The organism is Paraglaciecola sp. T6c (assembly GCF_000014225.1).
GTDB classification, from domain to species: domain Bacteria; phylum Pseudomonadota; class Gammaproteobacteria; order Enterobacterales; family Alteromonadaceae; genus Paraglaciecola; species Paraglaciecola atlantica_A.
This window is the reverse complement of sequence record NC_008228.1, coordinates 2,306,858-2,364,528: the sequence shown is the minus strand read 5'-3', so window position 1 is coordinate 2,364,528 and position 57,671 is coordinate 2,306,858. Positions and strand designations below refer to the sequence as shown.

Sequence of the window (57,671 nt, the reverse complement as noted above, 5' to 3'; positions counted from 1 at the left end):
GCAACTAATCAATTTCGAATATTACATACCCTGCAAACCCTGTAGCCGACTACTTTGCCTAAAAATTGACCTTGCGCGCCGCTTACTTACTCAACACTCAATATTCCAGGAAAATTCTCAATCACTAAACCCAAAAGTACTTTAATGCTTGTTGAGGGGTATTCCCCCCTCCTAAAAAGGGGATTTTAAAGATGGATGTCTTTGTAAGTGTTAAACTAAAGGGGACAGCAATTGTAAACAAGCACAACCCCGTGTACCAAAGACCAAGAAATACCGCAAAAAACCACTCCAAAGACGAACCAACAACTTGACCAGATTTTAGAATCATATTTTTTGAATTGGTTTTCGTGGGTGGCGTCCGAAACCACAACCAAACAATAAAGAAACTGCAAGCCCCAAAAAAAGTGAATCCTGCAATCATAGCAATTAGTATCAGTATTTTTGACTGGATATTTAAGTAATCAGAGATCAAACCAACGCTTAAACCAACGAGTAAAGAAATTATCGCAACTTTAAAAATGAATCCTCTATTCGAAGCAATCCATTCACTTTTTTTATACCAAAATGCTGGGGTCATGATTTATTCAGCTAACGCCCCAAGCAGGGGATTTTATGAGTGTTTTTCAGCGAGTAAAATTCCCGCTGACTTGGCTTGTTATAGGTCTTATACATTGACTATCAGCACACCTAAAATTGCTATTAATATACAACTTAAACCAATGCAGGTTATTGAGTATATTGGTTTAACCCAATTTACTGCCACATGATTATGTAAGTCCCGAAAAGCGAAACTGCCTTTAGCCAAAAGGTTAAGCGCACTGGTATTCGGCAGCTTAAAAACGAACACCAAGACCGTCGAAATCATGACGCAAGTAAAGCCAACAAATAACAACACCTGAGCAAATATTGGCATATCCAACCTTAAGACTTATAACGCCTCAATCTAACGAATCCCCTCATAATTATGAGCAGAAACAATAATATAGACACGCATAGCGCCATTTGATGTCTTTTATCAAGAAAGAGGATTTCGCCAAAAACCAACTAGATAACAACACCATGCGTGATATTCATATCTTACACGATTTGCTTAAAAAACAATGCCCTAATCTACATGCCAAACGTCTTTCCGCTTTGATGGTTGCCACCCAATCTTTGCTAGATGGCCAGCAACTATCGTTGACCGAATTAGGACGCAATATCTCAGGCTCCGTGGCCCCGAAACACAACATTAAACGCATCGACAGGCTGCTTGGTAATAACAACCTACATAATGAACGGCTCGACATCTACCGTTGGCACGCTCGCTTGCTTTGCGGTGCTAACCCCATGCCCGTTGTCCTTGTGGATTGGTCTGATGTGCGTGAGCAGCTCAGGCATTTAACCTTGCGTGCATCGGTCAGTGTTCAGGGGCGCTCTGTCACACTTTATGAGCGCGTATTTTCCTTTGGAGAATACAACTCTCCTGTCAGTCATAACCCCTTTTTACGGGAGTTAGCGAGTATCCTGCCGTTGGGTTGTTGCCCGTTGATTGTGACCGATGCAGGCTATCGTAACCCTTGGTTTCGTGAAGTCGAAAAGCATGGATGGTTCTGGCTAGGCCGAGTGCGCGGTGATGTGGGATTTAAGCGGGATGGGCAAGCATCATGGCAAAGTAATAAGTCGTTTTATCCCAGTGCAAATTCTCGCGCCAAATACCTTGGGTGTGGGCAATTAGGGCGTAAAAGCCCGCTTCATGCACACCTGCATTTGTACAAAGCAAAGGCCAAACATCGAAAGGACAACCGCTCTTCAAAGGCAGGTCGAAACCACACCGCCCAGCAAAGCTATCGTGCCGGTAGCAAAGAGCCTTGGCTACTCGCCACTAACCTTCCCGAGAACGATAAACTTAACTCAAAACAACTGGTTTCTCTTTACGCAAGACGGATGCAAATAGAAGAAACCTTCCGCGATATTAAAAGCCCTCAATACGGAATGGGACTGCGCCACAGCAACAGTCGCTGTACCAAACGATTCGACATATTACTGCTGATAGCGATGCTCGCAGAATGGCTATTACGGCTACTCGGTATCATCGCCGTGAAGCAAAACTGGGAAAGAGCATTTCAAGCTAACACCATCCGTCATCGGCGCGTGTTATCTATCATTAGGCTAGGTAGAGAAGTCAGGAAAAGGGCAAAAGATTACAGGATGAACTCAGCCCAAATGACATGGGCTATCGCCCAATATATTACCTGGGTTCACAAAGAAGGAAGACCAATTCTATGAGGGGATCCCCCAGCGCCGTTTTAAGCGGCTGATAATAGTTTGCTAAAATGTGTAGCGAAGCGGAACCGTGCAAACTGTTATCAGTCCGTCTTGAAAACCCTTGTTATGAGTAAAATTAACTCCAAGTCCCTCCACTTGCTTTTATCATTTTTTCAACTTCCATTTTCGGTAACTTGATATTTAAATCATTAATTTCAAAACTCAATAAATTATCTAATGAGCCAGTTGAAGTAGCACTGATTATATCTTTATACGGAATTTTTAGCGGCGTATGACCAATGCTAAATGGAAAGAAAAGTGAAAAGTATACATACTCATTATCTAAACCTAGCGTAACGCAATTACTATAAAAATATGTTCCCATTTTTACTGTTCGCATTCTAGTGGCAATGCCTCTATTTTTACCGGTGTAACCATAAGTATTTGCTAAGTAACGCCAACCACTAAAAATTGACATTAAATACATAGATGCACAAGCTATACATATAAAGAATATGGTTGATAAGAATGGGTACTGTGAGATTAACTCTTCCATGCATTTACTCATAACGCTTCAATCTAACGAATCCCCTCATAATTATGAGCAGAAACAATAATATAGACACGCATAGCGCCATTTGATGTCTTTTATCAAGAAAGAGGATTTCGCCAAAAACCAACTAGATAACAACACCATGCGTGATATTCATATCTTACACGATTTGCTTAAAAAACAATGCCCTAATCTACATGCCAAACGTCTTTCCTCTTTGATGGTTGCCACCCAATCTTTGCTAGATGGCCAGCACCTATCGTTGACCGAATTAGGACGCAATATCTCAGGCTCCGTGGCCCCGAAACACAACATTAAACGCATCGACAGGCTGCTTGGTAATAACAACCTACATAATGAACGGCTCGACATCTATCGTTGGCACGCTCGCTTGCTTTGCGGTGCTAACCCCATGCCCGTTGTCCTTGTGGATTGGTCTGATGTGCGTGAGCAGCTCAGGCATTTAACCTTACGTGCATCGGTCAGTGTTCAGGGGCGCTCTGTCACGCTTTATGAGCGCGTATTTTCGTTCGGTGAATACAATTCACCTGTTAGTCATAATCCGTTTTTACGGGAGTTGGCGAGTATCCTGCCGTCGGGTTGTTGCCCGTTGATTGTGACCGATGCAGGCTATCGTAACCCTTGGTTTCGTGAAGTCGAAAAGCATGGATGGTTCTGGCTAGGCCGAGTGCGCGGTGATGTGGGATTTAAGCGTGATGGGCAAGCATCATGGCAAAGTAATAAGTCGTTTTATCCCAGTGCAAATTCTCGCGCCAAATACCTTGGGTGTGGGCAATTAGGGCGTAAAAGCCCGCTTCATGCACACCTGCATTTGTACAAAGCAAAGGCCAAACATCGAAAGGACAACCGTTCTTCAAAGGCAGGTCGAAACCACACCGCCCAGCAAAGCTATCGTGCGGGTAGTAAAGAGCCTTGGCTACTCGCCACTAACCTTCCCGAGAACGATAAGCTTAACTCAAAACAGCTGGTTTCCCTTTACGCAAGACGGATGCAAATAGAAGAAACCTTCCGTGATATTAAAAGCCCTCAATACGGAATGGGACTGCGCCACAGCAACAGTCGCAGTACCAAACGATTCGACATATTACTGCTGATAGCGATGCTCGCAGAATGGCTATTGCGGTTACTCGGTATCATTGCTCAAAAACAAAATTGGGAAAGAGCATTTCAAGCTAACACCATCCGTCATCGGCGCGTGTTATCTATCATTAGGCTAGGCAGAGAAGTCAGGAAAAGGGCAAAAGATTACAGGATGAACTCAGCCCAAATGACATGGGCTATCGCCCAATATATTACCTGGGTTCACAAAGAAGGAAGACCAATTCTATGAGGGGATCCCCCAGCGCCCTGTTAATAGGCAAAAAATTGTTGGCTAAAATGTTGAGGAACGAAAACAGCCAACTGTTTTTTGTCCTTATTTATTAGCTTGTTAGGCATTCAAAACGCTAAAACCTTTGAAAAACTATACACCAATTTACCACCAACACTACAATGATTTTTGGATACAAATTGTGCCGTCCAACCTTTGCTACCACTTGAACCTAAACCAGAGGATAATAGCTTAGAATAAAGCTGCTCTAAATTAAGTGATTTAAACTCAGATAGATCTTCTTCAAGTTCAGATTGATTTCTCGAAGTTGGTATATTTACATTTGCATTGTAAATAGCGTCAATTGATTTTGGTTTATAAGTATCAAATTTGGACAACAAATCTTGGTTTTGTTTGATATATGAATCAAGCTTTTCCTTTTCTTCTGGCTCCAAATGAGAAACGAAAGCTGAGTCGCAACTTTCAGTTGAAAATGAACGCTTAAAAGAGTCGTTAATAAAACGAGAAGAAAATATTGCTGTTCTTGGTTTGTAACTTTGTGATGGAATATCAAATTCGTTTAGTTCTAGAATTCTATTTATTCTCCAAATTCCAGAACCGTAACTTCGAACCCAATCACCAATCTTTAATTCAGACTCCATACTATCCTTGATGCCTAACTTTTAAATAAGGGGCGCAGGCATGAGGGCTAAAATCCGAACGAAGTGAGCAGCCCACATGTTTGCGTCCCAGCCCGCGCAGCGGGCGAACTTAATTTTTTTGTTAGATACGTTTTTACTATGCAAAAGGAATTGAGGCAACAATACATGCGAAGCCAATTGCAAACATGACTCTTATATTTTGCTTGCATTGAATTAGTAGAGTTAGGGCTTCAGAATTTGTTTCGTTTACTAGAGTATTGGAATTTGAAAAAGCTCTATTCTGTATTGTGTAATAAAGGCTTAGTGTACTTCCGTTGTACTCGATTAGTTGTTTTAGTTTCGAAGCAATTAGTAAACCTCTACCACCAAGAAAGAAAAAATTAAGCATGCAAGCCAAAAATAGAAATAATGCCATGGATACCTGCGAGTATCTAACAATTTAATATAGCGCGATTTGCGCGTTTTTCTGCCGACGCATCGCTCACTTTTATACTTCCGCTATTAATACCAAACTAACTATCATATTGCTACATAAAGGAAAACTGGCGATCTAGATAAAATGATAAGAACAAAAACGAGCGACTGGGTCGTTTTCCTAAATATATGGGAAAGCTCTTTAACTTGTATATCCAAACAGGGGTTTTCGCCTAAATAATCAAAAATATTTTAGTCAGCTATTTTACTGAATGCAGAAGGTTAGAATCAGTCGAGGGACTCCTGATCGCTCATTGACGTCAGTCAACTTTTTTAGTGCCAACTTCCGCTTTACGTACTTTGCTGCCGTTGCTCTAATAAATACTGTTAATACCAACGCCATAGAACAATTATCACTCTGCCTAAAAACAAAAAACGCGATAATAAATATCGCGTTTTGAGTTTGCTAGTGCTTTATTGCATGGCTTGCATGCAGCAGTCAGCCTACAACTGCGTCACCGTGACTGTTGGCGCAGAAGGGTCAGGCCCGACAACGCTAAAACGATAAGTTGCCGTTGTTGGTATATCAATCATTAAATTAGCACCGGCGTAAGTCAATTGCTTAGCCTGGCCAACAATGACTTGGGTGTCATCCCCTACACCACCCAAATCTATCGTTGACCAATCGCCCGTGGCAATTTTGAATTCGTAACTGCCGGCGTCAATGGCAATATCAACGGTGTAGCTACCGTCAGCGTTAAATACCAGTGCATCAACTTCACCCCAGCCGTTCATTCCCCCGCGAATAAAGACCGTGTTTTCACCAAACATCTCGGCGTCAAATATGCTGAGCGTCGGTGCGGCTTTATCACTGGCATCAAATACAAAGGTGTATTGACCATCATAGTCGAAGGTCACCGTCATGTTTGAGCCGCCTGGCGCGAGCGCCTTGCCTTGGCCTACCGTCACATTCACATCAGCATCTGCTGAGCCGAAGTCCACCGTTGACCAGTCTGCAGAAGCCACTTTAAACTCGTACGAACCTGCTGTTACTTCGATGGTTCTGCTGTATTGACCGCCAATCGCATAGTCCATCGGGTCATCTTCACCCCAGCCATTGAGTGAGCCGCGCACAAACACGGTCGTGCCAAAAAACGGCTCTTCGTTATCCACCGTTAATACCGGTGCTGATTTATCACTGGCATCTAAGGTAAATTTAAGCACGCGAGCTTGGCTTAGGGATAACTGTAAATTTGTGCCGCCAGCGGTTAAGGTTTTATCAGCACCAAGCACCACAGATTCATCGCCGTTATCGGAACCAAAATCCACGGTAGACCAATCAGCTGAAGCCACTTTGAACTCATAATCACCAGGCTCAATGGATATTACTGCGGCGTAAACACCATCGCCTTGATAAACCATTTCATCTACTTCACCCCAGCCATTCATCGCACCGCGCACAAACACAGATGTGCTGCCATACGGGACAACATCTGGTGCACCTGATGTCGCATAAGCCGATAAGCCCACACCTTGTGCGCCCATTTGTGGTTTAACGAATACGGCTGTGGTCAATGCAGGTACCGTGAACATGCCTTTGCCTTCGTTATCCCCTTCACCTTGGGCAAAGCTTGCACCTCGTACTTGGCTATCAACTGAGTTCATTAACACTGAATGTAACTCGAAACCCTGTGCGGTTGGCACGCCATGGGTTTGCTGTTCGCTGCTACTGTTGACGATCACCACTAACGCATCAGCCATTGGGTCAATGTCAGCTCGTTGTGTTTGGTTTTCACCTGCCTCGGCATTGTCAGCCGCTATGCCATCATCAATGCTCATCACAATCAAACCTTGGGTTTGACGGGCGCCGATGTTATGAAAGCCAATACGGTCGATAATATCGTCAGCGGTGGTTAAGCGGAATAACGCTGATGAACTACGTATTTTAAGCAACTCATTAAACACATTAGATGCAAACTCAATTTCGGTCATGCTGGCGGCGCGCTCAGGGCTGTAGATGAAATTAGCCATTTCTGCCCAGCGACCTTCGTTATCTTGAGCTAACGGTAGCCCCACCAGCCAGTTATTACTGTTCATAGTGAAATCTACATAGTTAAACCAATCGCCGGCATCATAGGTGTTGCGATCCATCGATTTAGAGCGCAAGAAATCACCGCCTAATTGAAAGAACGGAATACCTTGAGACATCAAAGGAAGGGTCGCCGCAATATTCTGCGCCCGTACCCGCTCGGCCAAGGTCATATCGTTGGGTAAGGTGTACTGCAATTGATCCCACAAGGTTTCATTATCATGCTTTGACACATAGTTGATGATGTCAGCTGGGTCAGTTGCGTAGCCACCTATATTACTGGTGGCTGACGCTGCGCCTTTGTAATCTTCCAAAATATAGTCAGTTAACGTACCTGCTAGGCTCATTTTAACGTTATCTTGGGCGGCTAATGCGCTATCGCTTGGCTCGGTACTGAATATTTGGCCTTGGCGCACAGCTTCGCGAATGCGGTCGTTGTAGGTGCCAATTTGTGTGCCTGCCATATTAATCTGCGTAGCTTGCTCGTAGCCTCGGTCTTCTTTTATCCAACCTTCACCATAGAAATAGTTGTCTTCATCCACCGCTTTAACAGCGGATTCTAAGCGCAGCATGGTGTCTTTGGTGGCTTGACTCATAATGTCAAAACGGAATGAGTCGAACTTGTACTGCGTGGCCCACATCACCAACGAGTCTTGCATGAACTTTTCCATCATGCGATTGCGTGGCTCGGTGTCGTCACAGCACGTTTCGCGCACGATACCACCGGTAATGGTGTCATATCTGTGATAATAGCCCGGCACGACTTTATCCAATACCGACTTGCCATTTAAGCCAGACGCATTGGTATGGTTGTACACCACATCTAGCGCTACTCGCATGCCCATTTCATGTAATGATTGATTCATCGCACGCATCTCTTTTATGCGTGTTACACCATCCGCGTCAGTGGCATAGCTCCCTTCTGGCACGTTGAAGTGATAAGGATCGTAGCCCCAGTTAAACCTATCATCGCCGCGCATTTGCTCGGTGAGAGCTTGGGCTTTTTGTGGCTCAGCGATAGCGTCATAACTATCAAACACAGATTGCAGAGTCGCGTCTGCGTTTTCTTCATCGCACACGGCCGCTTGGCGATTTAGGCGGCATAAATCCGCTACAGTACTGGTCAAGTCAACACTTTGGCTTTCATCTTCTTCAACCGTCGCCATATCGTTTGCTGGCAACACATGAAAATGAGTCAAACCGTTTTCAACTAATTTCGCTAAATGCTGATTGGGCACACTGCCCTGTTCGGTGAACGCCAAATATTTACCGCGATGTTGTGCACTGGTGCTTTCATCACGCACACTGAAATCCCGAATATGACCTTCGTAGATCACGGCATCTTCAGGGTTGGAGATGGTAGGGATCTCGTGGGTTTCCCACCCCTCAGGCTTGAGGTCTTCGTCATTTAAATTTACAAACTGCGAGAAGCGGCTATTGGTGGATAAGCTCAACGAATAAGGGTCCGTTGTGAGCATGGTTTCAAGCAACATAGTCACTGGATGATAGGCTGTTACTTCGAAACGATACAATTGACGGTCAAGCTCTGCACCGCCCTCATAGCGCCATATGCCACTATTGCTATCAAGCGCCATGGGGTAGCTGGCCGTTTCTGCTTTTGCATCATTAAACAGTTTCAAACTCACTGACTGAGCAGTCGGAGCCCATAGGTTAACTTGAATCCCCCCGTCGCTGTAAACCGCCCCCAAGCGGGCTTCATCAGCATCATTTTCGCCCTGGGTGTACAGCGCATCTATGGCGTTAGCTAACTGAATTTGGGTCGCGCCATTAAGCACGCCTTCGGCATCATACGAGGCCAATAACGCTTGGGTTTTAACCACCTCTTTTGCCTCATCCGTGCTCCAGTCGCCTGCAAATGCCTGCATATTGGCCAAATGAGGTACGCGGGCTTTTTGCGCGTCGGTGAGCTCGATTTCTTCAAGCTCGATTGCCGTGCCGCTTAGACCTGTGTCCACGTCAACGCTTAAGTCTGCATTGGCTGAATAATGTAATTTCACTTGGCTAACAGCGGTAGGGTCTATATCCCACAGTAACGTGTTGCCATCTATCCAATGGGCAGCCGCACCATCAATTTTCACCGGTTGAGGCCCTAACGACACAATCGGGAATTCGAAAATAGAAGCCACGTCAGTGAAGGTAAAGTTCATTCTGGCAAACTCGGGATCGTCTTGTGATAAAGGCATTGTAAAGTCACCGCCACCAAGCTCTTTGCCAGCGTCATCAGTGCCTACGTGAATAATGAAATTACCGCACGCACCCAGTGTGCCAGCGTAATCCGGTTTTAATTCAAGGACCCAGTACGCACCATAATTGGGGTCGATGCCTGTGTGTTCGCGGCCATTCGCCCAATCGGTGTCAGCATCGGCGTAGGCGTCACACGTATCGTTATTCCAAGTATGTAAACGATAGCCAGTGTAGGTTTCATCATTTTGGCTGTTGTCAGCGCCTTTAGCGGCTAAGTTAAAATACAATACGGCTTGGTCCATCGCGGGGCTTGCCATAGGTGCAGGTGCTGCAGGGTCAGCCCCTACCACGCAATACTCGTTTAAGGCGTCAGGCACGGTTGGTGGCGCACAGCTAATCGGCTCTGGGGCCACGCAACTGGTGCCAGCGGCATCGGGCACATTAGGGATGCTACAGGTTAATAATGTGGTGCCGGGCTCGGAGCCTGAACCACCGCAGCCATTGAGGCTAAGTAAACTAATTGAAATTGCCAACAAAGGCAGACTATTGGTGCGAGTAAACATACGTTTATACTCCATAAAATTTTTATCAAATAACAATCATCACGCAACGCTGGCGCAATGAATTTAGTCATGCATAAATGAAAATGCGTTAGCAATTAAAGCGAGTACGTCACGCCTAGAAATATCTGGCGACCAAAGTACTGAATGGTCCCCGTTTGCGCTTCACTGCCGAAATAACTTTTGGTTGGCTCGTCGGTCAGGTTATTCACTTGAAACAACATGCCGAGATTCTCGTTGATGTTGTATGACGCCTGATAATCAATCACGGTTTCTGAATCGAAATTAACCACTTGTTCATTCACCGCCACCTGCTTTGACACAAACGCATCACGCCAACGCACACTTAATCGAGTTTCGAAATCTTCGTATTCCCAGAACACCGTGGCCGCGACGACGTTTTCAGATAAACCTGGCAAGGTTTGCTCTACCGATGCACCGCCTAATGTGGTTTGGGTTTGAATTTCACTTTCTGTGTAGGAATAGCTGGCACTCATGCCCAAGCCCGACCACATGTCAGGAAGAAACGAATAGATTTGCGTATATGACAACTCAGCGCCGCGAATATAGCCGCCTTTGTCGTTATTCACGGCGGTTTCATAGCCACCATTTTCAGTGGGTACTTGCACCGATAAGCGTGAACCATCGTCATTAAATAACGGCTCGCCCTCTTCATCTGTCACCAGTACGGTAATGTCTGCCGGGATGGTGAATCCGTTACCGGTGAAATCAAACGGGTCTTCTTTAAAGGTATTGATGAACGACTTAATGTCTTTGTAAAATAACGCCGCGATGAAGGCACCATCAGTATCTTCAAAGTACTTCTCGTAAGAGATATCGTATTGATCGGCATAGAACGGGCGAAGGTACGGGCTGTTCGTGGCACTGCCAGAGATAACTGCCGTCGGTTTTGATAAAACAATCTCGCCTGTGTCTTGGTCACGAAAGGCTTGTACGTCTTCCACCCGCAAAGTGGCGTTGGCAAACAAACGATTAATCGGCGCTCGGCCAAGCACTTTCGCCGCAGCAAAGCGCAGCTGTTCACTGTCAGTCAGCTTAACGTTCAGGTTGATTGAAGGTAGGTAATCTCGGTATTTATCAGTCAGCAGTGCTGGGCGATAAAAGTCATTCACCAAGCCCGCATCATCCGTAATAAATTGAGCACCGTTGGCTGGGTTACCTCGGGTATCAATGACTTCACCTGTATCTGGGTCAATGATGTCTTCAGACACGTCTTGCAGTACTGTAGATGATTGCTCGGTTTCCACCATACGCACACCCACGTTTCCGGTAACGGGCAAGCCAAACAGCTCAGTATCTATGTTTGCCATGATGTATGCAGCGGTGACCTTTTCAAACACTTTACCGCTTTCAAGCATGGTCCAGCTGGTGTTAGGCCCCTCGCCCGGTCCGTTTATCACGCCGGGGCTACCTGCCCCCCACGTTTTAACTGGCTGCGGTATGCCGGAGGGGAACCACGCATTGAGCGCTGAATTTAAGTCGATAGAAAGATAGCTAGGCAAATAACCAAAGTCACCTTCCCAATCGACCACATCCACCATATCGTCCGTTAAGCGCAGCGGCGGTTGACTGGCTGAAAAGCTAGAGTCGCTGCCATATTCGAATACTGAACGGTCGTTGCTGTATTCACGATCAGAGTAACGCGCACCAAATTCAACTGAAGAGAAAAAAGCGTTGTCGTCTATTTCGTAGGTCAAATCAAAGCGATAAGCGTTCAGCTCATCTTCGTTTTCGTAAGGGTAAATACCGTATTTTGTGACCATTACCCTATCTAAATCAGTGAAGGCCTCGGCTTGGCTAAAGCCGACATCGGGTAAATCTAAACCGTGCAACAGGTAACTAATGGAGATGTCGTTATCGAAAACGGGTAGCTCAGCATTGGCATCTTCCCCCACTAGGGCCCATAACAAACCATTTCTAAAGTCACTCTTAGCAACTGACTGTGACACATCAAATGCCAAGGTTAAGTTGTCTGTCGCTTGCCAATCGGCGTTAATGCCATAGCTGGACACTTGGTCATAGTCTTGGTTGTCATCGTTAACCAACTCCACACGGGTAAAGCTTTGTGATGTGCGATTAAACGTACCCCCTATTACAGCGTTACCATTGAGCACAGGGTTGGCTACAGCAGCAGATGCACCGCCTAGCTTGACCCGAAACCCACGGGCGAATTCTTCAGAGTCAAATTTTGAGAAAAACGCATCCGCCTTTAGGGTAAAGGTATCAACAGGCGTCCACTCAATCGCGCCCATATAACCGTCGCGGGTTTCTTCGCCACCTTTGTGTTGTAACTCAAAGCCCTCGCCTAGAAACTCTTCGTCACCATCATTATCCACGTCTTTAGTGGCGTTATAGGCAAGGCCAACGAATTGGGTTGACACACTTGGCTGAAATAAGCGTGCGTAGCCAAGGGCTACCCCTAAGGTATCGTCTAAATACTTACCTTGATAAGACAAACTTAAACGATGGCCAAACTCTTCCGCATCAGACACCTCGCCTGCTCTGTCGTTAAACATACCTCGAGCGTTAACATTAAACGTGTGTTGTTGATCGTTACTTAACGGGCTAGCTGTTTGCAGCTCCACGCTACCGGCCACACCGCCTTCAATCAGCGAAGCCTTAGGGGATTTATACACTGCAGCCGATGAAATCAGCTCTGAAGGATATTGGTCAAACTCAATAGAGCGCGAGCCACTGGTAGACACTTGCTCGCGGCCATTGAGGGTCGAGAATACAAAGTCTCCCGACATACCACGAATGTTGATCTCTGCTGCTTGGCCGCCAGTTCTTACAGCTGAAATACCGGGTAATCGAGTCAATGCATCTGCCATGGACACATCGGGCAAGCCGCCCAAGTCATCTGCTGAAATTTGCTCGGATACCGTATCACTAAAACGTTTTTGGTTAAGTGACTGGATCAAACTGGTGGCAAAGCCTCTGACCTCTATGCGCTCGAGTTCCTGGCCTTGTTTTTGTTCGTCATTTTCACTGACGGTCCCTGCTGTGATTGGTTCATCTACCGATTGCTGTGCTACTGCTGAACATGCGATAAACGCAGTGCCACTTGCCAGCAACGCCGCGGTAATCAAATTCGGTGTAAATCTTTTCATGCGTGTGTCCCATTACATATGGCGAACGTCCGTTTCACACCTTCTTGGTCATTTATCAACGCAAGATAAGTGTTAACTTTTGAAACGAAGTACACCTTGTTGTTCCCAGCCAAAGATGTTAACGCTGAGTTAATAAGCAACACAACGCACTGCATACGTATTCAACAATTTATTAACATTAAAGATTTAGATGTAGAAAGAGGATAAAACGTCAGCGGTACATTTTCTGTAATATAGGTACGATATCCCGAACGTTAGATGCTATTTATTTACAAAAGTCGACAGAGGGGTATTTAACAAAGAGAGCAATGATAAGACCGAAAAACGGCTACAAGCACAATATTTTGTAAACAAAAATATGGTGCCGATGTGCCAAAGGGCAATTTAAACAGCCTTTAAAATCAAATGGGTGTTATTGGCAGTCCTTGTCGGCCGTGCATGAACAAAGACTGTATTTGATTGAAAGACCGAAGCGGTGAGAGCAAAACCTAAAACAACTGACCAGCGTGACTGGTGAAGTTTAATGCGCACCCTTGTAGGAACGTTTCGATGTTTTGTTCTTTGTACAAATCGCCTGTGCCAGGCTGTTTTGCGGCCAGTGCCGGAAATGCGCCATAACCTGCTAACAAGCAATTCCATGATACGGCGTTAAAGTGCGTAGAAAGGTCTTGGCGCGTGATCTCTGCTTCTAAATCCCCACGTTTATACCAAACGTCCAATATCTGCAACAGTGATTCAGACAGGTGCATATTATTGCGGTTCGCTCGCCAATACTCACTGTCGTTGCGGGTATTGAGCTTGTAGTGCGCCACAATATAATCCCGCGTGCGCTCCGTTCTAAATTGCATTTTGGCGTTGAACTGCCCTTGCAAACGATTAGAAAAGTCGCCCTCTTCGAATTCTAATATGAATTGCTCGATGGATATCTGCGTAAGGTGTAAAGCGGTTGCTTCAAGGGGCTCGATAAAGCCTGCTGACAGCCCAATACCTAAACAGTTGTTGTGCCATTGTTTCTCCAAGGCCCCCACCTTCATGGATAAATGACGACATTCAGTATTTTCATTTAGTTGCAGATGGTTCTTCAACTCTCGTTCAGCGTCGTGTTTACTGACAAAATCGGAACTATAGACATAACCGTTACCGAATCGATTCGTTAGGGGGATCTTCCAGCACCAGCCTGCTGATAAGGCCGTGGATGTCGTCTCAACCGGAATATGTTCGCTTATAGGCGTTGGCACCACAACCGCAGAGTCGTTAAATAGATTGTCTTTGTAACTGTTAAATTTGACGCCTAAGGTCTTTTGCATCAGTACGCTGGAAAAGCCGCTGCAATCTACAAATAAATCACCGCTTATCTCAATGCCTTCTTTACAGTGCAGCGCCGCGATATCACCATTAGGATGTTGCTTGATGCTTTCTACATTTGCTTGAACGTGATCCACGCCTAGACCGATAGCATGTTGCTGTAGAAAGGCACCTAACAAGTGGGAATCAAAGTGATAACCGTATTCTATACTAAACGGAAAATTAGCCGGTGTGTGTGGGCCTTTGTTCTGCTTAGCGAGTACGCCATTTAATAAAAAATCGCCAGGGTTTGTGTGCGTATCAAGCCCGAGGCGACGAGTGCGGGCGTTCACCATAAATGCCCGTTGGGTGAAGGTGTCTATTTGCGATATAAAGGGATGGCTGTATCGCGTGTTACCCGATGCAGGGCTGAAATTCTCAAAGGCGATATTCATTTTGTACGTGGCGTTGCACTGAGGCATCCAGTCGCTATCCCCAATACCAAGCATGCTAAAAAAACGTTTCAGTGTGGGGGTTGAACCCTCTCCAACCCCGACAATACCGATATCTGGTGATTCAACCAAGGTTATTGTTAAGGACTTATCTACCAACTTGTCAGCCCACTTGTGAGCAAATAAATTAGCCGCCATCCAACCTGCTGAGCCGCCGCCAAGGATAACAATATTAAATGGTTGAGACATACTACGCCTTACTAAATTAAAACAGGGAATTTGTAACCTAAGACCTGACTCACACATAAGTCACTGATCATGAATTACATCATACCTACATTCTTTACCTTGTTGAACGTCGCAAAAAGTTGAACGTCGCAAAAACCAAAAAGGCCCTTTAGCGGTGTCGCTAAGGGGCCTTGCACTTATAAACTCAATAGAGGTTAGTAAAACGAATAATTAAAGTTCATCATATATGAAGGGCCAAATTGACGACGAGTTGTGACGATACCATCGCTGTCCAGCGTCTCCTCATCGACGTCGGTCAAATTCGTTCCTTGTAACGAAACGCGTAAACCTTGCAAATAATCAATGTCTGAATCTTCAAAGTCGTAACTAATTTGTGCATCTAACAAGGTAACGCCGTTACGTGTTGCCGTTTCAACCTTGTTCGAGCCACCACGTTGATATGTGCTGAATTCAGAACGGTCGGTGCCAGCAAGGCGAATCTCAAAGCCACCCATTGCGTAATAAGCGGTCAATGAATAAGTGCGATCCGATTGCCCTGGAATGGCAGTACCGTCCTCTAGCTCCGCATCAATTAACGTAGCTGAAGCAGCAATACCAAAGCCTTCAAGTGCGTCAGCAAGCATATTTAATGGCACGTTCGCTGTTAGCTCTAGCCCTTTAACATCACCCGTTAAGCCATCTTCAAAGTAGGAAAAGGTGCCAAAGTCAGGGGGTGTAATGACATCTCCTGCTGAATAAGGCGTGTTTGCTGGCCCGTAGAGACCATCTTCAACAGCGACGCGGTCGTGGAACCCTGGGATGAAGTAATCGGCACCGTCATTGGTTACATCATTTCTGAAATTGATGTCTAGGTCGCCGTCTCTTGTCCAATTGACTAAATCTTTATAGAAGACCGCGGCTGAAACATAGCCTTCATCTTCAAAATAGTTTTCAAATGACAAGTCAAAATTATTCGCTTCCAACGGTTTCAGCAATGGATTACCGGCAAATTTAGACCAAGGTGAGCCATATTCGTCCACTGCAGCTTGCGTGTTCGGTATAGACAACAAATCGATGTTTTGGTCGAACTTCACAAAACCAGAGGCCTTCATTTGGTCAATTCGTGCACGGCTGATCGTCTTATTCGCAGCGAAACGCACAAACTTGTTGTCTGCCACTTCTACACTGACGTTCAGACTTGGCAAAACATGGCTATAGTCTGAGCTAACAGATGTTCGGCAGTCGTCATCTATTTGCTGATCGTTATTTGCATCACACACGGCAAAATTTGACCCAACCACACCTGTAAAACCAGAAGAGGATTGATCTGTTTGTACATACTGAACACCGATGTTACCCATAACAGGAAAATCACCCAGTTCAGTATTGAAATCGACTTTTGCATACAAAGTGGTGACTTCTTCTTCTACTACATAGGTATCGCCTAAACGATCCGGCTCTAATAAGCCCGCATCATTTAAGGTATATTCGCCATCGTTGTATGGTGCAAAACCATCATATGCAACAACATATCCCATGCCCGCCCAGGTTAAATCGGCTAAACCATTGTATAAATACGCTTGAGGAATAGCAGTAGAGGCTGGGTATGATGACGATGTAGCAAAGAAACCTTTATTTTCTTTGTCTTTATATCTGTCACTGTAATTAACACCCGCTGTTACTTGAGTAAAGATATCACCATCCAACAATCCCACCACTTCAAACTTATAGGTGGTCAACTCTTCGCTGAAATCAGCATAATTCAAAAACCCGTCCTGGGCATTCAAGTAACTATAAGGAGCTCCATTGGCGGTTAATTCAGTGCTAGTAAACTGATCCGCTAAATTAGCTAAACCACCACCCCACTCTTGTGGGCCTGTCAGTTGCAAAGCACTTGGATCAGAGAATGCATCTAAACCAGAAGAGTCAGTAAAGGTGATCCCATCTTGACTCATCACAAAATCACGCGTGCCTAACCCTGAAGAATCTAGTGCGCCAGAGCGCGCTAAGCCTGCGTATGACTCTCCGCGCAAATCACGCTTCGTAGACTCACTATTCGCTACGTCAACTTCTACTGACCAACTGTCATTCAAATGGTATTGAACATTTAAACCAAATACCTGTAAATCACCGTCCTTCTGAGATGGATCAGTTCGTAGGACCGGGTTAACACCAACTTGAGTACCTGTAGTCTCGGTACCTGTGCCTGAAATACTGCCAGCAGAGAAAGGTTCAATAAAGCCGCGAATAACACCAGAATCTGAGTAGCTTATATCAAGTGCATCAATCACTATGTCTAGGTTTTCTGTCGGCTGGAATTGCAACACAGCAGAGATAGTGTCTCGCTCAAGAACGGTGCTGATAGCTTGGCTATCTAGGCCAGATGGCGTTACTTGACCTTCATCATTGGTGTTATATCCCCACACACCATATTTACGCTGGTTGTTTGGCGATTCTGTGCTGGCGAGTGCAACGGCCAAGCCAATGGTGTCGTCGGCAAACTTTTCAACAAATGACAAAGATAAGCGATGGCCAGTGTTGTCAAACTCGGGGTTGTCAGAGTCTCGACCCGATAATTCATAGTTACCATTAATGGTTAAGGTTTCTTGAGCCTGTAATGGGCGAACAGTTTGTAAATCAACCGTACCCCCAATGCCTTGCACCATAAGGCCGGCCTCTGCGGTCTTATAAATTGTGGCTCCGGTCATGATTTCTGAAGGGTATAAATCGTATTCTACACCTCGGTTATCACCAATGCCGATTAACTCGCGACCATTAAGTGAGGTACCAGTAAAGTCTTCTTTAAATCCACGAACAGAGATACCTGAAGTACGACCGCCTACCCTTTCACCTGACATACCAGGCAAACGCGCTAACGACTCAGCGATAGACGAGTCTGGTAATTTACCAATATCCTCAGCTGAAATGGCTTCAACAATCGAGGTGTTTTCCATTTTTACTGCTTGGGCACGGATAAGAGACCCGCGAATACCCGTAACTTGAATAACTTCTGTGTCATTCCCTGGGGCATCTGCAGCTGCTTCTTGAGCAAATGCTGTGGGTGTTATACCAAACGCAAAACCGCTAGTGATTAGCGCGGCCTTGATTAAATTAGGTTTAAAATTTTTCATGTGTGTGTATCCCGGTTCGAGACTCAAATGGAAACCTAGGTATCGGTTAACAACTTGTAGTCAAATGTTACAGCTTTGTTCTAGTTGCCGCGATATTACAGTTACACATGGTGAATGCTCAATGTCTTGCATACGTATTCAGTAAAAATATACAACATAATTTTAACAGTACACTTTTGAAACGATACGGCAAAAATTACGTAACCCAATGTTTTAATTGACGTTAAAATCAAGAAGCTATTAGGGCATGAAAAGTTTATGTTAACTATCCACACTGACTAGATTTGTTCTGCTACCTAATCTTGTACAATTTTCAATGTTAGCCTTATGCGTTCATAGGCCAACAAGAATTAGCTCTCGCCTTCAACGTTACGTAAAACAACCAATACCATTTTAAGAGCCTTACCCAATCTCGTGTAAAGGAGTGCGGTGCCAGCGAAAGCAGTGCCAACGAAAATTTATTGCAAATGTTTAAGGCACACAGCAACAGGGCGTTGAGCACAAAAAGTATTGCGAGAATGCGAACAAAGAGGCTGCTATTGATAGAGAGAGTATGCGCAAAATTCAAGCATGGATGATGCGCTCGTTTAGCTGGCGTTGCTACTATCGCCCCTTTCTTGCCAAACACATACTAAGAACTGTCTGTATCGGAGGTAGCTTTGCTGAGTTGAGACCCAAGCGGAATGCAAAGTGTACGACCAAGGGCGTGTATTAAACGTTAAGCACTAGAAAAGCGTACAAGAGCATTATAAGCCAATGAAAAAGCGCAGCCTTTAGCATGCGCCGGTAAAAACGAGTTGCTGTTGAGCGTTACTGCTGAGAATGCAGGCCAAACATATTGCCTTCGGTGTCGGTTACTAAGGCGCAGAACCCATGTTCCCCTAACGACATTTTTGCCCGTTCAACCTTGCCACCTGCAGCCTCGACTCGGCTCTCTTGGATGGCGCAGTCTTCACACGCAAAATACACAAGCGTGCCGTTACCGCCAGCGCTAAAGCCGTCCATTTTCACCAACGCCCCAGAGGCACCGTAATTCTCCATGTCTGACGGAAACACTAACATCTGCGCATTGCCGTCTGTAGGATCGCTTAACGATTCCAGTTCAACCGCTAATACCGTTTGATAAAATGCTTGTGCTCGTGGCATGTCATCTACATATATCTCAAACCATCCTACTGGATTGCTCATTGTGTATCCTCTTTTTGCTGATGTGGGTGAGTCATGAGTTTTGTCGCTGTGTCCTTATTTAGCAAGGCGGTAAAGAGATTGAGTGCCAAGTTGCTAAGCCAAAAATGCTGACTGCAAGTGTCATGCAATACTGTCACTGCTTCAAACTGAACAACATTTAAAACCATTTCACGAATTGAGAGTGACTAAGTAACTCGCCTAAACCGCCCTTTAAGCTATACACCCGCCCATACCCCTTCGCTCGAAGACGTAAGGCCGCTTTGTAGCTACGTTTGCCTGACTGGCAATAGAGTAAAATAGGCTGGGTTTTATGTGAGAGTTTTGTGCCAACCCGATCAGCAAAGTCATCACTCAAGGGCAGGCATTGGCCACCAATATTAAAGCCTCGATGCTCGTCTGCGCTTCGCACATCAATTAAACCGATGTCTATCACTTTACTTTTACGGGCACTGTTAAGGCAACTTTCAGGAGCGCCCTCTAAACGCCCGAGCTGTTTAACAAATTGCTCGGGGCTCAGTTCAATTTGCGACCGAATTTGCGACTGAATGTCATCAGTGATGTGTAGCCCAGGTTCTTGCCCAAGCTCTTTAGATTCAATCGGGTCAGCAGTTTTAAGAGGTTGGCAACGTAGTACCTGTGACGGACTCGCGCAAGTACACAGCTTATTCTGCTGCAATGCAATACTGCGAACCTGATTACTGATACCTGAAAAGAAATGTAACTTGCCCTGGCTTTCATCTTGTAAATCTAAAAGATAGCCCAAGCAGGTATTGGCTTGCAGCAGACCCACTGCACCGACCACGCTACCCAATACACCCGCTGAATTGCAATCCGCGACGTCAGCCGGGATATCGGGAAAGATACACCTGAAGCAAGCGCAGCTAGGTGTGAACAAGGCTACTTGCCCTTCTAGCCCAAGTACACTGGCATAAACCCAAGGTTTATCATGCGCTCGGCAGGTATCGTTGATCTGTAAGCGTGTCGCAAAGTTGTCGGTACAATCAAGCACAATATCTGCTTGCGCTACCAAGATATCAATATTCGACTCGCTAAGCAGCTCATCCAGCGCTGCCACAGTGATAAAAGGGTTATTCTCACGAATACGGATTGCAGCAACATGCGCTTTAGGTTTACCCACGTCTGTGTAGGCAAACAAAACTTGGCGATGCAAATTCGTTTGAGAAATGCTGTCACCGTCAATGATGGTGATATTCCCGACCCCTGCAGCACCTAAGTACATCGCCACGGGGCACCCTAGTCCGCCAGCACCAACAACCAGCACTTTGGCATTTTTAAGGCGAAATTGCCCATCAACCCCCACCGCATCTAATTGTATATGGCGTTGGTATTGCTGCCACTCACCCGCGCTAAACAAGCTCATAATGCCAGCGCTCTCAATAACGATTTTGTCACTTTAATAGGGTTCTCGGCTTGAGTAATATAGCTAATCATAGCAATACCCGATACACCAAGCCCGTGGATCGCGTTTGCTCGCTCATGATCAATCCCCCCAATGGCAACCACAGGGTAATCTAATAATTTTTGCCAGTACGCTAACCCTGCTAACCCTTGCGGGACCCACGGCATGTCTTTGCTTTGTGTGGCGAAAACCGGACCATATGCAATATAAGAAGGTTTCAGCGCATGGGCGCGTGCAACTTCATAATGACAATGGGTACTAATGCCTAAACGCATTCCCGCTTCTAACAATTGCTTAATTGGGTTCGACTCATTTTGAGCGGCAGCGACTAAATCTTCTTGGCCTAAGTGCACGCCGTAGGCCCCGTGCTTAATAGCCAGTTGCCAATAATCATTGATAAACAAACGACACTGGAAGCGCGTTGCTATTTCAACCGCGCGTTTGATTTCCTCTTCAAGTGACTGCCCAGTTAAATCTTTTATTCTAAGTTGAATGGTAGTCACCCCAAGTGGCAACAAGGTATCCAGCCAGTGTGCGCGATCAACAACGGGATATAAGCCCAGTGATTCGTCGCCAATACCTGGAAATGGGTTCTCTTGTTTCTGTAATACGAGAGAGCTAAGTTCGCTCGTCGCCATCAGGGACTCAATATACAGACCGGGTAAACTGCGCTGAGTGGCAGGAAAACAAAGGATTTCGACGCCACCTTTGTTATGGGTGTCTTGATAATTCAGCTGGCTCTGTTGCTGTCGGAGACTCTGCTCACTTGTTAACTCAGGCGTGTCGAAAGAAGCGAGTTCCTTAATCTGCTTATCATGGGTGTCTTGATAATTCAGCTGGCTCTGTTGCTGTCGAAGACTCTGCTCACTTGTTAACTCAGGCGTGTCGAAAGAAGCGAGTTCCTTAATCTGCTTATCATGGGTGTCTTGATAACGTTGTTTATCATGGGTGTCTTGATAACGCACGTCTTGATAACGCACGCTTTTGGCGAGTAGGCCTTTCGCATTGTGTAGGCCCTGGGTAATGGCCATTTTCCCTATGACAATAGCGTCTTTTAAGCAGTAACCTAGGGCGATAGCGCTGGCTATTGCTGAGGCGAGTGCGCAGCCGGTGCCGCGTGTATGAGGTGTGTCTACCGGTTCATTTTGCAGCCAAAACTGCTCTTCTGGGCTGTAAAAAAAATCTAGACCCATATGATCAGCATACTGCCAGTGCCCGCCTTTGATTAGCACCGCCTGAGCCCCAATTTCAACCAAAGCTCTAGCAGCCCTTCTTAAATCCTTGGCAGTTTCGATATCAAACCCAACAAGCGATTGTGCCTCAGGAATGTTAGGGGTGAGCAAACTACAGTGAGCAAGTAGCAGCCTATTTATATTTCTATGGCTGTCGGTGTTTCGCTTACCGTGTAATTCAGCGCCACTTGTTGCGGCGCCAACGGGGTCACAAATTAACGGGATTTTTAGCCTCTGACGAACCGCAATGATTTGTTGCGCTTGTGCTTCGCTGGCAACGAATCCTGTTTTAATTGCCTTAGGACGAAATACCGATACGGCCTCAATTTGTGCGCGAAACATAGCGCTATCGACAGCGTTAACCGCAAAAACCTGTTGGTTATTTTGTGCTGTCACGGCTGTTAACACGCTGGTGCAGTGTACAGCTAATGCATGCTGGACTTTTACATCCATTTGCATGCCGGCTAGCCCTGCGCTGTCGCTGCCAGAAAAGGTCAAAACCGACGGCTTTATACCGTTATTTAACGACTCGGGATCGCTGACTATTGCATCATGGCTTATCATGCTCAGCCACCTCGCTCATTTTTGTCTTGGTGCCAAAATGGGGTACCTATCACGGGCGTACTGGGTTTCGCTAAGTCCCGTTGTTGAATAACACCTGCCTCAAAACCACTTCGCCCTGCGACAATACCATCTCGAAAAGCTTGGGCCATTAATATAGGATTTTGCGCCTCAGCCACAGCCGTGTTAAGTAATACTCCGTCAAAACCTAACTCCATTGCTTGCACAGCATGAGAAGGTGCGCCAAGTCCTGCGTCAATAATCAAGGTGGTATCCGGTAAACGCGCTCTGAGGGTTTTGAGTGCATACGGGTTCATCAATCCCCGTCCCGTGCCAATTGGCGCTCCCCACGGCATCACTATATTGCAGCCAGCATCGACCAATCGTTCGGCTAAAACCAAATCATCAGTGGCATAGGGAAAAACTTCAAAGCCCTGCGCGATAAGCTCTTTGGTAGCTTCAAGCAATGCGAATGGGTCGGGTTGTAAGTTATATTCATCACCCAACACTTCAAGTTTTATCCAGTGAGTGTTAAACACCTCTCGCGCCATATTGGCAGTGTGAACAGCGTCTTTTGCGCTATAGCAACCAGCCGTGTTGGGCAGTATATGGCAATTCAAGCTTTTTATATGTTGCCAAAAGCTCTCGCCGCCTTTCTGACTAGGAGACTGGCGACGCAATGAAACGGTGATCACTTGAGCGCCCGACGCTTGAATAGCTCGCTGCATAATGTGTGGGGATGGGTATAAAGAAGAGCCAACTAAAAAGCGACTGCTGAGTACTTCACCCGCAAGTTGCCAACTCATGCTAGCCGCCCTGCATAGGTGTGAACGCATCAAGAGCATCCTGCTCTTGCAGTACCACAGTCTCATGCTCATTTTTAGGCACAAACTGTCCATTAACCGCGACCGCACACATAGCAGGTGCATTGAGTTCTCGAAGGACGTCAGGCAATGACTGTTGCGTTACCTTGAACGGCTCGCCGTTAAAATAAATAGTTAACATGCTACTTCCTGAATTAAGTTCTCAAATGTTGATTTGAAATCGCTATTGAACAACCTGTCGCACGCCTGTTCAGCGAGTATGGGCGCTAACAAGTAACCGTGACGAAATAGACCATTGATGCGTATAACCCGCTGATTAAAATATATTTTAGGTAGGTTATCTGGGTATGCTGGGCGACAATTCGTCGCAGTTTGTACAATCTTTGCTTCACCAAAACCCACGTCAATGGAATACGCTGCAGACAGCAGTTCAAGCGTCGAGCGCACTGTGATTGGGCCAGTATCTTCGCTTTCGATTTGACTCGCACCAATCACAAAATGATGGTTGTGCCGCGGTGCAATATACAACTTGTATCTCGGATGCATCAGTCGCACTGCGTGCTTAAGCTCTACCTCTGGCGCATATAGGGTAATGACTTCACCGCGCACCCCGCGTAACTCAGGTATTTGCTGCCCGAACGTTTCCTGTTTAGTGGCGTTGTAGTTGAACTTAGTCCGCCTTTGGGTATCAGCAAGTGGGACTTGCTTTGCGCCAAGTCCGCGGCAGTCAATCACATAATCAAATACCTGTTTTCCCTCAGGCAAGACTACCGCTGCGCTATTGCCATTATTATTTCGCTGTTCGTTATCGACCCTGAGCACGTGCGAGTTTGACTGCCACGTCACAGCTGATTGCTCAAGGTAGGATGCAAGGCCTGTCATCACCTCAGCGGTATCAACCCATGCTTCGTTCGGGAGATAAAGTCCGCCGTCAAAGTGTTTTGCTAATTGCGGAGCATAATGATGAAGCGCTGCTTGGGTTAATAACTGCATATGTGAAAACTCTTCATCTTGCGCGAAATCTGGCAACTTACCCATTAACTGGCGGGAAAACTGCTGAAAATCGGCTTTATCTTCGCGGTGCGCCACCACTAACGTGCCCTGAACGAACAACGTGAGTGGTTTAGCCAAGTGCAAATTTAGGCTGTTAATAACATCCGGCCAGCGCGTTAAAGACGCCATCCCCATAGAAAACACAGCAAGCTCTGCACTTTCAAGCTCGCTATACGGTGCTAACATACCAGCTGCTGTATACGCAGCAGCACTGCCACTTTCGATGGGATCTTTATCAAATATGGTGAGCGAAATATCCGCTTGGCGGTGTAATAATTGCCACGCCATCATTCGCCCCATAATGCCTGCACCCACAATGGCAATGCGCATTTTGTGTTCACTTTGCACAGCCACAGGTTTACTCCGTCTGAGCGACGTATATCTGTGCACCTGCGGCGGTAAACTCAGCGGATTTTTGCGCCATACCGGCCTCAATGTCAGTATTTTTCAAATCCGCTGAATATTCGCGCACCTCTTGAGAGATTTTCATAGAGCAGAATTTAGGCCCACACATAGAGCAAAAATGGGCGACCTTCGCTGCATCTTTAGGCAAGGTTTCGTCATGAAATGCGCGGGCAGTATCAGGGTCTAGGCCTAAATTAAACTGATCGACCCAACGAAATTCAAAACGCGCCTTAGACAGTAAATCGTCGCGGTAGCGAGCGCCTGGGTGACCTTTAGCAATATCCGCTGCGTGAGCGGCAATTTTATACGCCATGATCCCTTGCTTAACATCATCTTTGTTCGGCAAGCCTAAATGCTCTTTGGGGGTTACGTAGCACAGCATTGCACAACCATACCAACCAATGATCGCAGCCCCTATTCCACTCGTAATATGATCGTAGCCAGGGGCGATGTCGGTAGTCAGCGGGCCAAGCGTATAAAATGGTGCTTCATGACAATGTTCGAGTTGCATATCCATATTTTCTTTAATCATATGCATAGGCACATGACCTGGGCCTTCGATCATAGTTTGTACATCGTGTTTCCAGGCAATTTTAGTCAGCTCACCAAGCGTAATCAGCTCGGCAAATTGCGCTTCATCGTTAGCATCGGCTAATGAGCCTGGACGCAAGCCATCACCGAGGGAAAAGCTCACGTCATATGCTTTCATGATGTGGCAAATGTCTTCAAAATGGGTGTATAAAAAATTTTCTTGATGGTGAGCAATGCACCATTTTGCCATGATAGAACCACCACGGGAGACGATGCCTGTAACGCGGTCCACCGTCATAGGAATATGATGCAACCGCACCCCAGCATGAATTGTGAAATAATCTACGCCCTGCTCGGCTTGCTCAATCAAGGTATCTCGAAACACTTCCCAGGTCAGGTCTTCAGCAACACCCTTGACCTTTTCTAACGCTTGATAAATAGGCACGGTGCCCACGGGAACGGGAGAGTTTCTAACGATATAGTCGCGAGTAGAGTGAATATTCTTGCCCGTTGACAAGTCCATAATGGTGTCGCCGCCCCAACGAATTGACCACACCAGCTTTTCGACTTCTTCTTCAATGGAAGAACGCAGTGCTGAGTTACCAATGTTGCCATTGATTTTAACCAGAAAGTTGCGCCCGATTATCATGGGTTCGAGTTCTGTATGGTTAATATTGGCTGGGATAATCGCTCTGCCTTCAGCCACTTCTTTGCGCACAAACTCTGGTGTAATGGGCTGCAAATTGGCTCCCAAAGAATTACCTTTTAGTCGCTTATTACGCTCATCCGTAGTGAACTCATTGCTTAGGGCTTCCCGAGCTTGGTTTTCGCGAACGGCAATATACTCCATTTCTTTGGTGATAATACCTTTGCGGGCATAATGCATTTGGCTGACATTTTTACCAGGTAAGGCACGTCTTGGCGTGCGCTGCAAAGCATCATTGTAATATTGAAAAGCGCGTTCTTGATCGAAGTGTCCGTTGTCTTGGGGTTGTACCTCACGACCTTGATATTGTTCAGTGTCGTTTCGAGACAATACCCACTCACTTCGCACATCAGCAATGCCTTTGTTGACGTCTATGTCTACGGTTTCATCGGTATAGGGACCTGAGGTATCGTACAAAGTGACGGCGGTCCCGTCGGTTAAACTGATTTCGCGCATGGGCACACGAACGCTAGGATCGTTAGGCGATGCAACATACACTTTTTTACTGGCTGGAAGGGGTGTGCGTGTAATTTTTTGACTTTCAGAGGAGGCACTAGCCGGTGCGTTAGCAACCGCTTCACTGGAAGAAAGGACAGTGTTCATTTTGTTTTCCTTAAAAAAATACAGGCGCGCGGAAAACGAAAACAAACATCCCTTGTGAGGATGTGCTGCTCATTCCTACGCCGATACTAGTCGGATCAGGTTCTACGGGTTTGTATTACTACATCTCAGCCAAAAAAGGCGCCCCGAGAGCGAGTGCGGATAATAGGACAACAAATTTAGAATTACTAGCCCCACGCCAAAGGAATTTATTTTACCCAAAAACACATATGTTGCTGACTTAAATAAAAGCACGATTGACACATTTAAACCAAAACCGCCTTAATTACAAAAACCTGTAAATTCGCTAAAAATACTGAATTTTGTCTATATAATCCCATGAAAATCATATTAAACACTTAAATTTGTGAAATTTAGAAGTGCTAAAAATTTAACGTTAACCGCTTTTAGCGACACGTTAACGAGGGCGATAGGATACAATTCGGACGAGCATTACCAAGGGTAGAGGTTCAAAAATATTTTATCCTAGAACAAAAAAAGTGAAGTCTTTTTCAATGACCTCACGCAAATTCGGAGTGAAGCTAGATAACAAGGATGTAAAAAACCACATCAAGGATCAACAGCCACTAGCATTAACCCGTATTGATACACAGCAAACGCTGTTATCATTAGCCCATTATTTTTTATAAGGGCGTTACCATGAAATTATTGATCCGCAATTTAGACCGAGCCACCACGCAAGACGAGCTTCGCACCCTTTTTGAAGGTTATGGTGTTGTTCAGTCATGCACTATTGTGATTGATCCCGCAACGCAAAGCTCAAAAGGCTTTGGCTTTGTTGAAATGCCAAAAGCAGGCGATGCAAAAGCCGCTACTATTAATCTGAACGGCCATACCTTAGGTGCAAATAAAATACGCGTGAAGAAAGCGGAAGAAAAGGCAACAGATAAACCAGAAGACACTGAGTAACGAATATTTACAGCAATAGCGAAAATATTATTAAAACCCGCTTCTGAGCGGGTTTTTCTTTGAGCGTTTATCTATCTTCTTACAATATTTATTTATCTTCTTACAGATTAAAGGCGCATTAATATTTGTCCGCTTACATCCGCTGACGCGTTACTCATGTCACAATTATTCAACTTTCGTGTTAGTAGCGCTCTTCTTATGCAAATGCCGTATTAGGCATGCAAACTGGATAATTTGCATTTGGACTACGAAGATCAAGTCTCAGAATTTACCAAGTAACCCTATCTTCGCGTTTAGGCGCAACAGACTGAAAATAGTAAAGCTCAGTTAGCGTCTTACTACCCGCTCTACTATCAAGGCTCCCTCAAGCGGATCAAACCAGGGCGATAGCTGATACAGCTGAACTTGCCTTGGCGACAATAATTACGACAACCGATTGCGACTCCGGCGATAGACCAATTGGTTGCATTGCTTAACGACTCTCTATGATGCACTTTGGTCAAGTGCTCTATTTAGCTGGAAAAATTCCCCAGACCCAGCTAAGCACAATGGTTACGCCCAAACCCGACGTTAATACTTATAAGTATTCCACTGTATCTACTCGACTCACTATTACTTTAAAAGTGAAACCAATTATTCAGATTCAAGTACGGATGCGCATCAAGGATTAACTATCTTACCCAAGTAATTAGCATTCCTTGAGTACTGCGCAATTATCACTGTCAAATTGAAGAGCAGTTAATAATAAAAAATCCATGGTAGTCCACTTATATCGAGACTGGCTTATGGGTGTTTTATTTTAAATTGACAGTGTCAATATAAAATATATTATGGGCGTCAAACACCGAAATAGTAAACCCAAGTGTATGCAAAAAATGTATGTGCCAGAAGCGCTAAAGAGCCTCAATGCCTAAAGTGTTAACGGATGAAGAGATACAGTGTTTTCGCAATCGAATGTGCGATCACGCCTTGGTTTCATTTGCTAAAAGTGGCGTAGAGGGTATTTCATTGCGCGGATTAGCCGCTGATTTACGTTGCAGTCGCACTACGCCCTATCGTTATTTTAAAAACAAGGCTGATATCCTTGCAGCGCTGCGCCAGCGTGAATTTGCACGGATTGCCGACACCCTCGAAAATGCTTTAGCCCAAGAGCCAACCCAAGATAAGCAGCTGAGCGCACTTTGCCATGCCTATTTTGATTTTGCATTGCAATATCCAGATTCCTATCGCGTCATGTATAGCGTAGCTCAGCCTGACTTAAGCAAATATGCAGCTCTTGAACGTGAGATTTTACGTAGTAGCGCGCCGATGCGCCAAGTGGTGAAGTCAGCGGTAAGCGCTGGGATCTTAAAAGGTGACCCAACAGATATATGTTATGTAGTTTGGGCCGGAGTCCACGGCTTGATATCGTTGCACTTATCGCACATGTTGGGTGAACAACGAGATATAGCGCAGCTTGCAACCGTCATGATTGAGTCCCTAGTGCGTTCAGTTAGCGTTGCACCCGCTTTATCAGTTTCAATTTAGGGATTCGAATGAAAGTTTCGAATTAGAGTTTCGAATTAGAGTTTCAAATTAGACAAAACTAACGAAAATAAACATTATCAAGGACAACACTATGAGTAACAAAGTAGACGCATTATTCGCCCCCTTTACCCACAAAGGCTTATCGCTAGATAACCGCGTAGTAATGGCCCCAATGACCCGTGAGTTTTCTCCTGGTGGAGTACCTACTTCAGACGTCGCCGATTATTATCGCCGCCGCGCACAAGGTGGAACAGGCTTAATTATCACCGAAGGCACGACCATAAACGATCCTGTGGCAACCATGAGTGATCGTATTCCTCAGTTTCATGGGGATGCTGCTCTTGCAGGATGGAAAAAGACCGTTGATGCAGTACACGGTGCCGGGGGTAAAATCATGCCTCAATTGTGGCACGTAGGCATGGCGCGCGTAGCGCAAAAAGCGCCGTTTCCTGAATTACCTAGCGTCGGCCCTTCTGGACTGTTCAAGCCAGGTAAACAAGGTGCTGAGCCAATGACCCAAGCACAAATTGAAACGGTTATTAACGGCTTTGCGACTGCAGCTGCGGATGCTCAGCGAATTGGTTTTGATGGTATTGAAATTCACGGTGCTCACGGATATTTAATTGATCAATTCTTCTGGGAAGGCACTAACCAACGTACTGACGAATGGGGTGGTAGCATGGCTAATCGCTCTCGTTTAGCGGTAGAAATTGTCAAAGCAATACGCGCAGCTACCTCACCTGACTTCCCCATCGTATTACGTTACTCACAATGGAAACAACAAGATTACAGCGCAAGGCTGGCTGAAACGCCGCAGTTACTTGAAGAGTTCTTAGCGCCCTTAAGTGATGCAGGTGTGGATATATTCCACTGCTCTCAGCGCCGTTACTGGGAAAATGAATTTGAAGGCAGCGATTTAAACCTTGCTGGCTGGACTAAAAAGCTCACCGGTAAACCCACTATATCCGTTGGCTCTGTGGGCTTGAATGAAGACTTTTTCAGTGCCTTTGCAGGTCAAGGTTCGAATACACGCTCTATCGATGATTTGATCGAGCGTATGGACAAGGGCGAGTTTGATTTAATTGCCGTGGGTCGTGCGTTACTGCAAGACGCAAACTGGACCAATAAAATTCGCAACGGAAAACTTGAAGAACTAGAACAGTATTCAGGTGAAGCGCTAACGACCTTAGTGTAAGTTAACGACCTTGATGTACATTAGCGACCTTAGTGTAAGTTAGCGACTTTGTCGTAATATTATCAGCGCTTTACATTTTCCAATGTGTAAAGCGCTTTAAATACAGTGTTCAAATTATCGTTTTATGACCCAATCAAACAATGATCAAGCCAGTGATGTAAACCATCCACGTGCAGCGAATGCGTTAGCCAAACGCACCTTATTGTTAGCTGCAGGCGCCATGGGATTTGCCCAAACCGTGCTGTTTGCCATACTCGCCCCCCTTGGGCGTGAAATTGGTTTAGTGGAAGTGCAAATCGGGGCCATTATTTCTTGTTCTTCGTTAACCATATTTTTGGTCAGTCCTTTGTGGGGACGCGCCAGTGACATGTGGGGCAGAAGAAAAGTCCTGCTGATTGGTTTGTTTGGCTATTCAGCAGGTACCATTTTATTCGCGGGTGTATTTCAAGCTGCCCTGCTGGGTTACCTGATCCCCCTTATTGCCCTTGCGCTTTTGATCACAACACGAGTAGCCAATGCGGTGGTGATGGCAGCGGTTTCTCCCTCAGCTAACGCTTACATGGCAGACATAACGACAGTACAAGATCGTATCAAAGGCATGGGAGCCATAGGCGCCGCAACCAATATTGGATCAATATTAGGCCCCGCCATAGGTGGTTTGTTGGCAAGTATCAGCTTGATTACTCCTTTGTATTTCTCGGTATTATTAACGCTGGCAGCCGCCATATTGGCCGTTTACGCCCTACCCATTTTGCCTAGACCAGAGCATGTTAGAAAGCCTCAGAAATTAAAATACACTGACCCGCGCATATTTCCCCTCGTGATAGCTGGAGTTATGTTATTTATGGGCTTTGCCATAGTGCAACAAACTATCGCCTTTCGTTTTCAAGATGTACTTGGACTTGATGGCACACAAACAGCAAAAATCGTGGGGATAAGCCTCATGTTATCAGCCGCTGCTGCGCTAATTGTCCAATTACTGGTTATCCCTCGATTATCTGTACGCCCTTTCGTGCTGCTGCGCATATCCATGCCTATGATGATGATTGCATTTGCGATTATGGCGACAACGGACACCCAAAGCATGTATATGTTAGCCATGTGTATTCTTGGCTTAGGCATGGGCCTAGCAGGGCCTGGGTTTATGGCGGGAGCATCAGTTGCGGTATCATCTGACGAGCAAGGAGCCGTTGCTGGCGTAGCAGGTGCCTGTCCACCTTTAGGGTTTACTGTAGGGCCGTTATTAGGCACGTACTTGTACTCAATTGATGGTGCTTTACCTTACTGGTTCGCGTTTGGTTGCTACTTTTTGTTGTTTTTCTTCACCATGAAATTTAAAGACCGAAAATAGGTAGCCACCGTTAGAAATGAACCGGCGATGCCAGCGCTAGAACACGTTTCCTGACCACTTCGTCAATCAAATTGTCGTGCATGTCCTTAGGCTTTACATAGCTGTCCATTATGCCGTTAATTTCCTTCAAAAGAGGCATCAAACGTTCCTTGTCTTTGGCTTTTACATCGTATTGATTGAGTGACCGTAACAAGCTGATTGACGCATTATTTAAGCTATTATTCTGCCTAGGCGTGGGGTTGTCATGTGCGGTTGCCAAGCCCAACAGCCGACTGACTTGTTGAACCACATCATCGTTATATTCAAAGGCCGACACACTGTTTTGTCCGAAAATCGTTTTGCACTCATTTACAAATCCTCGGTAATCAAGATGTTGCGAAAACCACTTAACGTCTAACATTTCAGCGAATGATAAATTTTTACCATAACAAGGGTTACTGGCCACCTGAGGATTACGAATACATTGCTTGTAATAACTTTCGATAAATGCGACAGGCTCGCGAAACCATACCCACACCTGCACATCAAATAACGTGGCAAGCTCCCCCAATAACGTTTTTGAAGCATCTGGGAAATCCCACCAGTAGTTATAGATCCCCTCTGATGACAGAATAATGGTATGGGTATCATCTTTTATTTGTGAGATGACATTGCTCATGTTGGCCACAAAATTTTCCACATGCGTGGTCACTAGATTTTTCTCAAACCATTGATGAGCAGGTGCACCGGGATTATTTGATGCCGCTAAGTTATGCGGGTACAAAATTCCATTACCTCTTAATTTACGCTGTTTCTTACTTAGGTAGGTTTGAATACTCGTAGTGCCTGTTTTTGGCGTGCCAGCATGAATGATGAGTTTGATTTTATTGACATCAGGTCCTTGTGCGTGATTTTTCGATGTTGCGGGACTGCGTAAGTCCAATTGGGCGACTAAGTCTCGGGTAAAACGCATTATGGGGTCGTCCATTCTATGGCTAAGCCTTATATTAATTCAACGGTGCACCAGCTAATGGCACCAGAGTCTTTTGCTGATTGCTTAAAAGTTAATGGATCTGCTGAATACCGCGATACTTCATAAATCTAGATGCCCAAAATGTACCAAAGAGCGCACCAAATGAAAGGGTAAACATGATGATAACGGGCAAGGATGGTAGAAACTCGTTCATCCATTGATTTACGCCCAGCCAATGAACACCTAATGCGCTAACAAAAGCAATGAGACTAAGCTTATTGGCAGTGAAAAAAAGGGGGATATCATACCATGCGAGTTCGTTGCACCTTTTGAATCGTGCGAATCCCCAATAGACGTAAGATACAAAGCATAGAATAGCCATAAGGCACACTAGGGCAATATCTCTATAACTCGTTAAATCATCTAAAAGCACATAACCGATATTCAATACAAACATAGTGATAGCTAACCAGAATATCACCAATGGCCCTAAAATCAGTCCCACTTCTCCCCCTTAAGTTTGCTCAACATACTTGATATGTTTGAGATTAGTTCTATTTGATTTGACCTAATCTAATCAAAACACGCTTCATTTAATCAAAATTTTGTAATGGCGGCGTTATCCCGTATTTTTCGAAATAACGGTTTATTTTACCGCTTTTTCGGTATTCCAACATGGTCCTTGCCACATCATCATAAATGGCATTGGCTTTGGCGTTTTTAGCAATGCTTATGTAATAAACATTCTCGAAGCTATCCACTAAGGTCGCCTTTTTAAAACGACTTTTAAATAGGCCTTCCCATTGAGTCTCGGAGGTGACCACTACATCTACTCTACCACGTTCCAACATGGCTAATAATTGCTCACTCTGACCAACCAAGGTCATGGCAAGTGGGTCAAGGTTAGAAAAGTGGGGCGAATAGTATGCCCCTCTAACGGCTCCTACATTAAGCTTGGCTAAATCGGCATAAGAGGTGATGTCAGCAGATAAGGTAGGCGACATATAAAACGCTAGATTTCTAATATTATATCCATAGGGAATAGCACGTAGAAAAGGCTCTCTGGAGGGATTCATAGAATGCCGAATCAATATATCGACGGTGCCTTTTTTAGCCTCTCGGTATGAGCGCCCCCACGGTGCTTCTAACCACGTTATTTCATGACCGAGCTCGCGAAATATATCGTCTACTAGTTCAGGGATGACGCCGAGGCATTTACCATCATCAAAAAATAGTTCCGGGGGATGATTGCGACAGTGAGACGTATAGGACTCGGCCACCAAGTTTAGTGGTAAAAACATCAATAAAAAAAACAACCACACTTGCTTACTCTTTTTCATATCGACTATTTAGCGGCATCGGATCCTTTCATCTAACGCTAGTATAATACCAACTCCAGCAAATAATTAACCGCTTAGCAAAAATTTAAAAGGGCATAACCGAGGTGCTTGAATGACAGACCACCATAAAAACCACATAACAGTCTTTTGCATTTGGGCTACGCAGAGTGAATTTTTTGACGCCCACTCTGCATAGGAGTTCAAGATAAGATAACCCCATTTTGTACTCAATAAAATCGATTTACCCTTGGGCAAATACGCTGTTGATTTTCGCTAACAGCACAGGGCGATAAGCGTCGGTAGCGTCGGCAGCAAACGTTAACAACATGCCGCAAATCATCTGCTTGCGGTATTCTGCAAGGTCAATATAGCCATGCATCCAGTCGTAACGAGCGATACGTTGGTTGGCGAATAAACGATCGGCGAGTAAGTCAGTATCCACCTCACCGTTTAAAAAGCCGTGCTCTTTGGCGTCCACGCATACATGATAAGCCAGTTTTAAGGATTTCTTGAAAATACCTGCCGCATGCCCATGTTCAAATAATGACTCTTGCTCACCGACCACAAAGGCAGCTTTATAAAAGGCTTCATCATCTCGATAAAGTGACATTAAGTTATCGGTAAACGACTCAACCGTAGAAATCGGATCTTTAAACGTATCTGAAAACAGCACGAGTTCGGTGCGCTCTACCATATCCACCACAAGGTGTTTCAGTACTTCAGCCTTGTTACCAATCAAATTATGAATGGTCGGCACAGTCACATTGGCTGAGCTGGCCAACTCAGCCAACGTAAAAGAAGAAAACCCACCACTGGCGATAATACTGCGTGCGGTATCCAGAATTGTCTGCTTGCGTTTCAGTTTATTGGCTGTGCGTGTTGCCACCCCACCCTGTGCCCTAGCTGCCTTCATATAATTTGCTCGTATTGCTCCAACCAGTAAACTTTAACACGCATTAAATTTTATGTTGAATAAAATTTACAAAAGATTAAGAATGATTGCGTTAACGAAATATTTACAAAAGAGGAACACGGTATGATGAAAGATATCAGCGCGTCTATCGACGCCTGCGCGACTCACTATGGTGACAATGCTGACGCAATGCGACAATACCTACTAGACGGACAAGCCAAAGCGGTTGCACTGCCGAATCGCGGACCTTTGCTATTTAATCAACAGGGCCAGTTAGACAAGAAGATTTTAGAGGCGTACGACACATATGGGTTTTATATCTTCGAAAATGTGTTAAGTGCGCGTGAGCTTGCAGATATAGAGCAAGATTTGGCTCAGTTGAAGCAACGATTTGCTACTGAAAACGGTGCAACGGTGAATGCAAAAGGTGAGCCCGCATTAGGCGTAGATTGCAAAGCCCCTAATCTCCTTTGGGCTAAACCATTGGGGGATCCTTTAGGGGGAACTCCCATCGCAAACGGCCGTCATCAAGTGAAATTGTTCGAGCCGACCGCAGCCAGTAACGCCCCAAAAGAATCACCGTTTGTATTGCTAGGATCATTGCAGTTCTCCCCTGCTTGCTTGCGCGTGTATGCTCACCCTGAATTATTAAAAGTAGCGGAAGCGATTAATGGGCGAGACTTTGCGCCGTTTCATGAATGTTTATTTATCAAGGAGCCAGGCTTAGGGGCAGCGGTCTCTTGGCATCAAGATGGGGATACCCATTGGGACAACCCTGAGTTTGATTCACAAATTCATGGTTTTAATTTCATGGCACAAGCTTACGGCAGCACAGCGGTCAATGGTGTGTGGGTGGTCCCTGGCTCACACAAAGAAGGTAGAAAAGACATAAAGCAATTGGTCAAAGAGGCCGGCAGCGAACGCATTCCAGATGCACTACCGATTATTTGTAACCCAGGCGATGTGGTTATCTGTAATCGTCAACTGGTTCACGGTTCATTTGCTAATACTGGGTTCGAACCACGTATTACTATCAACTTTGGCTTTCATAAGCGCTCGTCTGTGCTGGATGTAAAAGGCGCGGGTATTCACAGTGAAGCCGTGGTGTATGACGAAAAACTAATTGAGCAGCGCTCCCATGCTCTGGGCTACGCCATTGAGGCGCGAAAAGCACAATACCCAGATGAAACCGCTTACCAGTATCAGCCTCTTGCCCACAGCAAAGTAGATTTCAGTTGGCAAACCAATACCTTAGATAAGCTCAAAGATTACAACCTACTTGATTTAAGTATCTAATTCGCCTGATGTAACAGTGACATTGCTATAATTCAGAAGACAAGCATAAACAATGTTATGCTTGTCGCTTTTCATCGTTGTTCATTTCCCATAAGCCCTTCTTTTCAACATTCGTCATACACGCTAATTGATGCGTTCGCATCTTAGCAATTCATTCTGCACGTATTAGCCAAAGGTATTAAACCTAATACCAAAGTATCGACTTGTAGATTTTTTAATCAGATTAGATCGGGTTAAATCACTCCATCGAAACGAGTTACCAAATACATAAACACCGAGGAACTGACCATGTTGAAAATTGTTAAAGCTTCTATCGCTATTGCTACTACTTCTATTATCTTCGCTGCGCCTGCTCAAGCTGACGTTGCAGAAGCATTGCAAAATATCTGCACTATCGTTAAAGCAGATGATAAAGGCGAACTGCGTAAAAAAATGAAACGCGTTCAGTCTGACTATCGCCTTAAATTACAAGATTACTATTCAGGCATCAGCTGCGGCGGCAACAGCTTAATACGCACTGCTATGCTAAATGATGCCGTAGAGACTGGCACACTGATGGTAAAAAAGATGCCAAAGAGCGATTTAAGTTCGCCAGAGCAAGACGGTAAAACAGTGGTGGCTTGGGCCACAGAAAACGGTTTAACAGGGTCGCCTATTGTTGCGGTATTGAACGACCGTATCTAATCACTACACTTATAAAAAGTTTCAACATGGTAAGTCAGGTAGCGCTACCTGACTCCTTTAAAAACGGCCTCTTTTGAGGCCGTTTTTTTATATTCCTGAAAAGCCCTCACATCAATACCAATAAACTATTCCTCCCTAACCGATAATTTACGCAAGTTGGTGATAATTAACTTTAATCAATTGATAACTTGCCCATTAGTGATAATGTTAAACACAATATCGAGTAGACTACCCGCGTCTCTTTAGGAACGTGTATTCGCCTATCGGTCGGAACACCAACATTTTTTACTTTCATTTACCCTAGCCTGTGATGTAAGTGTTGTGCGAGATACAAATGACGGATCAGTTAGTACAGAACTATAAGTATCGCAGAGATATCATGGTCGTGTTGCTTATGGTGACCTTTCTCGGTGGGGTTATTTTCTCGATAATCAATTTTTATCGAGGTTTATGGTCTCTTGCGTCTATTGAATTATCCTACGGGGTATTTTCACTTTGGCTTTGGTTTAGGATCCAGAACACCAAGCACTTTCAGCGCTGGGTTACCATTTATGTGGTGCCGTTTTTTATCATTATGATTTATGGGCTGTCACTGCCCCAATCATCTGAATCTATTTTCGTATGGATATTAACCATACCCGTTATTTCATACCTTTTGATGGGCCGAGTCAGAGGGTTCTGGTTTTCAACGACTTTCATTATTTGTGGTATTTTTGCCTATCACTGGCGCTTTATTCGCGAAGACCACCTGTTGTCACTCAATGTCGCTATATCCACCAACGTGATATTGAGTTCTCTTTTAATGATGGCGTTCGCCCATGTCTATGAACGGACAAGAGAAGAGAACGAAGGGCGTCTATTATCGCTTGCCGGCACAGATCCACTCACCGGCCTTGCGAATCGCATGAAGCTCAATGAAGGGTTTCAACAACTTAGCGCCCTAGCCACTCGCCACAATACACCTCTAACCGTTGTGTTGTTTGATTTGGATTTATTTAAAACCATTAATGATGTCCACGGACATTCAGTAGGTGATGATGCGCTTCGCCATGTGGCGACATTTTTACGCAAGAATACCCGTAAAACCGACCTATTAGCCAGGTTCGGTGGCGAAGAATTCGCCTTAATAATGGTAGCGACCCCCATAGAAAAAGGTTTTACACAAGTTGATGAATTGCGTAAAAAGCTAATGAGTACGCCTTTCTCAACCACTAAATGTGATATCAAAATTACCCTAAGTGCTGGATTGTCTACTTACGGTGCTGACGGGGAAGATTTAAACCAACTGCTAAATAAAGCAGATAGACGTTTATATTATGCCAAAGAAAATGGCCGTAATCAGGTCATCGCTCATGATGATGAAGCCAAGCAATAATATTGCACGCGCGAGCTATTTTTTACGATAGCTAACGCGTTAAAAATACCGCGCCAAACTTTCCCCCTTAAGGTAAGTTCGTGTCGGATATCATCAAGCGTTCTAGGCTGTAAGAAAGCGCTTAATCGCAGAGTTTACCTCGTCAGGTTTCTCATGATGTAGCCAGTGAGTTGCATCGCTAAAACGCACAATTTCACAATCCGGTACGTAGGCCTCAATTCCTTGTAAAACGTCTGTGACAAACGCTTCATCTTGCTCCCCCCACAAAATCAATGTCGGCATCTCAATTCGAATATTGGGGATCTTGAACCCGTTGGGCTCGCTTTCAGACGTCTGTTTTACGTCATTAATAACTATCTCTGCAGCTTCTACCGGAGGTAATTGAGGCATGGCGCGATAATACTGCAGCATTCCGTTAACGGCGCCAGGTTGCTTCCACGCACGTATGTACTCTGCTTTTTGACGCTCACTAAACTGAGTCTCATGCATTCCCTCAAACAACATACTTCTTAACATCGAAAAATCGTCACTCTTCACAAACTCGACACCATTGTCAGCGACAAGCTGATGAATATAAGCGCTTTTTTGTCTCTGTTGTGGGTTGCTCGCCATTTCTCGAGTAAACGTGCTTGGGTGCGCCGCATTTAAAATAATCAACTTATTGAAAAGTTGCGGGTGAAACGCGGCCAAGGGCCATGCTATAGCACCGCCCCAATCATGGGCGACCAAGTGCACTGGATTATCTTGGCTTACTTTTTCCACAAATTTGGCGTACAAAGCAATAAGGTTCGGCACCGTATAGGCAGCTAATTGACTTGGTTTATCGCTTAAGTTGTAGCCCATCAAGTCGGGCACAATGACGCGATATTGCTCACGAAAATACTCGATTTGTGCCTGCCACGTGCCCCAGTATTCAGGGAACCCATGCAGGAAAACAATGGTTTCGGGATTGGGGTTATCACTGTGACACGCCGCTTCGACGTAATGCAATGACACGCCGTTTATATCCGCGTAATGATGACTAATAGGCATCGTCTGTCCCTTTAATAAAAAAGGCGAACGCTTTCACATGAAAAGGTTCGCCTTTGCTTATTCTAATGAATAAGTGAAGTGTTATGCACCTAGATCGAATTGATCAACTGGCATGCTCATTAAGCTGTCAGATCCGGTTTCGATTGCTGACACAAGCGAGCGCGTACGGGTTAACAAACGGTCGAAGTAAAACTTAGCCGTATGTAACTTCGCTTGGTAAAAATCAGCGTTATCTGCACCTGCATCAAGTTTTTCTTGGGCTAATACGGCCATTTTCAACCAGAAATAACCTACCGTCACGTAACCAGAGTACATTAGGTAATCAACTGAAGCAGCGCCTAGTTCATCAGGGTTTTGTGCTGCACGTTTAGTAATATCGACCGTGATTTGCTTCCACTCATCAAGGTGTACTTCAATTGCATTTGACCATGCGTTGAATTGACCTTTGTCACGAATGCTGACACAGAAATCACGTACTTCTTGAGTGAACACTTCAAGCAATTTACCGTTTGAGCCAACCACTTTACGCGCCAGCAAATCGATCGCTTGAATACCCGTCGTGCCTTCATACATAGTACAAATACGCGTATCACGGGCCAACTGCTCCATGCCCCACTCTTTGATGAAACCGTGTCCACCGAAAACTTGCATACCGTAACTAGTTGATTCTTGTGCCGTTTCAGTTAAGAAGGCTTTCACAATAGGCGTTAAGAAAGCGAGTTTAGCTTCGCTTACTTGTTTAGCGGCTTCATCTTTACTGTATAGGGTAATATCAACCAACTTCATGGCATAAATCGCCAGTGCACGGTTGCCTTCAGCAAAGGCTTTTTGGGTTAATAACATACGGCGCACATCAGGGTGCACTATGATTGGATCTGCAGGCCCATCTGGGTTCTGCACCCCTTTCATTGAACGAAACTGTAAACGGTCTTTTGCATAAGCTAAAGCACCTTGAAACGCCGTTTCGCTTGATGCCAAACCTTCAAGGCCGGTGCCGATACGTGCCGAGTTCATGAAGGTAAACATGCAGTTCAAACCGCGGTTTTCTGTGCCCACTAAATAGCCTTTTGCGCCATCAAAGTTAATCACGCAGGTGGCAGAACCTTTGATACCCATTTTATGCTCAATTGAACCACACGTAACGGCGTTACGATCTACGTTTTCACCGTCTGGGCTCACATTGAATTTAGGTACAACGAACAAAGAAATCCCTTTCGTGCCTTCAGGCGCATCAGGTAAGCGTGCGATAACAATATGCACAATATTTTCAGACATATCGTGCTCACCGGCTGAGATAAAAATCTTAGTGCCGGTTAAGTTGTAGCTACCATCATCGTTTTTGACGGCCTTCGTTTTAAGCATACCAAGGTCAGAGCCACAATGAGGTTCGGTCAAACACATAGTGCCGGTCCATGTACCTGCGACTAATTTGTGCAAAAACATCTTCTGTTGCTCTGGCGTACCGTGTGCTTCAAGTGTCGCCATACAACCTTGGCTTAAACCTGGGTACATGGCCCATGAATGGTTTGCACCAGAGAGCCACTCGCCTAACGCAGATGAAAGTGAATACGGTAATTCTTGACCACCAAATTCAGCAGGATGTGTCATTGACGGCCAACCGCCCTCAACATATTGCTGGTAAGCTTCTTTAAAACCTGTAGGCGTGGTCACCACTGAGTTTTCCCAGGTACAGCCTTCGTCATCACCTACCGCATTAAGCGGAGCCAATACGTTTTCGCTAAACTTCGCAGCTTCAGAGAAAATCGCTTCAACCATATCGGGTGATGCATCTTCAAAGCCAAGATCTGCATAGTGCTTTTCAAAGCCAAGTAGTTCATTCATGACGAACAACGCATCTTTCTGCGGCGCTTTATAACCTTCCATTTTTGTAACCTCTTTTGCATTTTGGCGCCCCTAAGGGCGCCTAAAATTTAATAAACTTCGAACAAACCTGCCGCACCCATGCCGCCGCCGATACACATGGTACATACCACGTATTTCGCACCACGGCGCTTACCTTCGATAAGCGCGTGACCCACCATACGTGCACCACTCATACCGTAAGGGTGACCGATTGAAATGGCACCACCGTTAACGTTAAGCAATTCATCAGGAATACCCAACTTGTCACGGCAGTACATTACCTGAACAGCGAACGCTTCGTTAAGCTCCCATAAACCAATATCGTTCATCGTTAGGCCATGTTGCTTAAGCAACTTTGGAATAGCGAATACTGGACCAATGCCCATTTCATCTGGTTCACAACCGGCTACCGCGATACCGCGATAAGCACCTAGTGGCGTTAAGTTTTGTTGCTCGGCTAACTTAGAATCCATTAGTACGCTGGCTGATGCACCGTCAGACAACTGACTGGCATTACCCGCCGTGATCACGCCGCCTTCAATAACCGGCTTAAGGCTTTTGAGACCTTCGAGCGTGGTCTCTGCGCGATTACCTTCATCTTTACTTAACGTTACTTCTTGAAAACTTTCTTCTTTTGTCTCGCGGTCAACAATCACTTTAGTGGCTGTTACTGGCACGATTTCATCGTCAAATTTACCAGCGGCTTGACCTGCTGCGGTGCGCATCTGGCTTTGTAGTGCATACTCATCCATTGCATCGCGGTCGATGCCGTAACGTGCAGCAACCACTTCAGCGGTCTGCAGCATAGGCATGTAAATGTTTTTATGCATTTTAGCCAACGCTGGATCAACCATACGATGAGTATTCATGTATTTGTTTTGAACCAAACTAATTTGGTCAAGACCCCCGGCTACCATCACAGGTACGTTGTCCGTGATGATGTGCTTAGCCGCAGTTGCGATAGCGTACATGCCCGAGCTACATTGACGGTCCAGGGTCATACCTGATACCGATGTAGGTAATCCACCAGCAAGACCGGCTAAACGACCGATGTTCATGCCGCCGCTACCTTGAGTTAATGCACTACCCATGATCACATCATCTACGGAGGCAGGGTCGATACCGGATTTCTTCACTGCTTCGCGAATAGCGTGACCGCCCATGCTTGGCGCTTCAAGATTATTAAACGCACCTTTATAAGCACGGCCAATTGGAGTTCTTGCGGTTGATACTATGACTGCTTCTTTCATCATTTTTCTCTCTATTTAATCGGTTAAGTAGGTGTTACTGTTTGAAATCTGCAAAGCGTTTGCCCTGCTCAGCCAGTTGTTTCAACAACGGAGCTGGTTCAAACCAGTGGCCGCCGTACTCACCTAATTCATCGCGATATTTACACATCGCGTCATAAACTTTTTTCAAGCCAATTTCATCTGCGTATTGCATAGGACCGCCGCGGTAAACCGGGAAGCCGTAACCATAAACATAAATAACATCGATATCGCTTGATTTAGCGGCAATACCTTCTTCCAAAATCAATGCACCTTCGTTAATCAAAGGAAAGATAATGCGCTCTAGAATTTCTTGGTCTGAGATGTCACGTTGGGCAATGCCTAAACGTGCGGCCTCTTCTTTTGCCATTTCAACCACTTCAGGGTCAGGGATCGGCATTCTGTTACCCGGCTCATACATATAAGCACCGCGACCAGATTTAAGACCGACACGACCTTGTTTCACTAAGCGGTCAGATACCACACAGTAACTCGGATCATGGGCAATAAATTCACGTCGTGATTCGCGTACGTAAAAACCGATGTCTAAGCCTGCCATGTCTCCCATGGTGAATGGGCCCATAGGCAAACCAAAATCGTAAATCACTTTGTCGATTTGCTGCGGCGTAGCCCCTTCAAGCATTAAGCGAGCGGCTTCACGGCCGTACGGTTCGATCATGCGGTTACCCACAAAGCCGAAACAAACACCAACCAGCACAGCGACTTTATTGATTTTCTTCGCCATCTGCATACAGGTTTTGATAACGTCTGCAGAGGTTTTTTCAGCTTTGACGACTTCAAGCAGTTTCATCACGTTAGCTGGGCTAAAGAAGTGCAAACCAATCACATCTTCAGGACGTGATGTAGACGCCGCAATTTCGTTGACATCTAAAGTAGAGGTGTTTGAAGCGAGTATGGCGCCTTTCTTACATACTTTATCCAGTGCACCAAATACTTCTTTTTTGACTGACATCTTTTCGAAAACGGCTTCAATAACTAAATCTACGTCGCTTAGTGCTTCGTATTCAGTTGAACCTTGCAATAACGCCATGCGATCTTCAACAGCTTGTTGGGTAAGCTTGCCTTTCTTAGCGGAGTTTTCGTAGTTCTTACGAATAAGCGCAAGGCCCTTGTCCAATGCCTCTTGCTTAAGTTCAAGCATGATGACCGGTATACCAGCATTGGCGAAGTTCATAGCGATCCCGCCGCCCATGGTGCCTGCGCCAATAATGCCGACCTTTTTGATATCTCGGGTAGGTGTGGATTTGTCGTAATCGCTCACGTGAGCAGCCGCGCGCTCTGCAAAGAAAAAGTGCTGCTGTGCGCGAGCTTCTTTCGAGCCCATGCATTCCATGAACAATTCACTTTCACGCACCAAGCCTTGCTCAAATGGCAACGAAACAGATGCTTCAACAGCTTGGATACAACGCTCAGGGGCAAAAAATCCGCGAGCTTGCTTTTTAAGGCCTTGACGATATTGAGCAAATAGCTCATCAGGCGCGCTAGCTTTATCAATAGCCACATCAGAGGTTTTGCGCACCTTCGCACCCTCAGCAACCACTTTTTGGACAAATGCCATTGCTTCACTGAGTAAGTTTGTTGGGTCTTCAACTATTAAGTCAAATACACCTGCTAACTTGCTGGCTTTTTCTGGGCGTCCCGACACTATCATATCGAGTGCTTTTGCCACGCCTGCCAAACGAGGAAGGCGCTGAGTACCGCCCGCGCCAGGTAATATACCTAAATTCACTTCTGGCAAGCCAACCTTGTTACTGGCAAACGTAACGCGATAATGACATGAAAGCGCCACTTCTAGACCACCACCAAAAGCAGGGCCATTGAGTACGGCAATAACTGGCTTACTTGCATTTTCGATAACATCTAAAACGGTAGGTAGATGCGGCTCTAAATTACCGCCAGAAAATTCACTGATATCAGCACCGCCAGAGAACAATGCTAACTTAGATGAGATTACAATTGCTTCGACCTGATCGTTGTCCAGCGCTTGGTTAATGTTTTCAATTAAGCCAACACGAACTGACTTAGATAACGCATTAACCGGTGGGCTCTGCATATACAAAACCGCGACATTTCCTTGTACTTCAGCTATCACTGCTTGACTCATAAACACCTCTTACCAGATAAATTAGTAAACGAATACTAGGTCAGGGAGTTGAATCATCCAAATTTATTGGTTTTATATTGATTAATAATTAGAGGTAATAACGTAGAAAAATTCAACTGCCACATATTATTCATTAAATTCATACTTCTGCATTAATTTAGGCGAGTTGACTTTTGATGAGCCAAATGATTTTCTAATACTCCGTTTACAAAATTAACAAAGCACTTACACACCGTTATTTGCACAACGTTAGGAAGTCATTAATGCAATATTTACGCACCTCAGACGACTGTTTCGAAGGTTTGTCGGGTTACTCGTTCGCGCCTCATTATATAGAAGTAGACGATTTTGAAGGCGGCAACTTACGCATGCACTACCTAGATGAAGGTAGCAAAGAAGGTGAAGTGGTCTTAATGCTTCATGGTGAACCATCGTGGAGTTATTTATACAGAGACATGATCAAACCCATTGCCGATAAAGGCTATCGGGTCATTGCACCTGACTTAATTGGTTTTGGACGTTCTGATAAACCCACCCAGCGCTGCGACTATACTTACCAGCGGCATCTCGATTGGATCCGTAACATCCTTACACAACTTAATTTAAAGCAAGTCACACTAGTCTGCCAAGATTGGGGCGGCTTGCTCGGGTTGCGTTTAGTGGCTGAGCACCCAGAGTTGTTTGCACGTGTATTAGCAGCAAACACTATGCTACCCACCGGCGATCATCCCCCAGGTGAAGCCTTTATGAAGTGGCGCGCTTTTTCACAAGAAGTACCTGAATTTCCGGTTGCAGGGATTATAAAAGGCGCCACAGTGACAGCGTTATCCACTGACGTACTAAACGCTTACGATGCGCCCTTTCCTACTGAAGCGCACAAAGCAGGCGTGCGCCAATTCCCTTTATTGGTGCCTGCGACAACAGACGACCCACAAACGCAGAACAATCGTAAAGCGTGGCAAGTTCTACAGCAATTTAACAAGCCTTTTATCACGGCGTTCAGCGATAGCGACCCGGTTACCGCTGGCGGCGATAAAATAATGCAAAAACTGATCCCTGGCACTCAAGGTCAGTCTCACACCACGATCACGCAGGGCGGGCATTTTTTGCAAGAAGATCAACCACAGCAGTTAGCGAAAGTATTACTGCAATTTATTAACGACAACCCCATTTCAACAGATTAAAAGCGAGTATCAACATGGATTCATTATTAGATTTTAACGGTCAAGTGGCATTAATTACGGGTGCAGGCAGTGGCTTCGGTCGTTTATTGTCAAAAGGGTTAGCTGAGCGTGGTTGTAAGTTGGTGATCAGCGATATCGACCCAAAAGGTTTAGCCGAAACAGTTGAAGGCCTGAGTGAATTTGCAGATAGCATTGTCGCCCAGCATTGCGATGTATCAAAAGAAGCTGATTGCAAAGCCATGGTTGACAGCGCGATGGACAAATTTGGTCGAGTGGACATTGGCGTCAACAACGCAGGCATCGCTCACAGCATGGCACCTATGCACACCCTTGATGAAGCGACCATGGACAAACAAATGGACGTGAACGTCAAAGGCGTTATGTTCGGCATGAAGTACCAAATTGAAGTCATGCTTAAACAAGGTAGCGGTCATATTCTAAACGTGAGTTCACTTGCTGGTCTGGGTGGTGCACCGAAAGGCGCTGCTTACTCAGCAGCAAAACACGCGGTTATCGGGTTAACCAAAACGGCGGCGATTGAATATGCACGCAAAGGTATCCGCGCAAACTCAATATGTCCTTTCTATACTCCAACCAATATATTGAATATTGACGGTGAAATATCGCAAGAAGGCATTAATCAATTAGCAGTAGGTTGCCCGATGAAGCGCCTTGCTACGCCCCAAGAAATTGTTAACGCCATGCTATTAGTGCTTTCACCCGGCAACACCTACATGACAGGTCAATCTATCGCCCTTGATGGTGGTGTGACTGCTTGGTAGTAACGAAAAACTAGCTATTAACTAATGTATTAAAAGGGGCAATCTAATTGCCCTTTGATGTGAATAAGGAACCGTAAATGCAAGCTCTAATGATGAACTCACAGTTGATGATTTCAAACATTTTAAAACACGCTGAGAGGAACTATCCAAAGCGTGAAATCGTCTCTGTTACCTCTGACAATCCGCGCCACCGTTATACCTACAAAGATTTAGCGACGCGTACCCGTAAGTTAGCCAACGCGCTTGCGTCATTGGGTGCTAAGTTTGGAGATCGCATCGGCACGCTAGCATGGAACGACTACCGCCACTTGGAGCTTTATTACGCCGTGTCAGGCAGTGGTATGGTGTGCCACACCATCAACCCTAAATTGTTTCCAGAGCAGGTTAACTACATCATTAATCACGCACAAGACAGATTCATTTTTGTTGACGTGTTGGTCATGCCATTAGTCGAGGCCCTTGCCCCTCATCTGCCCAAAGTAGAAGCGTTTATCGTGTTGACCAGCAAAGCCAATATGCCTGATACCACGCTTGAAAATGTGTTTTGCTATGAAGAACTCATTGCTGACCAGTCTAGTGATTTTACATGGCCTGAGTTTGACGAAAACACCGCCAGCGGGATGTGTTACACATCAGGCACCACAGGTAACCCTAAAGGCGTGGTGTACAGCCATCGTTCAACATTACTGCACGCTTATGCTGGGGCGCTACCTGATGTAACTAATGCATCAGGGCGAGAAACCGTGTTACCAGTAGTCCCTATGTTTCACGTTAATGCATGGGGTTTACCCTACGCTACCATTATGACTGGTGCTAAATTGGTGATGCCTGGTCCTAAAATGGGTGATGGCGAGACACTCCACGACCTGATTGAAACTGAGAAAGTCACGTTTAGTTCTGGTGTACCCACTATATGGTTGGCCCTACTGACCTATTTAGATAAAAGTGGTAAAAAAATACCTTCTCTTAGCCGAGTAACGGTAGGCGGCGCGGCTTGTCCTCGCGCCATCATTGAGCGTTTCAAAGACAACCATGACACTATGGTGTATCAGGGTTGGGGTATGACAGAGACAAGCCCTTTGGGAACATTCTTTGGTTTACAACCCGGTATGGAAGACTACACCGATGAGCAAATCACTGACTTACAAACCCTACAGGGCCGCGGTGTATTTGGTATCGAAATGCGTATCGTCGATGAAGACAACAACGAATTACCTTGGGATGGTGTCGCGTTTGGCGCCTTAAAAGTTCGAGGCCCATGGGTGATAAGTGGCTATTACGGCATGTCGCAAACACCGGGCGAAGAAGGCTGCCCGGTAGATGATAAAGGCTGGTTTGATACCGGTGACGTAGCAACGATTAATGCCGATGGGTATATGCAAATTACCGATCGCACCAAAGACGTGATTAAATCTGGCGGCGAATGGGTAAGCTCTATCGATATTGAAAATGCAGCCGTTGGCCATCCCGCTATCGCAGAAGCTGCGGCCATTGGTCGTTATCATCCTAAGTGGACAGAACGCCCGTTATTGATTGCTGTACGTAACCCAGATTCACAGGCCACAAGTGCTGAAATATTGAGTTTCCTAACCGACAAATTGCATAAATGGTCTTTGCCTGACGATGTGGTATTTGTAGATGAACTGCCCCACACTGCCACAGGTAAATTGAACAAGCTGGCACTGCGTAAATCCTTCGAAGATTATGAGTTTCCTGAAGCGGGTTAATTTTTGAATCTATTTTAGAAATTCAATGTCACCATCACGTAAAAAGGCTCAGCAATGAGCCTTTTTCCTTTCCTCATCTGTTCTCATCGTCTTATTCTTCGAAACAAGTATTAACTTTTTGTTAGTTGCATTTTTGCCGTTTTCACCTAATCTGCGCGTCAAACAAATGCAGTCAAAGCGCTTAACACACTAAGCCATTGCATTTAGTTAAAAACAATTAATAACAGGGATTTACTATGAGTTTGATGCAACGATGCCTAGCCGCCTTTAGCATGTTTTTAATGACACAGGCGTTTGCCGGCGAAGGGCACGACGATAAAGAGGCCTATCGCCTAGGCAATAACGTAACACCTAGCTTTCAACAAATTATGTTGAAGATCGATCCAAACCAAGCGACCTTTAGCGGTGAAACCACCATCACAGTGACAATAGAGAAGGCCACCGATGAAGTGCGCTTTTATCAACGTGATTTAGACGTGCATAAAGCCGAGATAATTGACGGCTCGCGTCATATCCCGTTGTCGGTCGAAAGCCAATCCTATGATATACAGCTCGGTAAGGCGCCTGACGTATTGCCCGCCAAAACCTATCAGTTGCATATGCAATTTACCGGCAAGGTGAATACCACCTCAGACGGCATGTATTTATCCGCGTTTGAGGGCAAAAACTACATTTTCACCCAGTTTGAAGACATGCACGCTCGCCGCGCATTTCCGGGGTTTGACGAGCCAAGTTATAAAATTCCGTACAAAATGACAATCACTTCGCCTGTGGTCAACACGGTGATTTCCAATACCCCAGTAGAATCAAGAACCCAAGCTGACGGGTGGCAAACCGTCGTATTTAAAAAGACCAAACCCATGCCGAGCTATTTAGTCGCCTTTGCCGTAGGCGAAATGGATTCAGCTGAAATCACGGGATTATCCGTGCCCGGTAGGATTTACACCCCCAAAGGCCAAGCCCACCGTACAAAATTCGCGGTGGCGCAAACACCCAAAATTTTGGATGCCTTAGAAGATTACTTCGGCACGCCCTACCCTTATGAAAAACTCGATTTTATTGCCGTGCCTAATTTTACCCACGGCGCAATGGAAAACGCCGGCTTAGTCACCTATCGCAGTAGCTTATTACTGCTTGACGATGAGCCTCGCTTAACGGAGCAAAGCGGGCCGACCCAAACGATCGCCCATGAGCTTGCGCACATGTGGTACGGCAATTTGGTCACCATGGCGTGGTGGGATGATTTATGGTTAAACGAAGCGTTTGCATCTTGGATGGAAAGCAAGATAACCATGGCGCTTTACCCTGAGCAAAACACCCAAGCGCAACTGGTGCAAGAAGGTGCATTTGCAGCCGATGCGAGCCCGACAACACGTGCAGTAAAAAAAGAGGTACGCAGCCAAACCGATGTCATGGACGGCCTAGGCCTAAATTACAGCAAGGGCGAGTCGGTTCTACAAATGATCGAAGCGTTAGTGGGCGAAGCCCCGTTTCAAAAAGGTGTGCAAAGTTACATGAGAAAACATGCCTGGGGTAACGCCCAAGCAGATGACTTGTGGGAAGTACTCTCGACTGTCGCAGATTTTGATGTGCCTGCGTTGATGAAAACGTATTTAGAGCAACCCGCTTACCCTCTTGTTAGCTTCGCTAAAAACGGCGATATCAGCCAAAGCCGTTACCATTTAGCCGGTGCCGAGGTGCCCCCACAGACCTGGATAGTGCCCCTTACGATCACGTACAAGAAAAACGACAAAATCATTCGCACACGCTTGTTTTTAGATAAAGCCAACACGAATCTACCTGAGTTGGCCGCAGCCCAGTGGATTTACCCTAACGATAATGCCATGGGTTATATGCGTTGGCAGATCCCTGCATCGCAATTGCATGCGCTACTTGAAGACACGCAAGCGCTGAATGCCAGAGAGAAAAAATCACTGCTGTATAACTCAGATGCTTTGCTCAACGCTGACAAAATCACTTTAGACCAACATATGGCAGTACTTGATGCCCTAGCGACGGACAAAGATCCTGTTGTTGCACGCTCTGTGGTAGCGTCATTGAACGACCTCACCTATTTAGTCGATAACGACAACAAAACCCTGTTTGCTAATTTCTTAAACAGTAAATTGGGCCATTGGTTTGCGCGTTTAGGCACCGTTGAGGGCAAAAATGATAGCAACGATCAGAGTCGACTGCGTAATGCTGTGTTTGGCCTTCTTAGCCGCTACACTCAAAATGACAACGTCATTGCACAGAGCAAACGCATCACCGAAAAATTTCTGCATGACAGCACCAGTACTGGCCGAGCGATTGCCGCAAATGCTATGCGCAGCCTCGCGATTAATGGCGACAAGCGCTGGTTTGACAAGTATCAAGCGGCGTATTTAGCCACTAATGATGCTAACACCCAGAGCGCAATCCGCTTTGGCATGTTATTCCCTGAGGCAGTGACTGTGCGTAAAGTACTTGATATGGCATTAAATGATGCCGTTAGCCCTGCCAATGTACTCGGGTTTATTGCAACGGCCAGTCAAGCCAGAGAAGATCAGGATGTATTGTATCAATGGTTAGATGAAAACATGGAACAAGTGACTGCGAAAATGCCGGCCTATCATGTGGCGCGTATGCCTGAATATGTATCATCTAGTTGTAGCGACCACAACATTGATTTAGCCCAGCGCTTTTATCAAAAGCACATGGACAAATACGATGGTATGGCCCGTAGCTATGACGTAGCGCAAGATGAGTCAAAGCAGTGTGCCAAGTTGAAACAAGCCAATCAGGGCGCGTTCAATCAGTATCTGCAAGGAGCGACTGCTTACTTTTAAGGCGGCTCGCGCTTGAATACATACCCTATTGGCGAGCAGAAACTAAAAAGGCAGCCAGAATAATCTGGCTGCCTTTTTATATTGCGCTTCATATTGCGCTTATTAAACCCTTTAAATTCCTTCTATCATCCCTTTAAATCCCTTTGTCATCAGTGAGTGCATATCAACATCGTTTTGATTGTCATGCGCTCTCATCGAAAAAGCGGTTTATTGTGTCACCATGATGGCTTTAACATTGACAAATTCTTTGATACCAAAGCCACCGTGTTCACGACCGTACCCGCTGTCTTTTACCCCGCCAAATGGCAGATTTGGGTGCGCTAAGCCGTAACCATTGATATTGATCATGCCCGTATCGAACACATCACGAGCGAGCTGAATGGCTTTGTCTTCGTCCTGACTAAAGATACCGCCCCCCAGACCATAGCGCGAGTCATTAGCGATACGCATCGCATCTTCATCGTCTTTGGCTTTGATCAATGATGCGACCGGGCCGAACAACTCATCATCATAGGCGGGTGAGCCTGGCTCAACGTTTTCAAGCACAGTGGCTGGGTAGAAATAACCTTTACGATCTGGTACTTCACCGCCGGTTAAACACGTCGCGCCCGCTTTGATTGATTCTGTCACTTGGTCATGTAACTTGTCACGCAAGTCTTCCCGTGCCATGGGGCCAATGTCAGTGCCTTCAAGGTTAGGATCATCCATTTTGATGTTTTTCATAGCATCAACGAATGCTTCTTTGAACGCGTCGTAGTTTTTCTGTGTCACAATAAAACGTTTAGCCGATACACACGTTTCACCGTTATTGATAACACGGCCCATTACACACGCCTCAACGGCCACTTTGATATCTGCATCATCTAACACCACGTAGGCGTCATTGCTGCCCAGTTCCAGTACCGAAATCTTCACGTTTTCAGCAGCAGACGCGCCAACCTTTTTACCGACGCCATCACTGCCAGTGAAAGACACACCACGTACTTTCGGGTGTTTAATCAATTCGCTTGCTGCTTCGCCATCAATCAATAAGGATTGGTAGACATCTTTAGGGAAACCGGCTTCTTCGTACATCTCTTGTATTTTAACCGCCATGCCAAAGACGTTAGCAGCATGCTTCAGTACAGTGACGTTACCTGCCATCAAATTAGATGCGCTGTAGCGGATCACTTGATATAACGGGAAATTCCATGGCTGAATGCCTAGCACCACCCCGATTGGGCGATAACTAACAATCGCTTTGCCTTGCTCGTACTCGCGCTCTTCATCGGCGAGTATTTCCGGCCCTTGTTCTGCGCTGTAGCGGCAGATTGAGGCGCACAATTCGACCTCTTGATAGCCCTGCTCTTTTACTTTACCCATTTCATCTATCATCAGGGTAACAAGCTCGTCTTTATTGGCATCTATCACATCAGCCATTTTGTTTAGCAGTGTTGCACGTTCTTCGCTGCTGGTGAGCTTCCACTGTTGGAATGCCTCATCCGCATTATCGACAGCTTTAATCGCTTCGTCGGTAGATAACAGCGTGTATTCTTTTAGCTGCTCTTCGGTAGTTGGGTTAATCGTTTTAACTGTGTTTGACATAATCTCTCTCCTAAAATGAATGGATGTGGAGTCGAGGACCAAGGGAGCAAATGCAACGCCAAGAAGGATTTTGCACGAGTGTGTAACTTAATAGAAGGCCGCGAGGCTGCGCCATTAATGCGCTAGAGCAAACGTAATAAAATGTGTATTGATAAAATCTGAATAGCCAGTGCACAGCAATAACGGCGTAAAACGAATGATGGCAGTAAATGTTACAAGGCCTCACTGTAAAGTCTTTAGGCCCAGCCTTGCTGGCGTGCCCCTTCCCAGCTTTGTATTAAAAGTGTGGCAGTACTCTATTTCGCCCGCAACCTAAACCGACAAGCGCGCAGCATGCACTGGCTAATGCGCACATCCATAAACTGCCAGACCAATTGCCCAAAGACGAATAAAGATAGCCAGCCAACATCGGCCCAACAGCGGCTAAGCAGTAACCAAAAGCCTGAGCCATGCCAGATAATGATGCGGCCTGAAGCGCGTTCTGGCTGCGAAAGCTAATAAATGACAGCCCCAAAATGAAACATCCCCCCGAGCTAAAGCCCACAAGCACGGTCCACAAAAACGCAAACTGGGGAGCATACAACAAGCCTAGCAAGCTAATTGCCCCTAACAGGGATATGACTACAGCCGGTACACGCTGGTCTTTCAATCGCGCCAAAATAGGTATGAGTACAAAACCGGGAACAGCCGATGCAAACTGCAACCAACCGTGAAGCACGCCCGCGTAGACCTGAGAATACCCCGCTTCAACCAATATATTGGGTAGCCAACCAATCAATACGTAGGTCATAAAGGAATTAAGACCAAGGTAAATCGTCACCTGCCACGCCAGCGAAAAATGCCATACTCTACTTGGTTTTGCTGTATGAGGCGGCACTCTATTGGCCGCAGCGCCATTAGCCTGTTCGCTGTCAGCCGAGTCAATGCCAGCAGAGCCAGCGTTAGTTTGCTCAGTTGGGTTCGTCAAAGCAGCATCCGGCATCGTTCTCGTTTTTAACCTAGGCAGCCACAGCACAATGCTGACCAAAGTAACGAGGCCGAATACCCCTAACGCACCTTGCCACTGAAGCCATTTCATACTGGCAAGGGGTGTCACTAGGGCGGAAAAACCGCCAGAGAAAATGCCCATTGCCAATACGTAGCAAGAGGTCATCATCGCGACCATTGCTGGGAAGTCACGCTTAATTAAACTTGGTAATAACACATTCCCTATGGCGATCCCTACGCCTATCACCGCTGTGGCCATATAAAGCATCCATACCGAATCGATTAACCTCAATCCTATACCTGTGGCTATAAAAATAAGTGCGATGAATACAGCGCTTTCAATGCCTATTTTTCTGGCGAGTGACGCAGCCATTGGCGAGGCGACCGCGAATGCAATGAGCGGTAAAGTGGTTAACATTCCGGCTTGTGTGCTACTCAATGTGAAAGTGTGAATGATCTGCTCAAGAATGGGGGCGATACCGGTAATGGGCGCGCGCAAGTTTGCCGCGACCAAAAGAATGCCTGCGATCAACACAACAGAAGATGCCACGATTTTATTGGGGATTAACCGCCCTAACCCGCTTATAGATCCCACTTTTACTCTCTTTGATTTATTGCGCTCTTGCCAAGCGTTGAATGAGTGAAACAGGCGCGGCTTACACCAACGTCAATCTAATTTGCATCGATAGTCGTCACATTCCCAGCCACTATCTTCATCACCTATTTTCAACTAAGGCGCAAACCTAGCATGGCGTTGTAATACTGTGGGTATTATAAAAGGTCGTCAGCGCTTATAATTTACAAATAGAGACAACATATAGCTAAATACTGACAAATGAGTTTATTGAATTTTATACAGTGGGATGATTTGCAGCAATTTGAGGTGATGCCCCAGCCCGTGGTCGCGCGTATTGAGAAGGTGAATAACAGCCATGAATTGCCGCTGCACACCCATTCGAAGGGGCAACTAATACTCGCGCTGCACGGGCATGTCACCTGTGAAGTACAGGGGAAAATGTGGATGGTACCAACCCAGAGCGCAATTTGGATACCCACTCACACTCTTCACAGTAATCGTGCATCTGATCATGCTGAGCTGTGCCACGTGTTTATTCAACCTGGCGAACTGCGCATGCCTGACAAAACCTGTACATTCGCGTTAAGCGTATTGGCCAAGGAACTAATTTGCCATTTTGCCAAGCAAGATCAGCATTACCCACACTTTAGCCCGACAAACAGATTAGCTCAGGTTCTGATAGACGTCGTCAGTGAATCCCCCCAACAACCTATGAATTTACCTTTACCCAGTCACCCCACGGTGGCTAAGCTCGCCCAGCAGCTTTTGTCTTATCCCGATGACAAAAAAACGCTTCCCCAATGGGCGAGCTACTTCGCTATGTCTGAACGCACGCTAGCACGATTAATAAAGCGCGAAACAGGCATGACCTTCGGCCACTGGCGAGCTCAAATGCACGTGATCATTGCCGTGCAAAAACTGATGACCAACATGACCGTACAAAGAGTATCTGAATACTTAGGTTACAGCTCTGTCAGTGCCTTTATTACTATGTTCAAAAATATTCTAGGGGAATCGCCAAAGCGATATATAAAGCAGCGAGTTGATTAGACATGATAAATCGGTTAAATATTGCTCCAATCGCTAGCATATGCTTTATCTAGTTAAAGCGGTTTGCTCTAGTCGCCCAGTGTCATGCCAAAAATGGAACTTGAACTCGAATTTTTGGGCACTAATGGTCATCGTTATCTGTTATCCAACTTATCATCTTGGGATAGAGATCAGTGATTTTATCGTCGATGGGTCTGTTGACATACAGCCGAATAAATTCTTCGTTGAAACCTTTGAACTTATAAAACCCTCTTTTTTCAACCATGAAGTGTTCGATATAGTTTTTTATAAAAGCGTAATCATCAGCTGAATAATGCTCCCTCGCGTACAGAGAAAATATCGACCACGTCATGTACTCATTAAATACTAGATAAGGTTTGTTATATCCCCCACCTTTGTACCAAGGTGCTAAATCTATAAAAGCAGCGTTAATATCGTCGATATACCGATCGGAGATTGGATTAACATAGGTATGGTCTATTTCGGTAAAAAATGAACGTGTTAACTTTATCGACTGAATACCAGATGCTTCGTGCTCACTCTCATAGCGATTAGGCGCACTGACAAACATAATTGATTCTTTAAAATCATTGTCATCAAACATGCGAGAGCTATTATTGCCAGGCCCCAATGGTGAAAAAAAGACTCGATAGCTTTGATATCTCGCCGGAAAGTGAGATTCTAACCATTGCCAAATCGTTTTTGGCTGAGCGCCTAGCTCGAATACCTTACTCAATTGTGAGTAATATCGACGGTGTTGTTGGTAGAACTTCCTAAAGTCACTCTTTCTCGCAAAATCCTCTAATAAAGCCTTATTGTCTTTGATTGCATCAGCCGCCCTAAAACCCTGGTATACAGTCGAACGCGCTATTTTATCCCCATCAAAGGAATATGCTGGGCCGTTTTCAACTAACGAGTAATAGTTTATCTCATCAAGCGCACGGAAAATTGGGTGATTTTTAAAAGGCGAAAACCATGTTAATACATCAGCGTAATACCGCCCTTTTGAATGCATTCGGTACTGTGTTTGGTGATACTTATCAGCTAAAGTAAGTATGATATTATTCAGCTCGTAAACTTCAGGCGTTTCAATGCTAACTTTGCCTTCATGCATTTGGATATATTCTTGATCATATTCGGCGGGCTGAGTCTGCATGTTGAAAATGATGGTTTTAACGTTTTGCCCAAACTGCAAATGTACTCGCTGCAACTCATTTTCTTGAGCACGCACAAGTAAGCTACTAGCGTTATATTTAATTTCAGCTTGCGGTGTGCTTCCCCAATAGGTCAAATTAACCATTTTGGTATCAGGTAACGAGTTAAAGTCCAGCGCCTGACCAAAAAAACGGTCGGTAATCAATTCAAATCTTGGCTTTTGCAGAGATATGTAATGCTCAGCGGCATACGCTTTCAAGCCGATGAAAATAACCAAGGCAAAAAATACAAATTTCAATCCAAAACTTCCCTTTATGGTTGTGTAACGAATGTTATTAGCGGGTTATTAGTCGCTAACCGATTTACGAAACCAGTTGGCGAATTTCATCTGCCTCTAACGGTCTAACAAGTCGAGCCACTTCGTTACCAGAGCGCAGCAGTATCAGAGTCGGCCACAGTTTAACCTTGAATTTACGGCCCAGAGGTTTCCCCTTTCCGTCATAAATTTTTATATGCCGCAGTCCAGCGTGTTCTGAAACGACTTCTTCTATGGCAGGCCTTGCGGCCTGACAATGGCCGCACCAAGGCGCGCCAAAATCCAGTATAGTATCACCGTTCAGCTCGTTTATTTCATCAAAGGTAAACGCCTCTTCTGCGTATTCAGAGTTAAATCCAATATCTTTAATATTCATATCGTTTACTCCCTACTATGAAGTTATCCATCACTAAGTGAAGCACTGCTGATGTCTGTAAAAAGCGGCTATTAGTGCGTTCGTTATGAGGAAGGTTAGCGTAAATTCGGTACTCAGAGATACTAAAATGTGGATGGCCAGCATATGGCCCTACAAAAATGCGCATCAGGTACACAGCAAATGATGAATGTGTTCAAGCACCGGAGCAATCATCAGCATCTAGGCAGATGAATTAAAGCGGATGCGTTATTCATACTTTGTTGAGAGCGGTCAATCAGGTGACTCTATTAAAATTGTGTATGAAGAGATAAATCCTAAAAAATTTGTGTTTGCTGAAACAGACACAATAACCCACCCCTCTTTTTCCATTTCACTAATCTGGGTATTTAACAACGCTAGATCAGGGCTTTCATGCCACCATTTTTTAGTCTTAGAAAACATAACGACT

At 45.4% G+C, this 57,671-nt stretch carries 41 protein-coding genes and 1 riboswitch (1 of these 42 cut by a window edge); of the genes, 14 read left to right on the top strand and 27 right to left on the bottom strand.

Annotation, left to right across the window (positions count from 1 at the left end):
* Positions 1-124: 124 nt before the first annotated feature.
* A complete protein-coding gene (locus PATL_RS09930; RefSeq protein WP_011574761.1) occupies positions 125-577 on the bottom strand; it encodes a hypothetical protein in 453 nt (150 codons plus the stop codon).
* Between the two features lie 482 nt (positions 578-1,059).
* On the opposite strand from PATL_RS09930, the gene PATL_RS09920 reads away from it, so the two are divergent.
* Positions 1,060-2,268 carry an IS4-like element ISPat1 family transposase gene (locus PATL_RS09920; RefSeq protein WP_041714381.1) on the top strand — a complete coding sequence of 403 codons (1,209 nt, stop codon included), beginning with the start codon at positions 1,060-1,062 and terminating at the stop codon, positions 2,266-2,268.
* A gap of 115 nt (positions 2,269-2,383) precedes the next feature.
* On the opposite strand, the gene PATL_RS09915 is transcribed toward PATL_RS09920, so the two are convergent.
* Positions 2,384-2,803: a hypothetical protein gene (locus PATL_RS09915; protein WP_157043407.1), complete on the bottom strand. Its 420-nt coding sequence runs from the start codon at positions 2,801-2,803 to the stop codon at positions 2,384-2,386.
* Between the two features lie 139 nt (positions 2,804-2,942).
* Between PATL_RS09915 and PATL_RS09910 the strand changes: the two genes are divergently transcribed.
* The gene (locus PATL_RS09910; protein ID WP_041714380.1) at positions 2,943-4,151 is read left to right on the top strand and encodes an IS4-like element ISPat1 family transposase; all 1,209 of its coding nucleotides are present in this window, start codon (positions 2,943-2,945) and stop codon (positions 4,149-4,151) included.
* Between the two features lie 107 nt (positions 4,152-4,258).
* Here the strand turns inward: PATL_RS09910 and PATL_RS09905 are convergent, their stop codons facing one another.
* The 12 genes from PATL_RS09905 to thiC all read right to left on the bottom strand — a co-directional run bounded on the left by PATL_RS09905 (position 4,259) and on the right by thiC (position 26,809).
* Positions 4,259-4,792 carry a hypothetical protein gene (locus tag PATL_RS09905; protein ID WP_011574756.1) on the bottom strand — a complete coding sequence of 178 codons (534 nt, stop codon included), beginning with the start codon at positions 4,790-4,792 and terminating at the stop codon, positions 4,259-4,261.
* A gap of 918 nt (positions 4,793-5,710) precedes the next feature.
* Positions 5,711-10,063 (bottom strand): alpha-1,6-glucosidase domain-containing protein, encoded by a 4,353-nt coding sequence (locus tag PATL_RS09895; RefSeq protein ID WP_011574755.1) that lies wholly within the window; start codon positions 10,061-10,063, stop codon positions 5,711-5,713.
* Between the two features lie 95 nt (positions 10,064-10,158).
* Positions 10,159-13,191 carry a TonB-dependent receptor gene (locus tag PATL_RS09890; RefSeq protein ID WP_011574754.1) on the bottom strand — a complete coding sequence of 1,011 codons (3,033 nt, stop codon included), beginning with the start codon at positions 13,189-13,191 and terminating at the stop codon, positions 10,159-10,161.
* A gap of 488 nt (positions 13,192-13,679) precedes the next feature.
* Complete coding sequence (locus tag PATL_RS09885; RefSeq protein WP_041713642.1) at positions 13,680-15,176, bottom strand: tryptophan halogenase family protein; 1,497 nt, start codon at positions 15,174-15,176, stop codon at positions 13,680-13,682.
* 194 nt (positions 15,177-15,370) lie between these two features.
* Entirely contained in the window at positions 15,371-18,286 is a 2,916-nt protein-coding gene (locus PATL_RS09880) for a TonB-dependent receptor (RefSeq protein ID WP_011574752.1), read from the bottom strand.
* Positions 18,287-19,096: 810 nt separating this feature from the next.
* The gene (locus PATL_RS09875; protein WP_011574751.1) at positions 19,097-19,474 is read right to left on the bottom strand and encodes a VOC family protein; all 378 of its coding nucleotides are present in this window, start codon (positions 19,472-19,474) and stop codon (positions 19,097-19,099) included.
* A gap of 157 nt (positions 19,475-19,631) precedes the next feature.
* The gene (locus PATL_RS09870) at positions 19,632-20,855 is read right to left on the bottom strand and encodes a HesA/MoeB/ThiF family protein (RefSeq protein ID WP_011574750.1); all 1,224 of its coding nucleotides are present in this window, start codon (positions 20,853-20,855) and stop codon (positions 19,632-19,634) included.
* Positions 20,852-22,690 carry a thiamine phosphate synthase gene (gene thiE, locus PATL_RS22440; RefSeq protein ID WP_011574749.1) on the bottom strand — a complete coding sequence of 613 codons (1,839 nt, stop codon included), beginning with the start codon at positions 22,688-22,690 and terminating at the stop codon, positions 20,852-20,854. The genes PATL_RS09870 and thiE overlap by 4 nt, the downstream gene beginning before the upstream one ends.
* 2 nt (positions 22,691-22,692) lie before the next feature.
* Entirely contained in the window at positions 22,693-23,493 is an 801-nt protein-coding gene (locus tag PATL_RS09860; protein ID WP_011574748.1) for a thiazole synthase, read from the bottom strand.
* Between the two features lies 1 nt (position 23,494).
* Positions 23,495-23,692, bottom strand: a complete 198-nt coding sequence (gene thiS / locus PATL_RS09855) for a sulfur carrier protein ThiS (protein WP_011574747.1) — start codon at positions 23,690-23,692, stop codon at positions 23,495-23,497.
* Complete coding sequence (locus tag PATL_RS09850) at positions 23,686-24,918, bottom strand: FAD-dependent oxidoreductase (protein ID WP_011574746.1); 1,233 nt, start codon at positions 24,916-24,918, stop codon at positions 23,686-23,688. The genes thiS and PATL_RS09850 overlap by 7 nt, the downstream gene beginning before the upstream one ends.
* A 4-nt stretch (positions 24,919-24,922) precedes the next feature.
* Positions 24,923-26,809 carry a phosphomethylpyrimidine synthase ThiC gene (gene thiC, locus PATL_RS09845; RefSeq protein WP_011574745.1) on the bottom strand — a complete coding sequence of 629 codons (1,887 nt, stop codon included), beginning with the start codon at positions 26,807-26,809 and terminating at the stop codon, positions 24,923-24,925.
* A 55-nt stretch (positions 26,810-26,864) separates the two neighbouring features.
* A riboswitch (TPP riboswitch) is annotated at positions 26,865-26,965 on the bottom strand.
* Between the two features lie 501 nt (positions 26,966-27,466).
* Between thiC and PATL_RS09840 the strand changes: the two genes are divergently transcribed.
* The 4 genes from PATL_RS09840 to PATL_RS09825 all read left to right on the top strand — a co-directional run bounded on the left by PATL_RS09840 (position 27,467) and on the right by PATL_RS09825 (position 31,809).
* Positions 27,467-27,736 (top strand): RNA recognition motif domain-containing protein, encoded by a 270-nt coding sequence (locus tag PATL_RS09840; protein ID WP_011574744.1) that lies wholly within the window; start codon positions 27,467-27,469, stop codon positions 27,734-27,736.
* A 906-nt stretch (positions 27,737-28,642) separates the two neighbouring features.
* Entirely contained in the window at positions 28,643-29,263 is a 621-nt protein-coding gene (locus tag PATL_RS09835) for a TetR/AcrR family transcriptional regulator (protein ID WP_011574743.1), read from the top strand.
* Positions 29,264-29,354: 91 nt separating this feature from the next.
* Positions 29,355-30,458: an NADH:flavin oxidoreductase gene (locus PATL_RS09830; protein ID WP_011574742.1), complete on the top strand. Its 1,104-nt coding sequence runs from the start codon at positions 29,355-29,357 to the stop codon at positions 30,456-30,458.
* A 124-nt stretch (positions 30,459-30,582) separates the two neighbouring features.
* A complete protein-coding gene (locus tag PATL_RS09825; RefSeq protein WP_011574741.1) occupies positions 30,583-31,809 on the top strand; it encodes an MFS transporter in 1,227 nt (408 codons plus the stop codon).
* A gap of 10 nt (positions 31,810-31,819) precedes the next feature.
* On the opposite strand, the gene PATL_RS09820 is transcribed toward PATL_RS09825, so the two are convergent.
* The 4 genes from PATL_RS09820 to PATL_RS09805 form a co-directional block, all read right to left on the bottom strand.
* Entirely contained in the window at positions 31,820-32,776 is a 957-nt protein-coding gene (locus PATL_RS09820; RefSeq protein WP_011574740.1) for a hypothetical protein, read from the bottom strand.
* A 76-nt stretch (positions 32,777-32,852) separates the two neighbouring features.
* Positions 32,853-33,266 (bottom strand): hypothetical protein, encoded by a 414-nt coding sequence (locus tag PATL_RS09815; protein ID WP_011574739.1) that lies wholly within the window; start codon positions 33,264-33,266, stop codon positions 32,853-32,855.
* Between the two features lie 88 nt (positions 33,267-33,354).
* Entirely contained in the window at positions 33,355-34,101 is a 747-nt protein-coding gene (locus PATL_RS09810) for a substrate-binding periplasmic protein (protein WP_011574738.1), read from the bottom strand.
* Between the two features lie 241 nt (positions 34,102-34,342).
* Complete coding sequence (locus tag PATL_RS09805) at positions 34,343-35,014, bottom strand: TetR/AcrR family transcriptional regulator (RefSeq protein ID WP_011574737.1); 672 nt, start codon at positions 35,012-35,014, stop codon at positions 34,343-34,345.
* Positions 35,015-35,137: 123 nt separating this feature from the next.
* Here PATL_RS09805 and PATL_RS09800 point away from each other — a divergent pair, with 123 nt between their 5' ends.
* From PATL_RS09800 to PATL_RS09790, 3 genes are all read left to right on the top strand, one after another.
* Entirely contained in the window at positions 35,138-36,310 is a 1,173-nt protein-coding gene (locus tag PATL_RS09800) for a phytanoyl-CoA dioxygenase family protein (RefSeq protein WP_011574736.1), read from the top strand.
* 288 nt (positions 36,311-36,598) lie between these two features.
* Complete coding sequence (locus PATL_RS09795; protein WP_011574735.1) at positions 36,599-36,994, top strand: DUF3718 domain-containing protein; 396 nt, start codon at positions 36,599-36,601, stop codon at positions 36,992-36,994.
* A 334-nt stretch (positions 36,995-37,328) separates the two neighbouring features.
* Positions 37,329-38,369, top strand: coding sequence for a GGDEF domain-containing protein (locus PATL_RS09790; RefSeq protein ID WP_011574734.1), 1,041 nt, complete (start codon positions 37,329-37,331; stop codon positions 38,367-38,369).
* Positions 38,370-38,471: 102 nt separating this feature from the next.
* On the opposite strand, the gene PATL_RS09785 is transcribed toward PATL_RS09790, so the two are convergent.
* From PATL_RS09785 to PATL_RS09770, 4 genes are all read right to left on the bottom strand, one after another.
* Positions 38,472-39,401, bottom strand: coding sequence for an alpha/beta fold hydrolase (locus PATL_RS09785; protein ID WP_011574733.1), 930 nt, complete (start codon positions 39,399-39,401; stop codon positions 38,472-38,474).
* Positions 39,402-39,482: 81 nt separating this feature from the next.
* Complete coding sequence (locus PATL_RS09780; protein WP_011574732.1) at positions 39,483-41,285, bottom strand: acyl-CoA dehydrogenase C-terminal domain-containing protein; 1,803 nt, start codon at positions 41,283-41,285, stop codon at positions 39,483-39,485.
* Between the two features lie 47 nt (positions 41,286-41,332).
* The gene (locus PATL_RS09775; protein ID WP_041714374.1) at positions 41,333-42,514 is read right to left on the bottom strand and encodes an acetyl-CoA C-acyltransferase; all 1,182 of its coding nucleotides are present in this window, start codon (positions 42,512-42,514) and stop codon (positions 41,333-41,335) included.
* 34 nt (positions 42,515-42,548) lie between these two features.
* Positions 42,549-44,657: a 3-hydroxyacyl-CoA dehydrogenase NAD-binding domain-containing protein gene (locus PATL_RS09770; protein WP_011574730.1), complete on the bottom strand. Its 2,109-nt coding sequence runs from the start codon at positions 44,655-44,657 to the stop codon at positions 42,549-42,551.
* 263 nt (positions 44,658-44,920) lie between these two features.
* Here PATL_RS09770 and PATL_RS09765 point away from each other — a divergent pair, with 263 nt between their 5' ends.
* The 4 genes from PATL_RS09765 (at position 44,921) to PATL_RS09750 (ending at position 51,178) form a co-directional block, all read left to right on the top strand.
* On the top strand, positions 44,921-45,841 hold the full coding sequence (locus tag PATL_RS09765) for a haloalkane dehalogenase (RefSeq protein ID WP_011574729.1): 921 nt from the start codon (positions 44,921-44,923) through the stop codon (positions 45,839-45,841).
* 14 nt (positions 45,842-45,855) lie between these two features.
* Positions 45,856-46,623: an SDR family NAD(P)-dependent oxidoreductase gene (locus PATL_RS09760; RefSeq protein WP_011574728.1), complete on the top strand. Its 768-nt coding sequence runs from the start codon at positions 45,856-45,858 to the stop codon at positions 46,621-46,623.
* Positions 46,624-46,700: 77 nt separating this feature from the next.
* The gene (locus PATL_RS09755; RefSeq protein WP_011574727.1) at positions 46,701-48,350 is read left to right on the top strand and encodes a long-chain-fatty-acid--CoA ligase; all 1,650 of its coding nucleotides are present in this window, start codon (positions 46,701-46,703) and stop codon (positions 48,348-48,350) included.
* 236 nt (positions 48,351-48,586) lie between these two features.
* Positions 48,587-51,178 carry a M1 family metallopeptidase gene (locus PATL_RS09750; protein ID WP_011574726.1) on the top strand — a complete coding sequence of 864 codons (2,592 nt, stop codon included), beginning with the start codon at positions 48,587-48,589 and terminating at the stop codon, positions 51,176-51,178.
* A gap of 207 nt (positions 51,179-51,385) precedes the next feature.
* On the opposite strand, the gene PATL_RS09745 is transcribed toward PATL_RS09750, so the two are convergent.
* A complete protein-coding gene (locus tag PATL_RS09745) occupies positions 51,386-52,762 on the bottom strand; it encodes an NAD-dependent succinate-semialdehyde dehydrogenase (protein ID WP_011574725.1) in 1,377 nt (458 codons plus the stop codon).
* 277 nt (positions 52,763-53,039) lie between these two features.
* Positions 53,040-54,344, bottom strand: a complete 1,305-nt coding sequence (locus PATL_RS09740; RefSeq protein ID WP_011574724.1) for a CynX/NimT family MFS transporter — start codon at positions 54,342-54,344, stop codon at positions 53,040-53,042.
* Between the two features lie 240 nt (positions 54,345-54,584).
* Between PATL_RS09740 and PATL_RS09735 the strand changes: the two genes are divergently transcribed.
* Entirely contained in the window at positions 54,585-55,376 is a 792-nt protein-coding gene (locus PATL_RS09735) for an AraC family transcriptional regulator (protein ID WP_011574723.1), read from the top strand.
* Between the two features lie 121 nt (positions 55,377-55,497).
* Here PATL_RS09735 and PATL_RS09730 read toward each other — a convergent pair whose 3' ends face one another.
* The 3 genes from PATL_RS09730 to PATL_RS09720 form a co-directional block, all read right to left on the bottom strand.
* Positions 55,498-56,829, bottom strand: coding sequence for a DUF4932 domain-containing protein (locus PATL_RS09730; RefSeq protein ID WP_011574722.1), 1,332 nt, complete (start codon positions 56,827-56,829; stop codon positions 55,498-55,500).
* Between the two features lie 64 nt (positions 56,830-56,893).
* The gene (locus PATL_RS09725; RefSeq protein ID WP_011574721.1) at positions 56,894-57,223 is read right to left on the bottom strand and encodes a thioredoxin family protein; all 330 of its coding nucleotides are present in this window, start codon (positions 57,221-57,223) and stop codon (positions 56,894-56,896) included.
* A gap of 270 nt (positions 57,224-57,493) precedes the next feature.
* Positions 57,494-57,671 carry the 3' portion of a hypothetical protein gene (locus PATL_RS09720; protein WP_041713637.1) on the bottom strand. 8 nt of this gene lie beyond the right edge of the window, so only the last 178 of its 186 coding nucleotides appear in the window; its start codon lies beyond the right edge, outside the window; its stop codon occupies positions 57,494-57,496.

What these genes read in the sequence shown, in the direction of transcription:
- PATL_RS09930 (WP_011574761.1), bottom strand. Translation starts at nt 577, where the DNA reads ATGACCCCAGCATTTTGGTATAAAAAAAGTGAATGGATTGCTTCGAAT.
- PATL_RS09920 (WP_041714381.1), top strand. Translation starts at nt 1,060, where the DNA reads ATGCGTGATATTCATATCTTACACGATTTGCTTAAAAAACAATGCCCT.
- PATL_RS09915 (WP_157043407.1), bottom strand. Translation starts at nt 2,803, where the DNA reads ATGGAAGAGTTAATCTCACAGTACCCATTCTTATCAACCATATTCTTT.
- PATL_RS09910 (WP_041714380.1), top strand. Translation starts at nt 2,943, where the DNA reads ATGCGTGATATTCATATCTTACACGATTTGCTTAAAAAACAATGCCCT.
- PATL_RS09905 (WP_011574756.1), bottom strand. Translation starts at nt 4,792, where the DNA reads ATGGAGTCTGAATTAAAGATTGGTGATTGGGTTCGAAGTTACGGTTCT.
- PATL_RS09895 (WP_011574755.1), bottom strand. Translation starts at nt 10,063, where the DNA reads ATGTTTACTCGCACCAATAGTCTGCCTTTGTTGGCAATTTCAATTAGT.
- PATL_RS09890 (WP_011574754.1), bottom strand. Translation starts at nt 13,191, where the DNA reads ATGAAAAGATTTACACCGAATTTGATTACCGCGGCGTTGCTGGCAAGT.
- PATL_RS09885 (WP_041713642.1), bottom strand. Translation starts at nt 15,176, where the DNA reads ATGTCTCAACCATTTAATATTGTTATCCTTGGCGGCGGCTCAGCAGGT.
- PATL_RS09880 (WP_011574752.1), bottom strand. Translation starts at nt 18,286, where the DNA reads ATGAAAAATTTTAAACCTAATTTAATCAAGGCCGCGCTAATCACTAGC.
- PATL_RS09875 (WP_011574751.1), bottom strand. Translation starts at nt 19,474, where the DNA reads ATGAGCAATCCAGTAGGATGGTTTGAGATATATGTAGATGACATGCCA.
- PATL_RS09870 (WP_011574750.1), bottom strand. Translation starts at nt 20,855, where the DNA reads ATGAGCTTGTTTAGCGCGGGTGAGTGGCAGCAATACCAACGCCATATA.
- thiE (WP_011574749.1), bottom strand. Translation starts at nt 22,690, where the DNA reads ATGATAAGCCATGATGCAATAGTCAGCGATCCCGAGTCGTTAAATAAC.
- PATL_RS09860 (WP_011574748.1), bottom strand. Translation starts at nt 23,493, where the DNA reads ATGAGTTGGCAACTTGCGGGTGAAGTACTCAGCAGTCGCTTTTTAGTT.
- thiS (WP_011574747.1), bottom strand. Translation starts at nt 23,692, where the DNA reads ATGTTAACTATTTATTTTAACGGCGAGCCGTTCAAGGTAACGCAACAG.
- thiC (WP_011574745.1), bottom strand. Translation starts at nt 26,809, where the DNA reads ATGAACACTGTCCTTTCTTCCAGTGAAGCGGTTGCTAACGCACCGGCT.
- PATL_RS09840 (WP_011574744.1), top strand. Translation starts at nt 27,467, where the DNA reads ATGAAATTATTGATCCGCAATTTAGACCGAGCCACCACGCAAGACGAG.
- PATL_RS09835 (WP_011574743.1), top strand. Translation starts at nt 28,643, where the DNA reads ATGCCTAAAGTGTTAACGGATGAAGAGATACAGTGTTTTCGCAATCGA.
- PATL_RS09830 (WP_011574742.1), top strand. Translation starts at nt 29,355, where the DNA reads ATGAGTAACAAAGTAGACGCATTATTCGCCCCCTTTACCCACAAAGGC.
- PATL_RS09825 (WP_011574741.1), top strand. Translation starts at nt 30,583, where the DNA reads ATGACCCAATCAAACAATGATCAAGCCAGTGATGTAAACCATCCACGT.
- PATL_RS09820 (WP_011574740.1), bottom strand. Translation starts at nt 32,776, where the DNA reads ATGGACGACCCCATAATGCGTTTTACCCGAGACTTAGTCGCCCAATTG.
- PATL_RS09810 (WP_011574738.1), bottom strand. Translation starts at nt 34,101, where the DNA reads ATGAAAAAGAGTAAGCAAGTGTGGTTGTTTTTTTTATTGATGTTTTTA.
- PATL_RS09805 (WP_011574737.1), bottom strand. Translation starts at nt 35,014, where the DNA reads ATGAAGGCAGCTAGGGCACAGGGTGGGGTGGCAACACGCACAGCCAAT.
- PATL_RS09800 (WP_011574736.1), top strand. Translation starts at nt 35,138, where the DNA reads ATGATGAAAGATATCAGCGCGTCTATCGACGCCTGCGCGACTCACTAT.
- PATL_RS09795 (WP_011574735.1), top strand. Translation starts at nt 36,599, where the DNA reads ATGTTGAAAATTGTTAAAGCTTCTATCGCTATTGCTACTACTTCTATT.
- PATL_RS09790 (WP_011574734.1), top strand. Translation starts at nt 37,329, where the DNA reads ATGACGGATCAGTTAGTACAGAACTATAAGTATCGCAGAGATATCATG.
- PATL_RS09785 (WP_011574733.1), bottom strand. Translation starts at nt 39,401, where the DNA reads ATGCCTATTAGTCATCATTACGCGGATATAAACGGCGTGTCATTGCAT.
- PATL_RS09780 (WP_011574732.1), bottom strand. Translation starts at nt 41,285, where the DNA reads ATGGAAGGTTATAAAGCGCCGCAGAAAGATGCGTTGTTCGTCATGAAT.
- PATL_RS09775 (WP_041714374.1), bottom strand. Translation starts at nt 42,514, where the DNA reads ATGAAAGAAGCAGTCATAGTATCAACCGCAAGAACTCCAATTGGCCGT.
- PATL_RS09770 (WP_011574730.1), bottom strand. Translation starts at nt 44,657, where the DNA reads ATGAGTCAAGCAGTGATAGCTGAAGTACAAGGAAATGTCGCGGTTTTG.
- PATL_RS09765 (WP_011574729.1), top strand. Translation starts at nt 44,921, where the DNA reads ATGCAATATTTACGCACCTCAGACGACTGTTTCGAAGGTTTGTCGGGT.
- PATL_RS09760 (WP_011574728.1), top strand. Translation starts at nt 45,856, where the DNA reads ATGGATTCATTATTAGATTTTAACGGTCAAGTGGCATTAATTACGGGT.
- PATL_RS09755 (WP_011574727.1), top strand. Translation starts at nt 46,701, where the DNA reads ATGCAAGCTCTAATGATGAACTCACAGTTGATGATTTCAAACATTTTA.
- PATL_RS09750 (WP_011574726.1), top strand. Translation starts at nt 48,587, where the DNA reads ATGAGTTTGATGCAACGATGCCTAGCCGCCTTTAGCATGTTTTTAATG.
- PATL_RS09745 (WP_011574725.1), bottom strand. Translation starts at nt 52,762, where the DNA reads ATGTCAAACACAGTTAAAACGATTAACCCAACTACCGAAGAGCAGCTA.
- PATL_RS09735 (WP_011574723.1), top strand. Translation starts at nt 54,585, where the DNA reads ATGAGTTTATTGAATTTTATACAGTGGGATGATTTGCAGCAATTTGAG.
- PATL_RS09725 (WP_011574721.1), bottom strand. Translation starts at nt 57,223, where the DNA reads ATGAATATTAAAGATATTGGATTTAACTCTGAATACGCAGAAGAGGCG.